Annotated in this window: 43 protein-coding genes and 1 riboswitch (1 of these 44 running past the window's edge); of the genes, 10 read left to right on the forward strand and 33 right to left on the reverse strand. The window is 39.3% G+C overall.

The features are described from left to right. On the forward strand, positions 1–641 hold the 3' portion of the coding sequence (locus FB379_RS06985) for a bifunctional hydroxymethylpyrimidine kinase/phosphomethylpyrimidine kinase (RefSeq protein ID WP_066251370.1). It extends 169 nt beyond the left edge of the window; 641 of the gene's 810 nt are visible here — the last part of the coding sequence; its start codon lies beyond the left edge, outside the window; the stop codon is at positions 639–641. Positions 642–702: 61 nt separating this feature from the next. Here the strand turns inward: FB379_RS06985 and FB379_RS06990 are convergent, their stop codons facing one another. Beyond that, the gene (locus FB379_RS06990; protein ID WP_144597608.1) at positions 703–2169 is read right to left on the reverse strand and encodes a nicotinate phosphoribosyltransferase; all 1467 of its coding nucleotides are present in this window, start codon (positions 2167–2169) and stop codon (positions 703–705) included. Positions 2170–2512: 343 nt separating this feature from the next. Further along, entirely contained in the window at positions 2513–3310 is a 798-nt protein-coding gene (locus tag FB379_RS06995; protein WP_242009305.1) for a glycerophosphodiester phosphodiesterase, read from the reverse strand. A gap of 294 nt (positions 3311–3604) precedes the next feature. Between FB379_RS06995 and FB379_RS07000 the strand changes: the two genes are divergently transcribed. After that, positions 3605–3886: a biotin/lipoyl attachment domain-containing protein gene (locus FB379_RS07000; RefSeq protein WP_235600486.1), complete on the forward strand. Its 282-nt coding sequence runs from the start codon at positions 3605–3607 to the stop codon at positions 3884–3886. A gap of 41 nt (positions 3887–3927) precedes the next feature. Here FB379_RS07000 and FB379_RS07005 read toward each other — a convergent pair whose 3' ends face one another. The 6 genes from FB379_RS07005 to nfsA all read right to left on the reverse strand — a co-directional run bounded on the left by FB379_RS07005 (position 3928) and on the right by nfsA (position 10226). Beyond that, positions 3928–4632: a TrmH family RNA methyltransferase gene (locus tag FB379_RS07005; protein ID WP_240326741.1), complete on the reverse strand. Its 705-nt coding sequence runs from the start codon at positions 4630–4632 to the stop codon at positions 3928–3930. Between the two features lie 494 nt (positions 4633–5126). Then, positions 5127–5432, reverse strand: coding sequence for a cytochrome aa3 quinol oxidase subunit IV (gene qoxD / locus FB379_RS07010; protein WP_063389077.1), 306 nt, complete (start codon positions 5430–5432; stop codon positions 5127–5129). A gap of 1 nt (position 5433) precedes the next feature. Continuing rightward, positions 5434–6048 carry a cytochrome aa3 quinol oxidase subunit III gene (gene qoxC / locus FB379_RS07015; protein ID WP_144597610.1) on the reverse strand — a complete coding sequence of 205 codons (615 nt, stop codon included), beginning with the start codon at positions 6046–6048 and terminating at the stop codon, positions 5434–5436. 1 nt (position 6049) lies between these two features. After that, positions 6050–7990 (reverse strand): cytochrome aa3 quinol oxidase subunit I, encoded by a 1941-nt coding sequence (qoxB, locus tag FB379_RS07020; RefSeq protein ID WP_144597612.1) that lies wholly within the window; start codon positions 7988–7990, stop codon positions 6050–6052. A gap of 23 nt (positions 7991–8013) precedes the next feature. Beyond that, positions 8014–8979, reverse strand: coding sequence for a cytochrome aa3 quinol oxidase subunit II (gene qoxA, locus FB379_RS07025; protein ID WP_063389080.1), 966 nt, complete (start codon positions 8977–8979; stop codon positions 8014–8016). Positions 8980–9476: 497 nt separating this feature from the next. Beyond that, positions 9477–10226 (reverse strand): oxygen-insensitive NADPH nitroreductase, encoded by a 750-nt coding sequence (nfsA, locus tag FB379_RS07030; protein WP_144597614.1) that lies wholly within the window; start codon positions 10224–10226, stop codon positions 9477–9479. A gap of 398 nt (positions 10227–10624) precedes the next feature. Then, a riboswitch (cobalamin riboswitch) is annotated at positions 10625–10824 on the forward strand. A gap of 140 nt (positions 10825–10964) precedes the next feature. On the opposite strand from nfsA, the gene metE reads away from it, so the two are divergent. Further along, a complete protein-coding gene (gene metE, locus FB379_RS07035; RefSeq protein WP_277874797.1) occupies positions 10965–13262 on the forward strand; it encodes a 5-methyltetrahydropteroyltriglutamate--homocysteine S-methyltransferase in 2298 nt (765 codons plus the stop codon). Between the two features lie 200 nt (positions 13263–13462). Here metE and thiE read toward each other — a convergent pair whose 3' ends face one another. Both thiE and thiM read right to left on the reverse strand, forming a co-directional pair. Further along, a complete protein-coding gene (thiE, locus tag FB379_RS07040; RefSeq protein WP_063389082.1) occupies positions 13463–14113 on the reverse strand; it encodes a thiamine phosphate synthase in 651 nt (216 codons plus the stop codon). Between the two features lie 16 nt (positions 14114–14129). Then, the gene (gene thiM, locus FB379_RS07045; protein ID WP_063389083.1) at positions 14130–14936 is read right to left on the reverse strand and encodes a hydroxyethylthiazole kinase; all 807 of its coding nucleotides are present in this window, start codon (positions 14934–14936) and stop codon (positions 14130–14132) included. A gap of 421 nt (positions 14937–15357) precedes the next feature. On the opposite strand from thiM, the gene FB379_RS07050 reads away from it, so the two are divergent. Genes FB379_RS07050 through FB379_RS07060 form a run of 3 tightly spaced genes read left to right on the forward strand, consistent with a single transcriptional unit; the run spans position 15358 to position 17612 of the window. Beyond that, positions 15358–16179, forward strand: coding sequence for a basic amino acid ABC transporter substrate-binding protein (locus tag FB379_RS07050; protein ID WP_144597618.1), 822 nt, complete (start codon positions 15358–15360; stop codon positions 16177–16179). 57 nt (positions 16180–16236) lie between these two features. After that, complete coding sequence (locus FB379_RS07055; RefSeq protein ID WP_063389085.1) at positions 16237–16893, forward strand: amino acid ABC transporter permease; 657 nt, start codon at positions 16237–16239, stop codon at positions 16891–16893. Next, positions 16890–17612 carry an amino acid ABC transporter ATP-binding protein gene (locus FB379_RS07060; RefSeq protein WP_063389086.1) on the forward strand — a complete coding sequence of 241 codons (723 nt, stop codon included), beginning with the start codon at positions 16890–16892 and terminating at the stop codon, positions 17610–17612. Before FB379_RS07055 ends, FB379_RS07060 begins: the two co-directional genes overlap by 4 nt. 416 nt (positions 17613–18028) lie before the next feature. Here FB379_RS07060 and FB379_RS07065 read toward each other — a convergent pair whose 3' ends face one another. Further along, positions 18029–18328, reverse strand: coding sequence for a hypothetical protein (locus tag FB379_RS07065; RefSeq protein ID WP_063389087.1), 300 nt, complete (start codon positions 18326–18328; stop codon positions 18029–18031). Positions 18329–18510: 182 nt separating this feature from the next. On the opposite strand from FB379_RS07065, the gene FB379_RS07070 reads away from it, so the two are divergent. Both FB379_RS07070 and FB379_RS07075 read left to right on the forward strand, forming a co-directional pair. Continuing rightward, on the forward strand, positions 18511–19296 hold the full coding sequence (locus FB379_RS07070) for an HAD family hydrolase (protein ID WP_063389088.1): 786 nt from the start codon (positions 18511–18513) through the stop codon (positions 19294–19296). 601 nt (positions 19297–19897) lie between these two features. Then, the gene (locus FB379_RS07075) at positions 19898–20548 is read left to right on the forward strand and encodes an HAD family hydrolase (protein ID WP_235600489.1); all 651 of its coding nucleotides are present in this window, start codon (positions 19898–19900) and stop codon (positions 20546–20548) included. 101 nt (positions 20549–20649) lie between these two features. Here the strand turns inward: FB379_RS07075 and FB379_RS18745 are convergent, their stop codons facing one another. Further along, complete coding sequence (locus FB379_RS18745) at positions 20650–20802, reverse strand: hypothetical protein (RefSeq protein WP_242009306.1); 153 nt, start codon at positions 20800–20802, stop codon at positions 20650–20652. A 202-nt stretch (positions 20803–21004) separates the two neighbouring features. After that, entirely contained in the window at positions 21005–21451 is a 447-nt protein-coding gene (locus FB379_RS18750; RefSeq protein ID WP_242009307.1) for an alpha/beta fold hydrolase, read from the reverse strand. A 558-nt stretch (positions 21452–22009) separates the two neighbouring features. Between FB379_RS18750 and FB379_RS07085 the strand changes: the two genes are divergently transcribed. Both FB379_RS07085 and FB379_RS07090 read left to right on the forward strand, forming a co-directional pair. After that, positions 22010–22537 (forward strand): YceI family protein, encoded by a 528-nt coding sequence (locus FB379_RS07085; protein ID WP_066251402.1) that lies wholly within the window; start codon positions 22010–22012, stop codon positions 22535–22537. Between the two features lie 188 nt (positions 22538–22725). After that, positions 22726–23838: a cobalamin-independent methionine synthase II family protein gene (locus FB379_RS07090; RefSeq protein ID WP_144597620.1), complete on the forward strand. Its 1113-nt coding sequence runs from the start codon at positions 22726–22728 to the stop codon at positions 23836–23838. A gap of 594 nt (positions 23839–24432) precedes the next feature. Here the strand turns inward: FB379_RS07090 and FB379_RS07095 are convergent. The 20 genes from FB379_RS07095 to FB379_RS07190 form a co-directional block, all read right to left on the reverse strand. Beyond that, complete coding sequence (locus FB379_RS07095; RefSeq protein WP_130156897.1) at positions 24433–25125, reverse strand: ABC transporter ATP-binding protein; 693 nt, start codon at positions 25123–25125, stop codon at positions 24433–24435. Then, the gene (locus tag FB379_RS07100; protein ID WP_144597622.1) at positions 25118–25891 is read right to left on the reverse strand and encodes an ABC transporter ATP-binding protein; all 774 of its coding nucleotides are present in this window, start codon (positions 25889–25891) and stop codon (positions 25118–25120) included. Before FB379_RS07100 ends, FB379_RS07095 begins: the two co-directional genes overlap by 8 nt. Before the next feature lie 10 nt (positions 25892–25901). Beyond that, entirely contained in the window at positions 25902–26900 is a 999-nt protein-coding gene (locus FB379_RS07105) for a branched-chain amino acid ABC transporter permease (RefSeq protein ID WP_117016885.1), read from the reverse strand. Then, the gene (locus tag FB379_RS07110; RefSeq protein ID WP_063389096.1) at positions 26897–27769 is read right to left on the reverse strand and encodes a branched-chain amino acid ABC transporter permease; all 873 of its coding nucleotides are present in this window, start codon (positions 27767–27769) and stop codon (positions 26897–26899) included. Before FB379_RS07110 ends, FB379_RS07105 begins: the two co-directional genes overlap by 4 nt. Before the next feature lie 20 nt (positions 27770–27789). Further along, positions 27790–28998: an ABC transporter substrate-binding protein gene (locus tag FB379_RS07115; RefSeq protein ID WP_144597624.1), complete on the reverse strand. Its 1209-nt coding sequence runs from the start codon at positions 28996–28998 to the stop codon at positions 27790–27792. Between the two features lie 499 nt (positions 28999–29497). After that, on the reverse strand, positions 29498–30469 hold the full coding sequence (locus FB379_RS07120; RefSeq protein WP_144597627.1) for a sugar phosphate isomerase/epimerase family protein: 972 nt from the start codon (positions 30467–30469) through the stop codon (positions 29498–29500). Continuing rightward, entirely contained in the window at positions 30466–31629 is a 1164-nt protein-coding gene (locus FB379_RS07125) for a Gfo/Idh/MocA family protein (protein ID WP_144597629.1), read from the reverse strand. The genes FB379_RS07120 and FB379_RS07125 overlap by 4 nt, the downstream gene beginning before the upstream one ends. Positions 31630–31656: 27 nt before the next feature. Beyond that, a complete protein-coding gene (locus tag FB379_RS07130) occupies positions 31657–32661 on the reverse strand; it encodes an ABC transporter permease (RefSeq protein WP_144597631.1) in 1005 nt (334 codons plus the stop codon). Continuing rightward, positions 32642–34141, reverse strand: coding sequence for a sugar ABC transporter ATP-binding protein (locus FB379_RS07135; RefSeq protein WP_066251423.1), 1500 nt, complete (start codon positions 34139–34141; stop codon positions 32642–32644). The genes FB379_RS07130 and FB379_RS07135 overlap by 20 nt, the downstream gene beginning before the upstream one ends. Positions 34142–34203: 62 nt before the next feature. Next, the gene (locus FB379_RS07140; protein ID WP_063389101.1) at positions 34204–35367 is read right to left on the reverse strand and encodes a levoglucosan dehydrogenase; all 1164 of its coding nucleotides are present in this window, start codon (positions 35365–35367) and stop codon (positions 34204–34206) included. Between the two features lie 38 nt (positions 35368–35405). Further along, complete coding sequence (locus FB379_RS07145; RefSeq protein WP_130156907.1) at positions 35406–36581, reverse strand: substrate-binding domain-containing protein; 1176 nt, start codon at positions 36579–36581, stop codon at positions 35406–35408. Between the two features lie 24 nt (positions 36582–36605). After that, positions 36606–37487, reverse strand: a complete 882-nt coding sequence (locus tag FB379_RS07150; protein WP_242009308.1) for a sugar phosphate isomerase/epimerase family protein — start codon at positions 37485–37487, stop codon at positions 36606–36608. A 76-nt stretch (positions 37488–37563) separates the two neighbouring features. Continuing rightward, entirely contained in the window at positions 37564–38580 is a 1017-nt protein-coding gene (locus FB379_RS07155) for a LacI family DNA-binding transcriptional regulator (RefSeq protein ID WP_066251427.1), read from the reverse strand. A 728-nt stretch (positions 38581–39308) separates the two neighbouring features. After that, positions 39309–39890 (reverse strand): class D sortase, encoded by a 582-nt coding sequence (locus FB379_RS07160; RefSeq protein ID WP_375338772.1) that lies wholly within the window; start codon positions 39888–39890, stop codon positions 39309–39311. 391 nt (positions 39891–40281) lie between these two features. Then, the gene (locus FB379_RS07165; protein WP_144597635.1) at positions 40282–41667 is read right to left on the reverse strand and encodes a 2-oxo acid dehydrogenase subunit E2; all 1386 of its coding nucleotides are present in this window, start codon (positions 41665–41667) and stop codon (positions 40282–40284) included. 29 nt (positions 41668–41696) lie between these two features. Continuing rightward, a complete protein-coding gene (locus FB379_RS07170; RefSeq protein WP_144597637.1) occupies positions 41697–42716 on the reverse strand; it encodes an alpha-ketoacid dehydrogenase subunit beta in 1020 nt (339 codons plus the stop codon). A 25-nt stretch (positions 42717–42741) separates the two neighbouring features. After that, the gene (locus FB379_RS07175; protein WP_144597639.1) at positions 42742–43731 is read right to left on the reverse strand and encodes a thiamine pyrophosphate-dependent dehydrogenase E1 component subunit alpha; all 990 of its coding nucleotides are present in this window, start codon (positions 43729–43731) and stop codon (positions 42742–42744) included. Between the two features lie 205 nt (positions 43732–43936). Continuing rightward, entirely contained in the window at positions 43937–45865 is a 1929-nt protein-coding gene (locus FB379_RS07180) for a sigma-54-dependent Fis family transcriptional regulator (protein WP_144597642.1), read from the reverse strand. Positions 45866–46765: 900 nt separating this feature from the next. Then, positions 46766–47107, reverse strand: coding sequence for an IDEAL domain-containing protein (locus FB379_RS07185; protein ID WP_063389111.1), 342 nt, complete (start codon positions 47105–47107; stop codon positions 46766–46768). A gap of 639 nt (positions 47108–47746) precedes the next feature. Next, positions 47747–48244: ATP-grasp domain-containing protein (locus FB379_RS07190; RefSeq protein ID WP_422386925.1), on the reverse strand; the 498-nt coding region annotated here is incomplete at its 5' end.

Raw genomic sequence — 48244 nt, forward strand, 5'->3', positions numbered from 1 at the left:
TTGAAATCGATACCATAAAGGCCCAGCTCGCAACGATTATAGAGGGAGTCGGTGTAGATGCCATGAAAACCGGAATGCTCCCGACAGCAGAAATTGTCGAGCTGGCAGCAGATACAATTAAAAAATATAATTTAAAAAACACGGTCATCGATCCTGTCATGGTATGCAAAGGGGCAGATGAAGTGCTTTATCCCGACCATGCGGAAGCGATTCGCAATTCTCTGACAAAAGTCGCGACGGTTATTACTCCAAATCTCTTTGAAGCAGGGCAATTGAGCGGGTTAGGTACTATTCAAACGGTCGATCAAATGAAAGAAGCAGCTGCCATTATTCATGATCTTGGTGCAAAATATGTTTTGGTGAAAGGCGGCGGAAAGCTTGAACATAAATATGCTGTTGATGTTTTATATGACGGAAAGGATTTTGAAATCCTAGAAGGCGAACGAATCGACACAACCTATACACATGGTGCTGGGTGCACATATTCAAGCGCGATTACAGCTGAACTAGCAAATGGCAAAACGGTTAAAGAAGCCGTTTATTCCGCCAAAAAGTTTATTACAGCAGCCATCCGCCATTCCTTTCCTTTAAATCAATATGTCGGCCCAACTTGTCATGCCGCATTAAGATTATACGAATAAATAATAGAGCCGAATCGATTAGCTCACGACCATTGTGGCTGTTCGTTCGGCTCTTTTCATGTTAATAATCCATATTTTTAACTTTTTGCTTTACTTCCTCAATATTTCTCATTTTATTTTCCCAGCACAATTCGCTCAGATCAACAGGGTATTCGGCAGGATTTAAAATGCGTTTATATTCATCCCATAACAGCTCCAAATTTTCTTTTACATATGACCGGATTTCTTCCAATGAAGGACATTCATACGTAAGCTCGCCATCTACAAAAATATCGTGATGCAAATCCTTTGCCGTAAAATCGGTTACATATTTTTTGATAAATGTATGGACAGGATGGAACATTTTCAGCCGCTTTTCTTTTTGCGGCTGTTCAAAATGTAATGTAATATAATCTCCTTCAGCCCTCTTATCCTTGTTGTTGATAATTCGATATACATTTTTCAAGCCTGGTGTTGTCACTTTTTCCGGGTTTGATGAAATTTTTATTGTATCGACTAATTTGCCGTCGTCCCCTTCAATGGCAACCAATTTGTACACAGCTCCCAATGCAGGCTGGTCGTAGGCGGTAATCAGCTTCGTTCCAATTCCCCACACATCGATTTTCGCTCCTTCAGCTTTTAAATTGACAATCGTATGTTCATCAAGATCGCTCGAAGCTATAATTTTTGCGTTATGGAAACCAGCATCATCAAGCATTTTTCTCGCTTTTTTGGACAGATAAGCCAAATCCCCGCTGTCAAGGCGAATACCGATAAAATTAATTTTATCGCCAAATTCTTTTGCAACCCGAATGGCATTCGGAACACCGGAGCGAAGCGTATCATATGTATCCACCAAAAAAACGCAGTCTTTATGAGTACTTGCATATTTACAAAATGCAACATATTCATCACGATACGTTTGAACAAATGCATGTGCATGGGTTCCGGAAACAGGAATTCCGAAAATCTTCCCTGCTCGGACATTGCTTGTCCCATCAAAGCCGGCAATATAAGCTGCACGGGTTCCCCAAATAGCTGCATCCATCTCATGGGCTCTTCTTGTTCCAAATTCAAGCGCTGATTCATTTCCAATAATTTGTTTAATTCTTGAAGCCTTTGTTGCGATAAGCGTTTGATAGTTCACAATATTTAAAAGAGCTGTTTCAATAAGCTGCGCTTCCCCTAGAGGGGCTTCCACACGTAAAATCGGTTCATTTCCAAATACAAGCTCTCCTTCTTTCATGGACCGAATCGTGCCGGTAAAACGAAGGTTCTCCAAGTAACGGATAAAATCTTCTTTGTAATTCAGCTCTTCCCTTAAATAAGCAAGGTCCTCTTCTGTGAAGCGGAAATTTTGTATATAATCAATAATTCGTTCCAGGCCGGCAAAAACAGCGTAACCGCTCCCAAAAGGAAGTCTTCTAAAAAACAACTCAAAAACTGCCTTTTTTTGGTGGATGTCATCCCTCCAATACGATTCGACCATGTTGATTTGGTATAAATCGGTATGGAGCGTCAAACTATCATCATTATACATTTTCATCATCATGAAACCCCCATAATATTTAATCGCTGTCTGTTCCATACGGAATGTTGAAATGTCCAAGAGGCCCATTTGTGTCTAGCGGTGATGACAGATGGATGAAGCCTGTTCAGCAAAAATTTGAAACCTTTCAGAGCAGGCATCCCCTTCAAGCTTCCTTGCAATCTATCAGATCTTTCTAACGGGCTTAATCGTTGAAACAAATCTCAAGGACGAATCTCCATTATATTATGAAAGCACTAACCGTATTGTACTCCTTTCTATACCGTCATTCAATATTTGCCAAAATTAGTGTCCATTTTAAAAGCCGAAATTACCTAATCCTGCTTCTTTTACTATAAGAGGGTTATTTTGGCAAATTTGTCAAATAATCGGGATAATCCGTAATAATTCCATCGACATTCATGGCCATCAAATGTTGAATATCGTGTATATCTCTAGCTGTATAAGGCATAATTTTCATGCCGCTCTGATGAATCATATAAACTAATTTAGGGGTTACAAGCGCTTTATTCGGATTGATATATGTCGCAAATGCTGCATATTGCTGTAAATGCTCCTCCGTAATAGCGCCATGTCTATATCCGATGAGCACTCCAAGAGAAATCGACGGCAAGACACTGTGGAATTCCTGTAAAAAAGCGGTATCAAAGGATTGAACGACCACATTCAGTTGCTGATCCCCTTTTTCGATCAGTTCTTTTGCCAACCTCTCTACAATGCCGAACTGCTTTTTCGGTTCTTTAACTTCTATTAAAAAATTGATCTTCCCCCTGTATTTCTTAAGGACATCGCATAAAAGGGGTATTTTTTCTCCGGAAAATTTTCGATGAAACCAGGCTCCAGCATCAAATTGTTTTAGTTCTTCATATGTGAAATTTTTAACTAAACCTGACCCGTTTGTTGTACGATCAATCGTTTCATCATGAATAACGGCGAGCAACCCGTCTTTCGTCATCCGTACATCCAATTCTAAATAATCCGCCTTCATGTCAATAGCGAGATCAAAGGCTGCAAATGTGTTTTCCGGAGCATATCCAGATGCTCCCCGGTGTGCGACGGCAATTGTTTTGTTAGGCTCTTTTTGAAAATGAAATATTTTATAAAAAAAGCGGTGAACATAATAACGAACATAATCAAGCATGCATAACCATCCCCGTTTTTTTTGGATTTATACTAAATAATAATCACTTACATTAATTTATAACATTTTTTTTACAATTTTATTTTTCTTTTGCAGGATATTTCGTTTTGGAATAGAATAGTATTTAGAATATAAAAAAATTTTTAATTAGCGCATCTTACAACACACCATTGTTTCCAGCCTGCACCTCATGATGAGAAGTTTTGGCCAAATCTCCTCTTCATAACACCCATTTCGCTTTTGTCCCGGATTATGTCCTATGCAAAAAATCTTAAGTTCAAGGAGAGTGATGGAATGATTAGAAAAGACGTGATGACAAAAACATGGGGAAATAAAGAAATTGTGACAAGTCCGTTTTATGGTGTCATAAAAAAAATTATGACCGAAGCAAAAAACCGGATTTATGAATGGGAACCGTTGTTTACCATTCAAACGGATGAGGGTACTCTTGTCCAAATCAGCGTCGGTATTGGAGGAATCATTGACAAGCTGTTCGTCAAAGAGGGAGATCGGGTTATTCCTGGAGCAGTCTTAGCATACATTGATGAAGATTTAATAGTCACTGGCAGCGATTAAGAATTAGGACCCCTAAGAAGAAAAAAGGGGTCCAGTAATAGCTACTTGTATTGAGCAACAACAATTTTTCTCAATCGGTTATTTAACGACTTAAGCATCCAATCCCGAAAGATCTCCTGTTTTTCTTCCAATGTTAAATAATACTCGGCGCCAGCTCTCCCCTTTGCAAGATCCGTTATATGTTTAATTGACAAGGCAGCAGCAACGGAAATGTTTAAGCTTTGCACAAATCCTTTCATAGGAATTACAAACGTTCTGTCAGCCATGTCAACCGCCTCTTTTGAAACACCGCTATGTTCATTTCCAAAAACAAGGACAGTCGGTCTGCTTACATCAAGCTTTTCAAGAGGAACAGCCTGTTCACTCAAATGGCTAACATATATTTGATATCCTTTCTTTTTTAATTGACTGATGGCTGCACTAATATCTGATTGATAATCAATTGTCAGCCATTTGTCTGCACTTTTCGTCACCAATTCATTAGGGGCAAAAGGCGCTCTTCCGGTGACAACCGTTACATTCTGCACGCCAAAAGCTTCGGCAGAACGAAGAACAGCCGCTTGATTATGGCCGTCATCCACCGCTTCCAACAATATGGATACGTAACGAGTCCGTTCCTTCAATACCTCATATAAACGATTCAGCCTTTCCGGCACAATCATATCAAGAATTTGGCGATCCTCATCATTTACAATCTTCTCTTTCAGCAATAATTCCACAATATTATTTTCTTTATTAACATTCACATCCCTTTACCTCCTTGAAAGCACGTGCGGGCAAGAAGATCGAACGTTCTCATTTATTATACGTCTTCTCCAAAAAAAATCTACCTCCTATAGCTGGAAACGTTATAGATCAGGTTAAATATAAACAGTTTATCCACATTATCTTTGTACTGTTTCGTTCGTACTCATTGGGCAAAAACAACAAAGTATAAACATTTGTTTTTTTAAAAGAAGAAAATTTCCGCAAAGCTTCTTTGTATATATCAACGGATATTCACAGGAAATCCCCCTACTATAAACAGCTTTTACACATATTTTATCCACATATCCACATTAGCTATCCACATTTCGTATTGGCACATTTGTTCCCTACTACATATATGATTAAATAATTCACATTTGTTGATAAACTTATCCACTTATGCACAGTTTACAAACAGAAAACACTCAATTGCTTGTTTTGAACAAAAAAATCCCGAAAAGAGGTCTCGTAACCTTTTTTCGGGACGCTTATGTTAATAGTGATGTTGATGGCCCAAGGACATAACCCATATAGACCCTGCAACAATGACAATTGCGATATAGATCCCGTAATAAATCATTGTTGCCTGCCAAGAACCGCTTTCTCCTTCTTTCATATGCATGAACAGCAAAAGCTGAATAAACGCTTGGCAAAATGCTAAAACGACAATTAACGTAATAATCGTATTTGTTGGCAGATCGGTTGAAAATGTAATCCACACCGCCAATAACGTCAATATTATGGACAACAAAAACCCGAAGACATGCTTCCAAGGAAATCCTTTTTCGTTTTGTGCCAAGTTAACTCACCATCCCTGTCAAATAGACGAGTGTGAAGAGGAAAATCCAAACGACATCAAGGAAATGCCAATATAGACTTGAAATAAACACTTTTCTTGCCGTATCCGCGTTAAGACCTCTTTTCAGCACCTGCAAAATGATAATCAAAATCCAAAATATCCCGATCGTGACATGAAGCCCGTGCGTTCCAACAAGAGTGAAGAAGGATGAAAGGAACGCGCTTGTTTGCATTGTTGCACCTTCATGGACAGCATACAAAATAAACTCTTCTATTTCAAAGTACAAAAAACCGATTCCCAACAATATCGTAACAATCAGCCAGCCGATCATACCGGCTTGCTTGCCTCTTCGCATTTCATAAACGGCAAGACCGCAAGTGAAGCTGCTTGTAAGCAGAAGAAAAGTTTCAATCAAAACTGTTTTCAACTCATACAATTCCTCGGGACCTGGTCCGCCCGCTGTTCTGGAGACGAGCACAAGATACGTAGCAAAGAGGGTGGCAAACAGGGCAAGCTCTGCCCCGAGAAAAATCCAAAAACCTAAAATATTTAATTGATTTTGTTTCGTTGAATACTCAAGTGGAAGATTCGATTGTTTTGGAGCAATTTCCGACATGTTACTCCCTCCCTGCTTCCGTCTGTTTAATTTCTTCGACCGGCACATAGTATCCATCATCATATTCAAAAGAGCGCAAAATCATGCAGATTATAACGCCGATCAATCCGATGATCGCAACCGGCATCCATTCGAAAACTAAACCGAATCCGGCTATAAAGAAGAAGATCGACATGATGAAAGGCCGCCCCGAATTTGATGGCATATGGATTGGTTTATATTCCGGCTTCTCTTCTTCTTTTCCTTCTTTCCGTTCCTTCTTCATCATCCACCAAGCGTCAAGACCTTTTACCTGCGGTGTTACGGCAAAGTTGTAATGCGGTGCAGGCGACGGAATAGACCATTCCAGCGTTCGGCCATCCCAAGGATCTCCCGTGAGGTCACGCTCGCCTTTAAAGTACGTGTACACAACATTAATACACAGGAAGATAAAGCCGATTCCCATCATAACTGCGCCAATAGTCGAAATGACGTTTAATTCCGTCCAGCCGGCATCTGCCGGATATGTGTAAATTCTTCTTGGCATGCCCATAAATCCTAAAACATATTGCGGCAAGAAACATACATTAAAGCCAAGGACGAAAAACCAGAACGTAATTTTGCCGAGCTTTTCATTTAAAATGACGCCAAACATTTTCGGATACCAATAATGAAGCGCTGCAAAGACAGCAAAGACCGTACCGCAAATTAACGTATTATGGAAATGGGCCACAAGGAAATACGTATTATGATATTGGTAATCGGCCGCAGCCATCGAAAGCATCACACCTGTAACCCCGCCGATGACGAAAGTTGGAATAAACGCCAAAGACCATAGCATCGCAGATGTGAATTTGATTCGACCTTTATATAAAGTGAAGAGCCAGTTAAAGATTTTTACCCCTGTCGGTATGGCTATCGCCATCGTCGATACAGAGAAAAATGCATTAACCGGGGCTCCTGAACCCATTGTGAAAAAGTGGTGCACCCAAACGAGCATACTTAATACAGAAATCGCCACCATGGACCAAACCATGGCTGTATAACCGAAAAGACGTTTTCTTGCAAAAGTTGAGACAACTTCTGAAAAAACCCCAAACGCTGGCAAAATGGCAATATACACTTCCGGGTGCCCCCAAATCCAGAACAGGTTCGCCCAATGCATTGGCACTCCATCGCCTGAAAGCGTAAAAAAGTGAGTGCCAAATATTCTGTCCAATGTCATTAATGCTAAAGCAACCGTCAATACCGGAAAAGCGAAAACAACCAATATAGACGTAATAAGCGTTGCCCATGTAAACATCGGCATGCGCATTAAAGTCATTCCAGGAGCTCTCATTTTTAGAATCGTTACAATGAAATTAATACCGGAAATTAATGAACCGATCCCTGAAATTTGCAATCCTAATAAATAATAATTTTGGCCCGGCCCCGGGCTGAGTTCATTTCCGGCAAGAGGCATGTATGCCGTCCACCCTGCATCCGGTGAGCCGCCGATCACAAATGAAATGTTGAACAGCAAGGCGCCAAAGAAAAACGTCCAGAAGCTGAGTGCATTCAAATACGGGAACGCCACATCTCTAGCTCCAATTTGGAGAGGAACTGCAATGTTCATGATCCCGAATATGAACGGCATTGCCATAAATAAAATCATAATGGTTCCATGTGTAGTGAAAATTTCATTATAATGCTGTGAATCTAAAAACGTATTATTTGGCACTGTCAATTGGGCGCGCATTAAAAGTGCGTCTACGCCCCCTCGGAATAGCATTAATACGGCGGAAATAATATACATAATCCCTATTTTTTTATGGTCAACAGTCGTTAGCCACTCTTTCCACAGCCATTTCCATTTTTTAAAATAGGTTAATACAAAAACTATACCAATAATTGTTAGTACAATGGCTGCATCCGCCATATATATAAGGGGTTCGCCGGTAACGAAAAATTCATCCCATTTCACAGCACGTTCCTCCTTCCTTCCGATTAATGTCCTTCGTGCTGATGGCTTTCATGTTCACGGTTATCATGATGATCAGATTCAACTTCCTCCAATTTTATGGTACCGTGCTTTTCTTTTGCAGGGATATTGTCTAAATGCTCGCCTGGTTTAGCAAAATCAACCCACGCCAAATGTGTTCCAGAAAAAGTCAATTTATCTTTTAAAACTCCGACTTGGATGATTTCGTTAAATTGTTTTTTCGTCAGCAATGGAGCTGATGCTTGTGTTTCTTTCACCCATTTATAAAAATCTTCTTTTTCCATTGCGTTCACATCAAATGTTTGATGGGCAAATCCTTCTCCTGTAAAGTTTGAATTCCGCCCTTTAAACGTCCCGACATGATCAGCCTGCAAATAAAGAGTCATTCCCATTCCAGCCATATTATATTTTTGTCCGCCCAGCTCCGGAATCCATAAAGCGCTCATCCCGCCGACAGCTGTCAATTTAAATTCAACTGGAACATCTTTTGGAATGTTGACATAATTGACTGTTTCAATATTTTCCTCCGGATAGCTGAAAATCCATTTCCAATCGGCTGCTGTCGCATGAATGACAATTGGTTCAACACCTCTAGATTCCTTCGGCGGTTTTTCAAGCTCAAAAGTCGCCTTAACCGTTGGTATCGCCAATGCAATGACAATCAACACAGGAATAGCTGTCCAAATGATTTCCAGAAGTGTATTTCCGTGCTGGTCAGGAGGCTCATAATCAAGATTTTCCGGTCTCTCCCTATATTTCCATAAAATAACTGCAAATAGCACAAAGATGACAACAATAATAAACAGCATAAACCAAATTGACCAAAGGATTAAATCCTTTTGAACCTCTGCTACAGGTCCTTTCGGATTTAATAAAACAAAGCGTTCACTGCAACCTGTCAACAAAAAAAGCAATGACAGTGGTAAAACCTTCATAAACAAGTTCAACCATTTTTGTTGTTGTGCCGGCATTTTCGATCCCTCTCAAATCAGAAATGTTTTCAATTTTCATAAAAAACCGACTTAATCGATTCAAAAAATAATTGAGTTGTAAATGAACTTTATCACATTTTTATCGAAATAAACTTTAATTCAAAAAACAGTCAAGAAACGATAAATTTTTTGTAAAATTTTTGCCACGAATCTGACACAATATAGAGAAATTCCGTTTTTTCAGGGAATCTTCTCTATATTTTCCATATAAAAGCTAATGGGAATGTATTTTCGAGGGATGTACGTGAAGAAGCTGAAAAATGACGTTTTCATCTGATTTCTTGAACCGATGTATCATTTAAATTTGCCAAGTGAGGAAATAAGCAGAATGGGTTAGCAGCCGATATGCCTAGACCTTGCCTAGTCAGGGGAAAAATAAACAAATTCATGCTGAAAGGAAGAGTAAATGGCGAATACGATTTTCTGTTCAAAAATAAAGCTCCTATCTTCATAAAATCGAGATAGGAGCTGAAGCTTTAGTGTAAATTCAATCCTTTTTTCTCAACAAATTGCTTCATGTACATTCTTGTCGGATTCGAAAGCATGCGAGCCATTTGGCCAGTCCAAGTATCTTTGCGAATCCCGTTTGTTCGCTGATCATAATAATTGGATACTATTTCATTATATTGTTCAAGCTCGCGCACATATGCTTCTTGATCTTGCTTATATTCTTCCTCATGATAAATATGCTCAAAAGGTATTCTTGGTTTTTTCGCCGTTTCTTTTGCAGGGTAGCCGACAGTTAATGCAAAAAGAGGGATGACCTTGTTTGGAATTTTCAACAGCTTTGATACTTCTTCTAAATTATTGCGGATGCCTCCGATGTAGCAAATGCCGAGTCCCATTGACTCAGCCGCCAACGCAGCATTTTGAGCGGCCAGTGCAGCATCAATGAGAGCTACCATAAATTTTTCAGTGCTCCTCAATGAATCTTCTACATTTTTGCCTTCCATTTCACCAATGACTTCATGACGGTGCAAATCAGCGCAAAAAATAAATAAATGTCCGCTCTTCTCTACGTAAGCTTGGTTTCCTGCCAGTTCAGCGAGCTTTTTTTTCGTTTGTATATTTTTCACCCCGATAATGGAATAGGCTTGCATGTAACTTGAAGTTGAAGCGGCTTGGGCGCATTCGACAATTAATCGGATTTGCTCATCTGTCAAAGGCCGATCCTCAAAATGACGAACGGAACGGTGATTTAAAATGGTTTTGATAATATCGTTCAACATAATCATCCTTTCTATGATCTCACTTATTTTTTGAAAAATCACACTTCTTCCAATCCAAGTATTAACATGAAAATGCTGCTCGTTCAAATGATTCGTATTGAAAAATACGTTTTTTGCAGCTCCTTTTTCAGTGAAGGCTCCAAGCACCTAATTTTACCATCGTATCTCAAACTATTCACTGCAACAATCCTGTATTGTAAACAACAAAATTTTTCGAATTTACGTTTTTAGAAAAATTAAATTTTAAAAACGACCCTATAAACATTTCACAATTTGTATGTGAATTCCTGCTTCTGTCCATTGATTTCCCAAAATAGGGCAGCACTTTTCTGAACCTAAAAAATAGGGATTGAAAAAACAAAAAAAATCATCTATTCTGATAATTATAGTTTCATATAGTGTTCCAAGCAGCAGGTGCGTCATATTGCATCCGGCAATATGCGCTTAAAAGGGAAGATTGGTGAAATTCCAACACGGTCGCGCCACTGTGATGGGGAGCTTTCGGCCAACATCCACTGTTTCAATTTTGAAATGGGAAGGAGGATCGAAAGCGATGATCCTAAGTCAGGAGACCTGCCTGTTGTATGCACTGCCACCTACGCGTCATAGGGAGGAGTGATGAAGCCATGTTGAGATTTAAGCCCTACATGTATCTCAACACGAGTTAGAGTCCACAATTCCCTCTTTTACGCGTAAAAAGAGGGTTTTTTTATTATGTGTTGAGATACAAATCAAATGGGGGTGTCAATATTGACATTAATTAGTTCAAATCTTGGCTATCCAAGAATTGGTGAAAGAAGAGAATGGAAAAGAGCGCTGGAATCATTTTGGAACGGAAACATTTCAGAAAGCAGCTTGGAGGAAACATTAAAAGATATACGTCTTCTCAATCTGAAAAAACAGAAGGAAAAAGGAATAGACCTGATTCCTGTCGGAGATTTTTCATTATATGACCATGTCCTCGATACTGCATTTATGTTTGGGTATATTCCTTCTAGATTCCAGCATATGGAGCCGACTTCATTAAAAACATATTTTGCAATGGCTAGAGGCTCTGATGAAGCAGAAGCAATGGAAATGACCAAATGGTTCAACACAAACTACCACTATATTGTTCCGGAGCTTGAAAATAAAACGCCGGCGTTAGTTAAGAACCGTCTGCTTGAACTTTTTCAGGAAGCGAAAAACGAGCTGAATATTGAAGCAAAACCGGTTTTGCTAGGTCCAATTACTTTTTTAAAGCTGGCAAAACAATACGATCAACACGATTTTCATAAACATTTGTCTGCTTTAATTCCTGTTTACGTCCAATTGTTGACGGAACTTGCTCAGGCCGGTGCGAAATGGGTGCAAATTGATGAGCCGATTCTTGTACAGGAGCTGGATGATTCATCGATTCCTTTGTTTAAAGAGGTATACGATGCTTTCCACAAAGCGCTTCCTTCGTTAAATATCATTTTGCAAACATACTTTGAAAGTATAACCCATTATCAAGAAATCGTGTCTCTTCCTGTCGCTGCAATTGGCCTGGACTTTGTACATGATCATGGTGTCAATCTGTCGAACATCAAAACGCTCGGCTTTCCGAAAGACAAAATTCTCGCAGCTGGTTTGATCGACGGCCGCAACATTTGGAAAGCATCCTTAGTATCAAAAGCTAAGGAAATCGATGATCTTGCGCAATATGTAGATATTGATAGATTGATCATTCAGCCTTCATGCAGCTTGCTTCATGTACCTGTCACAGTTCAAAACGAACAGAGCTTGCCGTCCATATTGAAAAATGCTCTTTCCTTTGCTGATGAAAAATTGGATGAAGTAAATGAACTCGCTCAATATGCAAAAGGGAAAAGAACGATCGATGATTTAAAACAATATGACCGCTCTTATACGGATTTTATCCATTCTTCCTTTCGGACAAATGAGAAGGTTCAAGAGGCCACCAAAAATATCGGAGCATATCCAACGAAACGCTTGGATTATACCGAACGGCAAAAACTGCATAAAAAAAGATGGAATCTGCCGATTTTACCAACTACTACGATCGGAAGCTTTCCGCAGACGAAAGAAATCCGGCAAATCCGCTTAAAATGGCGGAAAGGCGAATATACAAACGAGCAGTATGAATCGGTCATCAATAATGAAATAAAAAAATGGATTGACATTCAAGAACAGCTCGGTTTAGACGTATTCGTCCATGGGGAATTTGAACGGACCGATATGGTCGAATTTTTCGGGGAAAAATTAAATGGAATTGCTGTTACGAATAACGGCTGGGTGCAATCATACGGGTCACGATGCGTGAGACCACCGATTATTTACGGCGATGTAGCATTTGATCAGCCGATGACCGTAAAAGAAAGCGTATATGCACAATCACTGACAAGCAAGCCTGTTAAAGGGATGCTGACAGGACCTGTCACGATCCTAAACTGGTCATTTGTGCGCAATGACATCGACCGTATAAGCGTTCTTCGCCAGCTCGCCCTTGCCATTCGCGAAGAAGTGCTAGCTTTAGAGAAAAATGGAATAGGCATGATTCAAGTTGATGAGCCTGCATTACGTGAAGGATTGCCTCTGAAACAATCAAAACAAAAGGAATATATCGAAGGAGCTGCTGAAGCCTTCAAGCTCGCCACCAGCTCTGTTCGCCCGGAAACACAAATCCATACTCATATGTGCTATTCGCAATTTGAGGATATCATGGAGGCAATTGATGACCTTGATGCGGATGTCATTTCAATTGAATCTTCCCGAAGCCATGGAGAGCTTGTTCATGCTTTTGAAACGTATCAATATAAAAGAGAGATTGGCTTAGGCGTATATGACATTCACAGCCCGCGAATTCCATCCGTTGAAGAAATGGCAAAAAATATCGACCGCGCCTTAGCAGTGCTTGACGTGCGCCAGTTTTGGGTTAACCCTGACTGCGGACTAAAAACAAGATCAGTGGATGAAACGATTAGTGCTTTAAAAGTCATGGTCGAAGCTGCGAAAACCTATCGAGAAAAAATAACTGCTGCACAAATTTAAGAAAAGTGTAGGCCGATTCTCTCAGCAGTCAAATCCCGATAAAACCGGCAGAAATGTCAGTTTCTATACTTTCATTTAAAAAAGGAGCCTTGCCGCTCCTTTTTTACGTTTATAAAAGAAATCCCCTTTCGCCGACTTTCAAAAGCCGATCCTATATGTAAATATTTTATATCCACAAAATCTTATTAAAAGAAAATGTTTCACATCGTTGCTTTCTTCAGTTGAGCTGCACTTTCCTTAACATCATCCGCTAGACAAATGGCAGAAATGACGGAGATGCCGTCTGCTCCGCTAGCGATCACCTGACCGGCGTTGGCGATGTTGATCCCGCCAATTCCGACAATAGGGATGTCGATCCCTTGTTTGCGCATGCTTTCAATCAATTTTGGACCTTGTGGCTTTTTTGCATCCTCTTTCGTGTTTGTAGAAAAGATTGGCCCCACACCGATATAATCAGCGCCTTGGACAACCGCCTTTTGCGCCTCTTCAATTGTATGTGCAGAAACGCCTAAAATTTTGTCACCGATTTTTTTCCGGACAAGATCAGCCGGTTCATCCTCTTGCCCGATATGAACGCCGTCTGCATCTAGTTCAATAGCCAGATCAACGTCATCGTTGACAATAAACGGAATGTGATGTTTTTGGCAAATAGCCTGCAGCTCTTTTCCAAGCCGCCATTTTTCTTCGCCTGTTAAAGCCCTCGCACCTTTTTCACGGTATTGAAAAAGCGTAATTCCGCCTGCAATCGCCTCTTCAAGCACATCAGCAGGCTTCCTTTTGCAGTTTACACTGCCCATAATAAAATACACCTTTAACAGCTCCCGCATTTTATTTGCCGACACTCGCGCCATGTTTATCACCTTTGCTTTATTTTTTTATAAAAGACCCTTTTTTCAGCAACTCGTCTCCCGTCACCTTTGCCAGCTGGTTCAATAATTCGATTTGAAAGCTTCCAGGACCTTTTTCTTCCGTTAAATCAAATGCGATTTCTGCAGCGACCCCATAAGTGACGAGGCTGGCTACTGAAGCAGCAAGAAAGTCCTTTTCAACGGCTGAAAAAGCACCGATAATGGAAGTCAATAAACAGCCTGTTCCGGTAACTTTTGTTAAAATTTGATGGCCGTTTTGAATCAAATACGTTGTCTTCCCATCCGTTGCCACGTCTTCTTTTCCGGTAATGACTGCAACTGTATTCAGCTCTTCGGCCGCTTTTTTGGCCAGCGAAACAGGATCAGCAGCTGAATCCGCCGCATCCACCCCTTTCATTGCAAGCTTTTCACCTATCACATTGGCAATTTCAGGTGCATTCCCGCGAATAACTGAGATGCGAACCTCCTTTAATATTTCCCGAACAGCTTCCGTCCGGTAAGGGGTGGCGCCCGCACCGACAGGATCTAAAATGACTGGAACCCCGTGTTCATTCGCTGATTTTCCTGCAATGATCATTGCTTCGATTACTTCAGGAGATAATGTGCCAATATTTAAAACGAGCGCGCCGGATATTTTCGCCATATCCGCAACCTCTTCCTTTGCATACGCCATAACCGGAGAAGCGCCGATCGCCAGCAAACCGTTTGCAGTAAAGTTGGTGACGACGACATTCGTAATGTTGTGGACGAGAGGATTTTGGGCGCGAACCTTTTCTAGCGCCAAAATCAATTGTTCTTTATTCATTTTCTCACTCCTTCTAGAAAGCTAAAGCACCTTGCCCAAGCTGCAAAGTGCATCATGTATTGGAAATTATTCCAACAAATTCCGTAATTCCCCAACAAATTTGAACGATAAGACAGAAGAATTTGTATTTTCATGTTGATGCCAAAAGTTCTGCACCTGCTTTTTTATGATAATTTCTGCCAATCATTATACTCTCTTTTTATTTACAATCCAAATTTTCGTCTTCTTCATGAAAAATTTGCTCTTTATCCGCCTGCAATTGTTCATTTTAACATGACACTTTTTATGATATAATTTCAAATAAAACAATAATTTCGAATCAATATGCATGTTATTGAAAGAATATACATCTTTCATTTATAATAGACCAGTAAATGTCGAAACGAATTTCATTCTTTGATTCATTTATAAGGAGATACTTATGAAAAAATATTTTAGCAAAATAATTGCACTTGCTGTTTTTATAAGCCTAATGCTTATACTTTCAGCATGCGGTGCAGGAGGTTCTGAAGACGATAAAGGAGCAAGCAGTGAGAAGAAAGAAACGTTAAAGGTTGTTACAAACGCAGCATACGCTCCGTTTGAATATATCGACAAAGGTAAAGTTGTCGGCTTTGATATTGATTTCATAAACGCTGTGGCTAAAGAGGCCGGTTACAAAGTAGACATTAAACATACCGGATGGGATCCAATGTTTGCTGAAGTTCAAAGAAAACAAGCTGACTTGGCAGCTTCCTCTGTGTCCATTACTGAAGACAGAAAGCAAACATACGATTTTTCTGTTCCGTATTTTGAATCAACTCTTATGATTTTAGTTCCTGAAGACAGTGATATTCAAAATGCGCTTGATCTGAAAGGCAAAAAAGTTGCTGTCCAAAACGGAACAACCGGTCAGACAGCCGCTGAAAAAATACTTGCCGGCGATGGAACGGTTAAAAAATTTGAAGACAACGTCCTCGCGATCATGGAACTTCTGAACGGAGGCGCAGACGCAGTTGTGGCCGATAACGCGGTTGTCAACGAATATATTAAAAATAATCCGGACAAAAAATTGAAAGCAATTAAAGATCCGGAAAATTTCGATTCGGAGTTTTACGGTCTAATGTTCGCGAAAGGAAGCAAATTAAAACCAGAACTTGACAAAGCGATCAATACACTGTTTGAAAACGGAACGTACAGTGAGATTTATAAAAAATGGTTTGGTGTCGAACCAGATATCGATATATTAAAAAATCAGCAATAATTTTCAGCATTCCACAGGTATTTTGCTTGTCCGGAATGCACGCGGGGAGATATATGTATGAATTTTCGTTTTGATCTCATAGCTGAATATGCACCCTTTTTCTTCCAAGGAACGCTTGTAACAATTGGGCTCTCTCTTGGTGCAATCGCCATCGGCACCATTTTGGGTCTTTTTATCGGCATCGGGAAAATTGCTCAAAATAAATTTATTCGCCTGCCCTTTTCATGGTACGTTACATTTTTCAGAGGCACGCCTCTTTTTGTCCAGATGCTGCTCGTTCATTTCGGGCTCGTACCGCTGCTAATCGGTGATACGAATGGAATTATAGCAGCAATTGTTGCACTTTCTTTAAACTCTGCCGCCTACATTGCAGAGATATTCCGTGCAGGTATTCAATCGATTGATAAAGGACAGATGGAAGCTGCAAGATCTCTCGGTATGAGCCATAAACAGGCGATGCGCTATGTCATTTTGCCGCAGGCGACGAAACGGATGATTCCGCCTCTTGGCAATGAATTCGTCATTTTAATAAAAGAGTCGTCAATCGCCGCCATCATTGCCACCCCTGAGCTGATGTATTGGGGACGGGCTATGCAGGGGCAATATTATATCGTTTGGGAGCCATACCTCACCGTTGCGCTCATCTATCTTGTTCTGACATTGTCCTTAAGCAAATTATTAAGCTTTGTTGAAAGGAGAACAACAACCGGATGATTCAAGTAAAACATTTAAAGAAAAGCTTTGGGAATCTTGAAGTGTTAAAAGACATCAGTGTAGACATTAAAGAAAAAGAAGTTGTATGCGTCATTGGTCCATCCGGTTCAGGCAAAAGCACGTTTCTTCGCTGTTTAAACAAGCTTGAGGACATTACGGCAGGACAGGTTATCGTGAACGGTCAAGATATTACAAATCCAAACTTGGACATTAATAAAGTTCGCCAAGAGGTTGGAATGGTGTTTCAGCAGTTTAACCTATTTCCGCATAAAACAGTGTTGGAAAATATTACACTTGCTCCGATAAAAGTAAAAGGAGTCTCGGAACAGGAAGCAAACGAAAAAGCTTTGCAGCTGCTGAAAAAAGTGGGATTAAGCGAAAAAGCTTCAAGCTATCCAAGCGAATTATCAGGGGGCCAAAAACAGCGCGTTGCCATTGCCCGCGCTCTTGCAATGAATCCTAAAATCATGCTTTTCGATGAACCTACATCCGCCCTCGATCCAGAAATGGTCGGTGAAGTGTTAACAGTTATGAAAGAATTAGCGGCGGAAGGAATGACGATGGTCGTCGTGACGCATGAAATCGGATTTGCCAAAGAAGTGAGCGATCGAGTGATTTTCATGGACGGCGGATATATTGTAGAGGAAAACACACCTAGCGAGCTTTTTAACAATCCTAAACACGAACGAACAAAAGCTTTTTTAAGCAAAGTGCTGTGAATAAGGCAAGTATCCGGCATGCGGGTTGACTTAAACTCCTTTTCAATCAAATCTCATACGAATTCATTTCGGACAAGCCGAAAAGCTTGTCCTTTATCTTTTTCTCAATGGAGCTTCTCCCCTCTTACGCACTACGCACTCGTTCTTCATATATTATTTGCCATCAGCATCCAAAAGTGTTTGGACGGTAAGCCTTTCGTATATTTCCCAGCCTGAAGTTCCTGCTTGGAAGTACTATTTGAATTGTCGTAGCATCGCGGCTTGTACCAAAGTTGTTCAGTTTTTGAAGACTGACATTTCTCATCTTGGATTAGAAAGCAGAAGGCACAGATGCCGATAACACATCCAATTTTTTTAGGTCAGTAACTTTTTTTCTAAAAAAAAACAGGGTCTAAGACCCTGTAAGCAAAAAAACATTAAATTTCATATTTAAACTCACGGTATGCATCGATCAAAAGGAAAATTGCCGTTATGATATGCATCACCATTCCAACAATCGGAATCCATGCAATGCAGGAAGTAATAATTCCTAAAATGCTGCCATGCTTGTTTTTATTTGTTATAATGGCAAAAATCAACGTCACAAGGTGCAGTACAAACATAAACGCCAAAGGTGTCCATAGGAAAGATAATATAATCGTTCCACCTATAACTGGAATTCCGAAAAATGCTTCAAGACCCCCGCTTACCCATTTTAAAATGTTGACTACTGACATATAAATCCACCTCTGTATCCGTTTTTTCAATATACGAATTTGCGAATTGAAATGTTTCAAACATTCTTCAGCCCGGCACAAAAACTATTTTTGCAAGACAATTCATCTTGTTAGAGTTTTCACAATTTTTATTTTATGATAAAATCTTACAACAAAATAAATTTTAACGGGAGTTTATGGAGATGACATATAAACTTTTATTTTTGGACATAGACGGAACAATTTTGACACCGGATGATCAAATTCAAGAATCTACGAAAAGAGCTGTAGCTGAAGTTCAGAAACAAGGTGTAGAAGTCTTTCTGGCAACAGGGAGACCTTTGCATGAAATTTCGCATATCGGCAAAGAGCTGAACGTTCAATCGTTTATTGGCTATAACGGCGCATTTACGGTTTATAGGGGCCGCGAGATTTTAAAAGAGCCGATGAATCCAGATCTTGTTCAAAACTTTGTGCATACCGCCAAACACCATGGACATGAGCTCGTCATGTATACAAGAGAAAAAAATGTCCTTAGCTCGTTTGATTCCCCTGCTATGAAAGATTTCATTCAAAAATTTCATTTACAAAAAAATGAGTTGTTTTCGTATGATATCATCGATCAAGTTTTAGGAATGACGATATTAAATTTAGCTGATCGCGATGTTTCTCTTTATGAAAAAGACGATCTTATATACTTATCCCAAGTGAATATCGAAGGCCTGGCCCAATGCTACGATGTCATTAGGGAAAAGGTCAATAAGGGCAAAGCTGTCAAAGCAATATTAAATTATCTTGGCGTGCCAAAAGAAAGCGCCATTGCCTTTGGCGATGCCATGAATGATAAAGAGATGCTCTCAATAGTCGGCGAAGGTTTTGCAATGGGGAACGCAGATCCAAACCTTTTGCCATATGCGAAGCACCAAACAACAGACGTAACAAATTCCGGTGTCTATCACGGTTTGAAAAAGCTTGGTCTCGTTGAATAAGTAAGAAGACTGTGTAAATAGTCTTTTCCCTGCCAAATAGACAGTTGTAAAAAAAGATTATGCAAAACTGTGTTTCGGTATTCAGCTGGAGCACAATGCAAAAATTGTTCATGATGTTGTTTTACAGTGAGAAAAATACAACATTTCTATTTTAAGGTAAAAAAAGGACTCGATGCAGCGTGATCCAGGCAGATGTCTTTGCCAGAACGGCTGCCATGTGACCGAGTCCTTCTATTCTGCTTAGACGAATACCAGAAAAGAGAAAACTTGGCATACCCCCATCTTCAAGACCGGAGTGAGACATCTTTGTTTACATTGGAGAGAAAAAACGGGCGATGAAGGTTTTGCGGCAGGGAGAGGACCGAATTTATTTGACGAAATGAACTGAAAGGTCAGGAAATGTGCTCCTAATTATGAGCTCGAACCGATACAATATATATTCCTTTATCCGCATAAAAAGAAACGATTAGACTATTATTGAAATCATGAGCAATCGATTGGTGTTCAGAATTGCTGGAACATATTGAGTTAACTTTATTGCATATAGTTTATGAAGGTGTATTTATTTTATCCTCATGAGTGGAAAGGAGAAAAGGCTTTGATAAAAGCAATTATTTTTGATTTCGACGGTTTAATTATAGACACAGAGACTCCCTGGTTTGAGGCTTATAAAGAAACTTTAGGTTATTATAATGTTGATTTGCCCCTTGAACATTATGTAAAAAGCGTTGGATCAGATAATACAGTACTTTACGAGTTTTTCAAACAACAATTGGGAGAAAGCTGTAATATTGAGGAAATTGATGCCAAAGCAGAAAGCATTTATAAAGAAAAGATGAAAACACCTCAGGCACGTGAAGGTGTAAAGGATTATTTGCAAGAAGCAAACGATTTAGGATATAAAATTGCTATTGCTTCAAGCTCCACAAGGGAGTGGGTAACTCATTATTTAGATGAACTTGGGGTGTTAAACTATTTTAATACTATTATCACACAGGATGATGTTGAGAAGGTAAAACCGGCACCTGATTTGTATTTAAAAGCAGTTGATGCCTTAAATATCAGCTCAAATGAAGCATTAGCATTTGAAGATTCTTTAAATGGGCTCCAAGCAGCTCTAGCTGCTGGACTGAAATGCGTAATTGTGCCAAATCCAGTAACGAAGTCTTTACCTTTCGAAAATTATGATTTACGACTTCAATCCATGGCAGAAAAAAGTTTAAGTGATGTCATAAAACTTATTGAACAATAAAGAATTAAAATCTCGTATTAATGCTAAGGCTCTATCAAATAATATTTGATAATCCCGCTAGATAAAGAACCCCCAAGGAGGTCCTTTATCTAGCTGCTTCCTCAATGAACACCACCTGCAAATGTTTTCGTGAAATCATTTACGTGTGCACTCATTTCTTTATAACGAGTCCAATGAAGATAATGATTTCCTTCTAAAGTAACTATTTTACTTGAAAAACTGCGGCTTAATTTCGTTTGATAAAACGTTACCATTGGATTTCCCATCTTCGTTCACTCGATCTTCTTTCGAAGTAAAAATCAAGACAAAGGATACAACAAGAAGCAAATGAAATAAAAAATATATTGAGCAAACAGTCAATTTAACTTTCCCGCCTGATATGCCTAGAAATGGCTTTGGTCATTGTTAAATTCTCTTCGGAATAAGTACCTTTTTCAGCTACTAGGAAGGAAATCATCAGGAATGATATATAATGCCAATCGTGCAATTCCAATTGGTGAAAACATACTTCATATATTCGGACATTGTTGGAGCTGACTCGCCGAAATACTCTAAAACCTGCGGCAAGGTGAAATCAATCCCTATAACTGCTTTCACTTCATCTGGGTATGCATTAGCATAATACATGCTGTATATGCCAGAAATAGAGTGCGGCATCAATATGTAAGGACCTTCTATATTTGATTTTAAAGCGGTTCTAATTCCCTCCACTATATTTTCCACTGTTCGTTCCTTATTCGTTACGTTGCTCCAACCATATCCAAAGCTCTCTACTACGACCACTTTATGATTCTTTGCCAATTCATTTACTAAGGGGTCGAAATCTAACACGGGAGCTGCTGTGCCTAAACCGCTTAATAACACAATCGTGTTTTCTCCATCACCTTTTGTATAAACGTGCATATTCTTTCCATCTACTTCAACTAATTGTCCTAATGGTGGATATTTTGCTTATACACTGTCATGATGTGATGGAAAACGCCTCAAATCAGAGCCGCTGTAATCATAAACAAAAAAATATTTTTTGGAATTATCCAAAATCAAGATTTCTTTTTACTGTTCATTCTTTCACTTCTCTCTATAAAACATTCTATTGGATCGGCTATGCCAACGCCATTCGAACCATCTCTCCCGCCCTGATTCCTTTGCAATAGGCCAATTGCTTGCAGAGGTTAAACAATAGCCAATGTTAAAAATGAAAAACGCGAATTTTCTAAAGGGTGCTTTTCTTCAATAAGGAAGCAGAGCCTTTTTCTTAATAATGACGAAATGTTTGCTTTTTTCGTTCCAAAAAAATCCCCTCTAAGTATATGGGCCTTGTCCACTGTCTACTTAAAGAAGATCTTATCAAAATTGGTTCTTTTTTCTTTTACCTTGTCAAAAAATATTTATATAAAAATATTTGAATTCGAGATATTTTTCGGTTATGATAATATCAAAACAAAAGGAGGAAAATAACAAATGGCAAATTTTCAATTAGATAAGGTGCACAGCTCTATTTCTTTCCAAGTAAAACACTTAATGGTTTCCAAGGCAAAGGGAGAATTCACTCAATTTGATGTAGAAGTTGACGGCGATGTTGATCAGCTCGAATCTGCAAAAGTAAAAGTAACAATTCAAGCTTCTTCTATTGACACAAAAAATGAAGACAGAGACAACCATCTTCGTTCCGGGGATTTTTTTGATGTCGAAAACTATCCGGTCATCACGTTTGTCAGCGAATCTATTAAAAAGGTTTCCGACGATGACTATGAAGTAACAGGAAAATTGACAATTAGAAATGTTACTAGAACCGAAACATTCAAAGTAGAATTCAACGGTCAATCGAAAAACCCGTTGGACGGAAGCATTGTCGCAGGATTTGATGTAGAAGGAAAAATCAATCGGGAAGATTATGGTTTAACATGGAACGCTGCTCTTGAAACAGGAGGATTCCTCATCGGCAAAGATGTAAAATTATTCGGCAGCTTCGAATTTGTCATTAGCTAATCTTTCGCAGGCAAGTGATTTGCCCTTGGCCGCACATGACGGCTGAGGGCTTTTATTTTAAGAAAATTTAGCAAAAAAATGTCATTCATACCTCTCTAATGAAAAATCCCCTGCTTATAAAGTTTACTTTTCTTTTATTTTTTGTTATTATTCATAATATTTCAACCGGAGAAGGAGGAAAACAGCATATGTCCCATCAATCATTGCAACGCCACTTGCCGCCTTACCGAGCAGATCATGTAGGCAGTCTGTTAAGAACAGACCGAATTAAACAAGCCCGATTGAAAAAAGCAAATGGGGAAATAACAGCTGAGCAATTAAGAGAGGTGGAAAACGAAGAAATCACACGCATCGTCGAAAAACAAAAGGAAATTGGCCTCAAAGCGGTGACAGACGGCGAATTCCGAAGAGCTTGGTGGCACTTTGACTTCCTTGAAAATTTAGTAGGTGTGGAAGGATACGACACAGAGACCGGAATCCAATTCCATCAAAAACAAACAAAATCTCATTCTATTAAAGTTGTTGACAAACTAGATTTCAACGGCCATCCGATGCTTGAAGATTTTAAGTTTCTAAACAGCATCGCTTCCGGCCATACAGCCAAAATGACTATCCCGAGCCCGAGCATGCTTCATTTCAGAGGGACGATTGAAAAAAGCGCTTATGAAGATCAAGACGAGTTTTTCCACGATTTAGCCCAAACGTATAAAAAAGCGATTCAAGCATTTTACGATGCTGGATGCCGTTATTTGCAGCTGGATGATACATCATGGGCATATCTTTGTTCAGAAGAGCAAAAGGAGCAAATGCGGGCCCGCGGCTTAAATCCGGATACGTTAGGACAATTGTATGCGAAAACAATTAATGAAGCTGTTGCCAATCGTCCTGATGATATGAGAATTACGATGCACATATGCCGAGGCAATTTCCGTTCCACTTGGATTTCATCCGGCGGCTATGAGCCAGTGGCGGAAATATTGTTTGAAGGCGTAAATGTGGACGGCTTCTTTTTGGAATACGACAGCGAAAGAGCCGGCGGCTTTGAACCCCTTCGCTTCGTAAACCGGTCAAATTTATCCATCGTTCTCGGCTTGATCACGTCAAAATTTGGAGAATTAGAAAATAAGGATGAAATTAAACAGCGCATTGATGAAGCATCCCGATTTGTTGATCTCAATCAGCTTTGCTTAAGCCCTCAGTGCGGTTTTGCATCAACTGAGGAAGGAAACCTGCTCACAGAGGACGAGCAATGGGCAAAACTTCGCCATGTCGTAGAAATTGCCGAAGAAGTTTGGAAATAATCGTTTACTAAAGAAATACTTACATAAGTGTGTAATGTTAAGAGCCTGTTGAGCGTGAATTTCGTGCAATGAACTGTCAATTAAGCGAGGCTTGTGGAAAGAATGTGGCGGAATTTCGATAAAGGGCAGCAGCTTGCTTTACCTATATGGATTGATTTCATCGTTCATTCCGAAGCAATCGCAGCATGTAAGAGTTCCAAATTGAACCTTTTTCTGCTTTGCGAAAGCTCTATTCGGGTTATGCATCAAGAATCAATATTTCTAGAAATGATACGCCAGGAAACCGTAAATTGCAGCAGCTCTGTTTTTCTTTTGGAAAATTTGATTGCGAGTTACTGACATTTATTTTTCCAAAATAAGGTGCTGCCCGCTCATCAGATTATTGAGGAAAATCACCGTAATGACCTGTTTCTTCCGTTCTATTATTCTGGAAAATATGTAAAAAGGGGTGTTTAATAAGTCGTTTTTACGGCTTATTGACGCCCCCATTAATGTTTTAGAAACGTTGTGATTTTTTGTTTTCAATGGCGATTTGACTTTCTAAGAGCCCCTTTTTCTTTTTGACAGTATCATCATCAGATGTTTCTGAACAATTTACGAACTTAACAGCAAATATTTATGCTTTACAGCAGAGCTTAATTCGTCGGGAGAGCCTTCAAACACGATCGAGCCTTTGTTTAAAATATATATGCGGTCTGCAAGCTCAAGCGCCATCGATAAATTTTGTTCAACTAAAAGCATTGTAAGACCTTGCTTCTTTAATTCACGAATAATTCGTTTCACTTCCTGAACCATCAATGGGGACAATCCTTCTGACGGCTCGTCAAGCAGCAGTAATTTAGGATTCGTTAGCAAAGCGCGTCCAATTGAGAGCATTTGCTGCTCTCCCCCGCTCAAAGCCCCTCCCATCGATGCTTCTCTTTCTTTCAGCCTTGGAAACGTGTCATAAATTTGTTCTAATGTCCAGCCATTTTCGGCAGGCCTATAAGTGGTCATTAAATTCTCCTTTACAGTCAAATTCGGAAATATTCTTCTCCCTTGTGGAACAAGAGCAACGCCTAATTTCGAAACCTGGAAGCTCGTCTTTGATTGAATTTCCTGTTCTTCAAGCACAATTTTTCCTTTTTTTGATTGAATGATTCCCATGATAGAATGAATCGTTGTTGTTTTCCCCATTCCGTTTCTTCCCAGCAGGACGGTTACCTTGCCTTGTTCAACCGTTAACGAAACATTATGGAGGACGTGGCTGTCGCCGTAAAATGTATTTAAATCTGAAACTTTAAGCATGTGCTGCCGCTTCCTCCTTTCCAATATATATTTCGTTCACCCTCCTGTCGTTTCTCACTTCATTTGGATCGCCGTCAATGAGAATCCCTCCGTCATATAAAACGACCATTCTATCCGCCAGTCCAAATACGACCTCCAAATCATGCTCAATAATTAAAACGGTCAAGTCCTTCGGCAAATTGTGCAGCAAATCGACAATATAATCCGTTTCCGCCTGCGACATGCCGGCAGTCGGCTCATCTAATAATAAAACTTGCGGATTGATCGCAATGCCAAGCAAAATTTCGATTTGCCGCTGTTCGCCGTATGACAGCTTTTTCACTATTTCATTTGCACGCTTTTCCAATCCCCAAGTTTTGATCAATTGGTTTGCTTCCTCGAAAAGCTTCGGGTATTTTTTTTCGTTTCTCTTTTTAAACCACACGTTTTGCAAATGATGTTTCCGCTGTAAAACTAATAATAAATTGTCAAGCACCGTCAGTTCATTCAACAAATTGTTTCGTTGAAAGGTACGGACGATTCCGGCGTTTGTCCGTTTAAAGTTGGCAACATTCGTTATATTTTCTCCTTTATAATAAATAGACCCGCTGCTCGGCTTCAGGTCGCCGGTTAAAATGTTGAAAAAGGTCGTTTTCCCGGCTCCATTCGGACCGATAATGCCTATCCGCTCACCTTTTTTCACTTCCAATGAAACATCCTTAAGAATTTCAAGACCGCCAAAATGCATGCCCACGCGATCAATCTTCAAGATTACATGATTCTCCATGCCCCATCCCTCAATTCTTCACATCATTGTTATACAACGCATTGGATTTTTTTCCGGAAATAGCTGACAGCTTGTTGGATTTTGAAAACGACTGCAAGAGCAATTTTCCAAGCCCGACAATTCCTTTTGGGAAAAATACGACAAACAAGATAAAGATAATCCCGATAATCATCATCCACATGGTCGTATAAGAGCTGACAATCGTTTCTAAAATGACGATAAAAGCTGCGCCCAAAACGGGCCCGATCATTGTTCCAGAACCGCCGATAAGAACCATAATTAAAACAGAGCCAGACATCGTCCAATATACATCGCTAGGCGAAATGAAGCTGTTAAAGCTTGTATATAACGATCCTGCTACTCCGCCGAGCCCGCCAGCTATAACAAATGCGGCAAGCTTATATAGTGTTGTATGATAGCCCATCGATTTCAATCTTGTTTCGTTTTCGCGAATCCCTATTAATACTTGCCCAAAAGGGGAGTGTACGATGAGGCTTAAACCGCCATAGATCAATATAAACAAAAGCAATATCAAATAATAAAAGTAAACCGGGTTTGAAAAATCAAGTGATCCAATTAAAGGGCTTGGAATGCCTGATAATCCGTTTGAACCGCCCGTGATAGTTGTTGACTGGTGGACAAATGAATAAATCATTTGCGAAAAAGCCAATGTTAACATAAGAAAATAAAAGCCGCTCACCTTTACGCAAAAAATTCCGATGATGGCGGATGCAATGATTGCAGCCGCAAGTGAGGCGAAAAGAGTAAGGAAAAAGTTTGGAGATATCTCCCTTGCAAGAATGGCGGACATATAAGCCCCGACTCCAAAAAACGCCGCATGGCCAAGCGAAACCAGCCCGGTATATCCGACCAAAATATTTAAACTAAGAGCGAAAATAGCTAAAATTAAAATTTCAGTTACCAAATTTAAATAAAACAAAGAAAAGATAAAGGGGGAAAAGATGAGCAACATAACTGCGGCAATAAGAGCGAAACCTTTTTTGTTCAATGCTTAACCACCTGCCTTCCGAGCAATCCGTTCGGTTTGACGATTAAGACGACCGCCATTAATCCGAAAACAACGAACAAGCTTAACTCAGGAACTAAAAATCGGCAAAAAGTCTCAACAATCCCAATCGTTAAGCTGGCCACAAACGTTCCAGCGATCGACCCTAAGCCCCCTATAACGAGAACAACTAATGCCAAAATAAGCGTTTGGAATTCCATGCTTGGATAAAGCCCGAGGATCGGCGCAGCAATGACTCCGCCAAAACCTGCTAAATATCCCCCTATGAAAAACACGACGGTAAAAACTAGTTGAATATTTACGCCTAAAGCACATATCATCTCTTTATCGCTCAGTCCAGCGCGAATGATCGCCCCCCAGCGCGTTTTTTCTTGAATGAACCACAACAGCCCCGCTAAAATTAAACCTATTGCAATTACAGCTAAACGATAGACAGGAAAGGCTTGATTAAATAAGGTTACCGTACCTGATAAACTTTGAGGCAAAGGGATCGATAAAACATCCGATCCCCATATCGCCGCTGTCATATCATGAATGACATACGCAAGTCCAAATGTTAACAATACTTGTGACAGGTGCCCTAGCTGATAAGTCGGCCGCAATAAGATCATTTCAATAATGAGAGAGCAAACGGCTACTGCTAAAGGTGCAATGATTAAGGCAAGCCAAAAATTTTGTCCAGAATGGACGGTAATCGAATATGAGACATAAGCTCCTATCATATACAACGATCCATGCGCCAAGTTCAATACTCCTAAAATGCCAAAGACGAGCGACAATCCGCATGTAATGACGAAGAGCAAAAGCCCGTATGAAATGCTGTTTACTAGCTGCGCCCCGATAATATCCATGATTATCACCTCTTTTTTTACTATTTTCCTGGATCTCTCACCTCTTCAATAATTTCAATCACTTCGTTTTCCGTCTGTCCATTCACAAGCTTGGTTTCAATGATATACATGTTTTGAATAACGTGGTGGGTCTCCTTGTCAAACTTAATCGGGCCTCTCGGGCTTATGAATTCAACATTAGAAATCGCTTCTACCACTTTATCTGGATCTGAGGCGTCGCCGTCAAGCGTTGTCAGCGCTTCTGCGATAATTTTGGCAGCATCATAGCCTTCCAATGCTTCAATGGTCGGGCGTTCATTATATTTCTTTTCAAAAGCCTCTTTAAACTGTCTATTTTCTTCTGTTTTTATACTATAATCCCAGAAAATAGAGGAAATTGTTCCAACTCCTGCGTTTCCTTGTGATTTCCGCACGTCCTCTGAAACAAGCCAGCCGGAACCAATTAATTTCTTATCTTCTTTTAACCCGAATTGATCGTATTGCTGAACAAATCTCACCGCATCACTTCCTGCGAAAAATGCATATACTGCTTCAGCCTTTGCATTTTTAATCGTGGTCAAATAAGAGGAATAATCATTGTTTCCGAGAGGCGGGTAAACTTCACCGACAATTTTTCCTCCTGCGGCAGTATAAGCTTCTTTAAACGCTTCAGATACTTCCCGTCCAAACGCATAATCTGCTGCTGCAATGTACATTGTCTTTCCTACGTTATGAAACGCCCATTCTCCTAATGAATTGCCAATCTGCCACGAGGAAAAAGAAGAACGCCAAATATAGTCACTTCGTTTGCTTCTCGTTAAATCATTTCCTCCCGCATGCGAAACAAGGAACGGAATTTTTTTCTTATCCACTTCATCGCGAATGGCATAGGCTACCGCCGTGCTTACCGTTCCTGTTAAAATGTCCACTTTATCTTGATCAATCAATTTTCTCGCTTTCCTTAATGCTACTTGCGGATCAGCTTCACTGTCTTCTTTAATAATTTCGATTTTTTTGGAGCCAATTTTCCAATCAATGCTGTCAAAATACAGCTCCATACCTTTGTGCAAATGCTTTCCAAGTGAAGCATAAACCCCTGAATCTGGAAGCAGCACACCAATTTTTATTGTTCCTCCGCTTTTGCTCCCGCCTTCCTCTTTTTTCGATGTTGACTGAATCGCGCTGTTGCCACAAGCCGATAAAACGGCTAAGAAAACAACCAGCATAATCAAAAATAACTTCCTTTTCATCAAAATCCCCCCGTACTTGTTAAGTAAAACGCTTTCAGAATTCGCCTCCCCTTTTTTTAAAACGCTTTCATTTTTCTGGGTTTCTTTTCTCCTCCCTTTTCCTCCGGAACTAATATTTCAAATATTATAATATATCTGAATTTTTAAAATTTCAATATTTTTTATTCATTTCGTCAAAAAAACATATAGTCAATGAAAATTATGATCGTCGCAGAAAACGCTGTAAATTCTTATTTTCCTCATCATTCAATCTTCATTTTTTCTTTAAAAACGAAAATTTTATTATTTATTTTTTTTACACTCGTCATACAAACAAATGGCTTGATGAATAAATTTTATTCGTAATTGCTTTAGAAAGACAGATGAATATCCTAAGCTTTTATTTGCAGAGGATTTTCCGCAAGAAAATTCGCATTAAAAGTGATGCCCATCGTAACCCAAATAAAAAACCCTAGGGACTCTCAAAATTCCCTAGGGATTGCCTTTACAAATGTGACTGTTATGCCCACCACATTTCAGCAACTTCTTCTTTAAAAAGAATTTGCTTTAATAAGCTTACTGACTTTCCTAATCCTTCATCAATGGATGCCAGCATATCCTCATGTTCAATTGAAAGAACATAATCATATCCGGCAGCACGCAAAGCACTTACAATATCCTTCCACACTTTTTCACCTTGGCCATAGCCAACCGACCGAAATGTCCATGATCGGTCCAAAATTTTACTGTAATGCTTTGTATCTAAAACGCCATTCACTTGTATATTTGCTTGATCCAAATAAGTATCTTTAGCGTGTACATGAAATATGGCATTTTCACGTCCTAATTTTTTTATTGCTTCAACAGGATCAATGCCTTGCCAAATGAGATGGCTTGGATCAAAATTCGCTCCAATACTTGGCCCTACATTTTCTCTTAACTTTAATAAAGTTTCAGGATTGTAAACAATAAAACCTGGGTGCATTTCAAAAGCAATTTTATTTACACCATGCAATTTGGCAAATTTTGCTTCTTCCCGCCAATACGGTATTGTCACTTCATTCCATTGCCATTCCAGTAATTCCATATATTCCGGAGGCCAGGAACAAGTAACCCAATTAGGGTATTTCGCATTTGGATGATCGCCTGGACATCCGGAAAACCCATTCACAACTGATACTCCCAAACGTTCTGCTAACAGCACTGTTTTTCTCCATACATCATGGGATTCAGCCGCAAACTTCTTGTCCGGGTGAAGCGGGTTGCCATGAAAGCTTAGACCGCTTATCGTCAGCCCTCTGCTTTCAATGGCCCGCTGAAATTCTTTTAGTTTCATGCTGTTTTCAAGCAATTCATCCGGATTGCAATGTTTATTGCCCGGATAATTGCCAGTCCCCAATTCTATCGCCTCTATCCCCATTTCTCGCACTTTATCAAGCATTTCCTCGAACGGCAGGTCTTGGTAAAGTACGGTAAAAACGCCTAATTTCATTTCAATACCTCCCCTGTCTCAACCTTGACCCATCTTTTCTCTTCGTGGCTTTTTAATATAGCCTCAATCAGCTTCATAATGTAGTGTCCGTCTTCAAAAGTGGCAAAGGACGAAGAGGCTGGATTTGGATGTGCTTTTACTGCTTTATAAAAATCAATGAATAAGTTTTTTAAACCATCTGGCCATCCTTCTGGATGACCGCCAGGGTAATGCGCCAGCGAAGAAGAAAAGTCAGATAGCAAGGAAGGATCCCGTACTAGCTCCATATTCGCCTGATCACGGCGTCCAATCCATATTTTGTTTGGCTCTTCCTGATTCCAATAAATAGTATTCTTTTGCGCGGCAATTTCAAACGTAAAGAAATTTTTCCTTCCAGCACTTACTTGCGAAACGGTGAATACCCCATGTGCTCCATTTTCAAAATGAACCAGCACACTGCCGCAATCTTCGCTATTAATCTCTATTTCTTCGAAAGAATCTTGACCTCCACTTTTAAAGGTTTCGATTTCTCCAACCGGTCTTTTCCTTACAGGATAAACCGTTTTTAAATCAGCAAATACCTCGACAATCTTTTGATTGAGAACATATTGAATAGTATCACACCAATGGGAACCGATGTCAGCAATCGCACGTGATCTGCCGTTTTTTTCCTCATTTAAACGCCAGTTGTAATCAGTATCATACAGGAGCCAATCTTGAAGATACGTTCCATACACTAAATGTGCCGGACCGTATTCATCGCTGGCCATCAGCTCTTTCACTTGGGCAACTAGCGGATAATGACGGTAGTTGAAGCATACTCCTGCGACGACCTTTTTTGTTTCGGCTAACCTTACTAATTCACTCGATTCTTCACTCGTCATTGCTAACGGCTTTTCTGACAGCAAATGCTTGCCGGCAGCTAAAACTTTTTTATTGATATAATAATGCAAATAATTAGGAGTACAATTATGAACGACATCTATTTCTTGATCATTTATTAAATCATCTTCATTTCCATAATACCTTGGGATCCCAAATTGTTCGGCTGCTTTTTTTGCCTTCTCTAATGTTCTGGCACTAATTGCAGCCACTTCAACACACTTTAATCTTCTCAGTGCTTCTATGTGCGACTTGGCAGAAAACCCTGTCCCGATTACGCCTACTTTGATAACTGACATAAACAATGCTCCTTTTCTTTTGGATGATTATTTTTTTAACGTTTTCCTTCCGAACGCCACGGCCAAAATGATGATCAACCCTTTAATAATCATCTGCTGGCTTACATCAAGCCCCATGATGATTAATCCATTGTTTATTGTTCCAATCATGATAGAACCAAAAACGGTGCCGATAACGGTTCCGACTCCCCCGAATAGGCTTGTTCCGCCAAGAATTACAGCAGCAATAACGGATAGTTCGTCGCCTTCACCAAATGTAAACCTCCCGGAATGCATCCGGCCGGCATATAATAAGCCAGCAAATCCTGCCATTAAACCGGAAACTAGAAACACAATAAATTTAATTCGATTCGTTTTGATTCCTGTATATTTGGCAGCAATTTCATTTCCCCCGGTTGCTAATGTCTGCCTGCCAAACGCGGTTTTTTTCAATAAAATATGGCCGATAACTGTAATCACAACTGTCCAAATCAATAAAATAGGAATCGGTCCGATATCTCCTGAACCAAATAAATAATTAAACGTAGAATGGACAATCGGCACTGGTGCAGTATTTGTTATCCACATCGCCAAGCCTTTTACCGCTTCCATCATCCCAAGCGTAACTAAAAATGAGGGGATGGCGATCTTCGTAACTAGAAAACCGTTTACTAATCCAACTAACAAACCGGTTCCTAATCCAGCTGACAGACCCCCGATCAAGCCGAAGCCAGCTTGCAGCGCTAATGCTGCTGTTAAAGAGGATAACGCCGTAATAGATCCGACAGAAAGATCAATTTCGCCCGTGCTGATTACAAAAGTCATCGCAACTCCCATAATCGAAATCATCGCCGTTTGGCGGGCGATATTCAATAAGTTTGATGTTGATAGAAAACCATCGTCATATAACGTAACGGAAAAATAGATTAACACTCCAATAAAAGCTATATATACAATATAATTGCGCCAATCAAATGCCATTGATCGTTTCGAAGGACTTAGGTTATTTTGCAACTGATCTTGCTCATTAAATTTAATGTCCTTGGATAGCATGCTGGAGAACCTCCTCTGAATGAATTTCCTTTCTTTTTAGTTCTTTCACATTTCTTCCTTCATGTATTACTAGAATTCGATCACTTACCGCTAACAGCTCCTGCAGCTCAGAAGAAATGACGATGATTGATTTCCCGCTGTCAGCTAATTCACGAATAATATCTATGATTTCGGTTTTTGCGCCAATATCTACACCGATCGTAGGCTCATCTAAAATTAATATTTCAGGGTCATTAGCAAGCCATTTCGCTAATACAATTTTCTGCTGGTTGCCCCCAGACAACAGCTTTGCTGTTTTAAAAATATGATCTGTTTTAATATTTAGTCTTTTTACAAATTTTTCCGTTATCATATTAGCCTTGCGATGGTCGATGAAAATTCCTTTTTTTAATTTTGATAGAATCGGTAAAATCGTATTTTCTTTCACACTATAATCTAGAATTAACCCCTGCAGCCTCCGGTCCTCTGGAATAAGTGCTATGCCGGCATTAACCGCATCTGATGGACTTTTGATTGTATGCTTCTTGCCTTTTATATAAATTTCACCTTTATTTATTGGGTCAATGCCAAAAATGGCACGCGCTAATTCAGATCTTCCGCTCCCCATTAATCCAGCAATTCCTAAAATCTCTCCTGAGTAGAGCTGAAAGCTGATATCTTTTACTTTGGAGTTGGAAGTTAAATTTTTGACTTCTAAGACTGGAGTTCCCTCTGTCGAATAATATCTTTCTTTCCATTCAAACGATTTATCTAAATCATCCCCTACAATATGCTGAATGACAGTTTCCATATCGATTTGATTACATTGTTCAGTTGCAACTTTTTTTCCATCACGTAAAATGGTAATTTTATCGCATATTCTAAAAATCTCGTCCATACGGTGTGAGATATATATGATAGAAATACCTTTCTTTTTTAACTTATTGATGATTTTAAATAAAACATCTGTTTCTTTTTCCGTTAAGGATGATGTAGGTTCATCCATAATTAATATTTTTGTCTCATGCGACAAAGCTTTTGCTATTTCAGTCATTTGCCAGTACCCAACACCAAGATCTCCGACGATATCCTTTGGATTGATGTCAATTTCCATTTCCTTGAGTATTTCTCTTGTTCTGGCTATACTCTTTTTATCATTAAGTATCCCGATTGCATTTTTTGGCTCTCGAGCTAAAAAAATATTCTCAGCGACAGTCAGTGAAGGGATTAAGCTAAATTCTTGAAAAATCATGGAAATATAATTGTTTTTCGCATCGTTCGCATCCTTAATCGTTACTTTGTTTCCTTCAATATATATTTCACCTTCATCAGCTTGATAGACGCCTGTTAATATTTTCATTAATGTGGATTTGCCGGCGCCATTTCCCCCCATTAATGCATGAACTTCACCTTTGTTTAAAGTAAAATCAACCGAGTCTAAAACTTTGATGCCGTTAAAATATTTTGAAATTCCTTTCATTGATAATAAAGGTTTGTCCATTTTGATCACCTTCTTTTAATTTGAGGCTACTCAAAGCAAGAGTAGCCTCAATAGTTGTTCTTTCATTTCAAATTTACCCATATCCCTTTTTCAGCTGATTCTAAAATCGCATCACAAATTACGGCAATTTGATAGCCATCGTAGAAATTCGGCGAAACTTCAGTATCTTCTACAATGGATTTTATGAAATCATAAGTTTCGATAATTTTTGTTTCGCCATACCCTATTCCCAACGCTGGGATTGGCCATAATCCTTGACCGTACGGATGCTCAGGACCGGTGTAAATTGTTCTAAATCCTTTGCTGTCGCTTGGATCATCAGCAAAGCAAACTTGCAGCTCATCACGTCGTTCATAGTTGAAATATAATGACCCTTTTTCTCCATGGATTTCAAATGTCAAGAAATTGTTTCTTCCCCATGCATTACGTGTTGCTTCAATACTGCCGATGGCACCGTTTTCAAATTTTACTAACGTTGTAAATTCATCATCAACGTCAACCTGACCTTTAGGAGCCTCTGCCTCACCTTTGACTGTGCCGAGTTTATCAACTCCGCTCGTTTGAATCGGTCTTTCCGGCACCCATGTTTTTGTTACTGCCATGACATCTGTGATCTCCCCAACGAGATACCGCGCAAAATCAATTACATGTGTTCCAATATCTCCGAGTGCACCTGAACCTGCAACTTTTTTTTGGAATCTCCAGGACAAAGGTGATTGAGGATCTGCGGACCAATCCTGCAAATACGTTCCGCGAAAATTCAGTATTTTTCCAATTTTTCCTTCTTCAATATATTTTCTTGCTAAAGCTACGGCTGGCGTTCTTCTGTAGTTGAAAGCCACCATATGTTTAACTCCTGCTTCTCTTACAGCATCCAGCATCCTTTTTGCTTCTTCAGCATTTCTAGCCAACGGTTTTTCGCTTATTATATGTTTGCCGGCCTTTGCCGCTGCAATGGCAATTTCAGCATGAGTATCATTAGGTGTTACAATATCAACAATATCTATATCAGGATCTTCTATAACCTCTCTCCAGTTAGAAGAATAGCTTTCAAAACCAAAACGCTGAGCTGCCTCTTTTGCTAATTCATCCGTAACATCGACAACCGTTTTGCGATGGGGGATTCCAGGAGCAGGCCAGAAAAACATGGGCATACCTGCATATGAAAGCGAATGGGCTTTCCCCATAAATCCAGCGCCGATCATTGCTATGTTAAACTTTTTCATAACCTTACCTCCCATTGAGTTTAAAAAATGAATAATGATTATTTTGCTGCACTCTGAATAGAATCTGGTGCCTCTTTATGGTAAACAAGCTTCCATGCATCAAGAACATTTTCTTTTGTGACTTTATAAGCTGGAACTGCCACATACGGAGGGGTTTCTTTGCCTAACAATGCATATCCAGCTAAAATAGCTTCTGAAATTCCTTGGTCATACGGAAGCTGCGCTCCTAATCCTTTCACAATACCGTCAGAAGCAATTTCCAAAGCTACATTTGTTCCTAGATCAATGGTCGTAATAACTAAATCGTCACGCCCGGCTGTCCGTGCTGCTGCGAGTGCACCTTCAGCAGGTACATCCCAAACGACAAACAAGCCGTCTAAATCAGGATTTTTCGTCAAAATACCCGAAGCCACTTTTTCACCATCGTTTGGATCTGTTATACCGCCTCGTGCAACAATCTCAATATCAGGATATTTTTCTTGAATTGTTTTTTCGAAAGCTTCTGTACGCTGTTTCGTCACAAAGAAATCAGCATCGTGAAAGATAACTCCAATTTTCCCTTTACCGCCCAGTTTTTCAGCCATAATTTCAGCTGCTGCAACTCCATTTCCGTAGTTATCTGCTGAAACAACACTCACATAATCTTTTCCATGTTCTAGCCCTTGAGGCGCATTATCCATGAAAACTAATTTTACGCCTGATTCAGCAGCTTTTTTATAAGCCTCAGCGGTAGATACCGGGTCTACTGGAATACTGACAATAATATCCGGATTTTTAGCAAGCACTGTTTCAATATCCGAAACTTGTTTTTCAGATTTAAAGTCTGCATCCGTTACAGCCACTACTTCTATTCCCATTCTTTCAAACGTTGCTTTTAGCCCGTCAATTTGGGCGGTTGACCAGTCGTTCCCTGCATAATGCATGACAATCGCCGCTTTATAGTTTCCTTGTTTTATTTTTGCTATTTCCTCTTCGGTCAGCTCCAATGTTTTGGCGGAAACTGCTGTTTCCCCGTGCGGGCCTTTACTTAAAATTAACTGATCATCTGAAATTTCCTTATTAATCGTGATAGGTCCTGATGCAGGAGCTTCAGATGATGATTTGTTTTGATCAGAAGAGCTATTTTCATTGTTTGATTTGTTTTGATTACAACCGACGAGAATAAGGCTGCTAATTATTGCAAATATGGAAAATATCGCGAAAAATTTTCTCATAAGCCATCCCCTTTTCATAAAATGTTACAAACCAATATTTTTTAAATAATTTCTGCTGATTTCTGCACCTTGTTTTGGATCCGAATAGCTGTCTAATTCTATCGTGATCCAGCCGTCATAATTAGATTCTTGCAATACTCTCGTCATCTCTTCAAAATTTTGGTGTCCTTTTCCTAATGGCAAAAATTGACCATTATCATAATCTTTAAAGTGGACATATTTGATTCTAGATGAGTATTTTTTGATAATTTCGATTGGATCGCCTCCGCCTGCCTCAAGATGCGCCGTATCAGGACATAGATTAATAGTTGTTAAAGGCATCAGCTTATCTAATTGAGCAGGTGATTCTACGATCGTACCCAGGTGAGGATGATAACTTGGGATTAAATCGTACTTTTGGGCAATCTCCACAACTTTATTTAATGCATTTGCCAAATGAATGTAATCGTTTTCTAAAATCCCGTTTGAACGTACAGCTCCCCCGCCGACAACTAGATGATTGGCGCCTAATTCGGAAGCAAATGCTGCAACCTTTTCAATTTTCAACATTTCTTCTTCCAAAATATCTGGAAAAATAAAATTTCCGCCTGTATACACCGCCACAAAATCTAAAGAGTACTCGTTCATTAATGCTTGAAAATCTTTTTTTCTATCTACATATTGCATCAAATTTCCGTCAAAAATTTCAAAACCTTTATAACCGGAAGCAGCTATATCTTTTAATGCTTCTTCTGTTGATCCATTTGCCAAATAGTAAAGATCTTTAATTGACGTAACCCCTGCCGGATGGCCAACAACACCGCCCCAAGTATTGGTCTGGTAGCCTAGCTTCATTTTTACCCCTCCTAATTCTTTTACATGTTCATCAGTTGCTTTTTTACCCCATTCGTATTGAAAAGCTGCCATCACCTCCCATAAAATGAAATCGATTACATTAAAATGAAAAAAATAGGGAAAATAAGGCGTATATTTTTGTAATCCATTACATTTTAATCATATCTTTCTTCTTCTCTTTGCATGTCTCGCGAATAACCAGTTGATCTTCTAATATATATTGGCTTTTTTCCAGCTTATCTTTCTGAATAAGTTTTATTAATAATTCCATCGCTTTCTGACCTATCTCAAACATAGGCTGTGAAACAGTTGTTAGCGCAGGTTCAAAAATAGATGCGAATTTAATATCGTCAAAACCAACTATTGAGATATCATCTGGAACTTTCAATCCTTTTGCTTTGATCGCTTTTATCGCTCCAATGGCCATTTCGTCGCTTGACGCAAAAACAGCAGTTGGCGGTTCAGTAAGCGCAAGCAGTTTTGTCATTAAATTAAAACCGCTCTCAAATGAAAAATCTCCCTCTTGAATTAAATTCGGTTCGATCGCAATATCATGCTGCATCATTCCTTGCTTGAAGCCCTTTAAGCGGTCTCTGCTCAATATTACGTCCATTGGGCCTGATAAAAATCCTATTCGTTTATGGCCCAAGCTGATCAAATATTCCGTAGCTTTTCTGGCACTGCTAATATTATCAATAGAAACAGTTGGAATATCCGATCCCTCCAAATATTCACATGCGAGCACCACTGGGAATTCATGAGAAATCTCCTCTAATAAATGAGATTCAAGTCTTGCGGTCAACAAAATCATTCCATCTGCTTTTTTCTGGCGCAATATATCTAAATAGCCTTTTTCACGCTCTAAACTATTCCCGGTGTCGCCGAGAAGGACCTCGTAATCGTTTTCAATCGCTACTTGCTCTATCCCTCTCAATATTTTTGAGAAAAATGTATTTGTTATATCAGGCACTACAACAAGAACCGTTTTTGTTTCTAAGCGTCTCAGCTGTCGAGCCAATAAATTTGGTTGATAATTCAGCTTTTTGATTGCTTCCAATACTTTTTCAGCCGTTTCTTTTTTGACGTTCCCAGAATTGCTTAAAACTCTGGAAACAGTAGCTGTGGACACATTTGCCATTTTTGCAACATCGCTAATTCTAACCATATCCAGATCTCCATTTCCTAGATAAAAATCCTTTGGCTGTATTATTTTTTATGCTAGATTTGTAATCTAGTGTAATCGATTACAAAATAAAAAGCAATACTTTTTCTACTTTTTTAAAAATTAATTGTTTGTAAAACTTTATTAGCGTTAAAAGGGAAAAAAGGTTTTTAGAATAAAAAACAAATTGTTATATATTCCGAGGCGGCATTTTAAATGATTGACAAAGTCAATTCTTCAAACTACGCAACACATTGTATCCGATGGCAAATATCCAATCACAGCAATAACTGAACCATTGGGTGCCAATAGAAAAAAACCGGGTTTCTGGTCATAACAGGTAATCCAATATTATTCATCCAGACAGTTTAGCAGTCTTTTTTTCAGCAAAATGCAGATGTAAAGTGTAAAATATACTGCCAATTGCAAGAGACATCCAGCATACATGCACGTGTACAGTAATGAAATATTGAAAAACAAAACTCGAACAACTCTCCGATCAAAAATTAGAATTTTTTATTTATGAATGCCTATTGGATCTTACTATGAAATAATTTGAAATCGACATCGCCTTAATCTGCAATTAAAGCCCCAAATTTATCATTCAATTACCGCTCATTTAACTTCATTCAAATGCTAAATGAACAGTTACCGATAGACGGCTGAATGACTTTATTAAAACAAAAAAGAACCCTTGATGCTTTATAGCAAGGGCTCGTTTTTCCACTGAATTATGCCGGTACCGCATAAATAATATATCGCTGTGGCGCATTTCCAATATAACCGAACGGATAGCATGTTGTTAACGTTAAAACTTCGTTTGGAGCAGTAGATCGGATCACTGTTCGATCATCGGCATCAACAATCTCTGTTTCCTGAATTAAATATGTGAAACGACCATACTCCATTTCAACAATGAGTTCATCTCCAATTTTTAAATCGCCAACATTGCGAAAAACTGTATCCCGATGTCCTGATAAAACGATTTGGTCGTTTTGCCCAGAAAAAGCAGTGCCTCTGTAATGACCGACGCCTTTCTCCAATTCGTCTTCATCCGTCCCCTCAACGATCGGCAATTGTGCTTTAAGTTTCGGGATGTGCAAAATGCCAATCACCTCGTCCATTTTCGGTTGAAAGTCGCTTGGTACAACTTCGCTTCTCTCCTTTTTCTTTACACCTTCTGCACCAACAAGCTGATGGGCTTCCTTCAATGCCTCATTTTGTGCGCTGTGCATTGACCATAACTTCCATCCGCCATATGCGACACAAAACAAACCACAGCCAATAAACAAAATGGGCAGCCAATTTTTCACATGCATCCTCTTCCTTTAATTGAGACTGTTGTTAATTATTTTACCATAAAAAGTCGAGAAGACATCCGCTTCATTTTGCGGAGAAAACCAAAAAATAAAATAATCGGACCCCAGCTACTGTTCTTAGGGAAACCTGTTAAAGCAGCCCATAAAAATGCTAGGCGTCGGTCTGTTTTCAATTGATCTGAAATAAGTAAAAAAAGTAAGAACGTCTCAAGGGCAGAATTTAAAATTGTTGTGAAGGACAAAGGGGCTTGTCTATAAGACTTTTTCGGCTTATAGACGGCCCCCTTTAAAATTTTAAAAACGTTGATATTTGATGTTTTTTGTTTTCAATGGAGATTTGACTGTCTGAACAGCCCCAATTTGTCTATATTTCTTCAAACCCACATTAATTGACAAAAATGAAATTTGGCTCGTTCAAATATTTTTTTAGCTCGTTCAATGCTTTTTGTGCCAACACTCCGTCCATAATCCGGTGATCATAACTGAGCGATAACGCCATCATGGATGCAATTTCAATCGAATCATCGACCACAACAGTTTTTTTCTCGATTCGGCCGATGCCAAGAATACACGATTGCGGATGGTTGATAATCGGTGTAAACCATGCGCCATCAGCTGATCCAATATTCGATATCGTACATGTAGAGCCTGTCATTTCATCCGCTTGAATAGAACCATCTCTTGCCTTTAGGGAAAGCTCGTGAATTTCTTTAGCAATTTGAAATAATGTTTTTTGGTCTGCATGCCGTATGACCGGAACGACAAGACCGCGGTCTGTATCAGCCGCAAAACCGATATGGTATTGTTTCTTCAAAATGATTTCTTCACGTTCTTCATGAAAGGAAGCGTTTAATTGTGGATATTTTTTCAAAACGATCGTCAATGCTTTCACAACATAAGCTAAATAGGTGAGTTTGATTGCTTCCTCTTCCGCAAATGATTTTACGCTTTGCCGATGCTGAACAAGCTTTGTAACATTCACTTCATCAAAATGTGTTACATGCGGAATCGTCTTTTTCGAATGAACCATTGAACGTGCAATGAGTTTGCGAATGTTTGAAAGCGGAATATATTCATCTTGTATCGAATTGATCTTTGTTTCTTCCTTCGGATTTTTTTGCGGACTTTCCATCTCATGCAGCTGATTTTTGCGTCTTTTGATCACGGCCTCAATATCTTCTTTTAATATTTTGCCGTTTGGACCCGATGGAGTTACCTCTTCAAGATTCACTTGATGTTCTCTTGCAAATTTGCGCACGGATGGAGCGGCAACTATGAATGAAGAATTTGTTTGCTTCTCTTTTTCCCTTTTCTTGTGCTCGTTGCGAATATCCTCTTCCGTTACTTTCCCGTTTAAACCAGTCGGCTCCACAAGCCGCCAATCCACCCCTAGCTCTTTCGCTAATTTCTTCACGCGCGGCGTCGCCTTTTTCTCGACTTTTTGCTCCGTCGCTGCTTGTCCTTCCGATCTTTCTTGTTCTTTCAATCTTTCATTCGTTTCTTCTTGTTTGATGTCAGGCTGCCCGTCGCGTTCAGCTGTTTCAATTGTTGCAAGCACTTCGCCAACAGATGCTGTATCTCCTCTTTTTTTGCGGATTTCCTTCACGATTCCGCTTGCAGGTGCATGCAGCTCCGAAACCGCCTTTTCCGTTTGAACTTCGACAAGTATGTCATTTTGCTCCACCGCATCCCCTTCTGACACATGCCAAAATGCAATTAAGCTCTCATTATATTCTTCCGACAATTGCGGCAATTTAATTTCAATAATCATGTTGGCCTCCTGTGAAAGAAATGGTAGATTTATTCATTAACGAGTTTTACAGCTTCTTGATAAATTTTTTCTGCATTCGGTAAAACAAACTGTTCAAGCGGGCGGCTGAAAGGAATCGGCACGTCTGGTACAGCCAATCGTTTGACCGGAGCTTCTAAGTCATACAAGCCTTCCTCTGCAGCTATGGCAGCGATCTCCGCCGTCATGCCGTATGATAAATAATCTTCATCTACTACAAGTAATCGATGAGTCTTTTTAATGGATTGCAGGATTGTTTCACGATCTAACGGGACAAGTGAACGCAAATCGATGACTTCTGCTTCAATTCCTTCTTGCTCCAGCTTTTTGGCAGCCTCCAATGCATGATGAGTCGTCATTTGAATCCCTACAATTGTTATATCTTTCCCTTCCCTGACAACGTTTGCTTTTCCTAGCGGCACCGTGTAAGCTTCTTCCGGCACATGACCGACTGATGCGTCTAATTGATCCATCCATCCTAAGCCTTGCAGCGTTTTATGGAACATAAAGACTACAGGATTATCATCCCGAATGGCTGAAATCATCATCCCTTTTAAATCATATGGAGTGGATGGAGCCACCACTTTCATTCCCGGCAAATGCGCAAACGTTGCATACAAAGTTTGAGAGTGCTGAGCAGCATCACTATACCCTCCGCCAACAGCGGTCATTAACACGATTGGCAGCTTCACTCGGCCGCCCGACATATAAGGGATTTTTGCCATATGGTTATAAATTTGATCCATACAAACTCCGAAGAAATCGACAAACATCAATTCAACGATCGGCCGCATTCCTTCGGTTGCTGCGCCAATGGCCGCTCCAATAAATGCAGTTTCAGATATCGGGGTATCAATCACTCGATCTGATCCAAATTGTTGAAATAACCCTTCTGTCGATCCGAAGATACCCCCGTAAACTCCGACATCCTCCCCCATGACAAACACGTTTGGATCTCGCTCCATCTCCAATTTAATCGCTTCCGCCATGGCCTTATTTCCCGTTAACAAGCGCGTTTTTGTTCCTTGCACAGCTTATAACCCCTTTCCTGTTTATTTACGAAACGTATAAATCTTTTAAAGCATCTTCCGGATTCGGATAATTGCTGCTGCGTGCAAATTGATAAGCAGCGTCTACTTCCTGTTTTGCTTTATTTTCAATGATGTCAAGATCGTTTTCCGCTATGTTTTGTTCAGAGATTAATAGATTTCGAAGGCGTATGATCGGATCTTTATCCCGAAGAAGCGACACTTCATTTTTATCTCTATACAGCTCCGGATCCCCTTGGAAATGTCCCAAGTAACGATATGTTTCAATTTCAATAATCGATGGACCTTCGCCTCGTCTGGCGCGTTCCACTGCTTCTTTTGATACTTCGTACATGCTGATCGGATCGTTGTCTTTGACGTAATATCCTTTAATGCCATATGCAGCTGCACGAACATCATTGGATGCTACAGATGTCGATGCTGTTTTCGGAACAGAAATTCCGTACTGATTATTTTCAATCACCACAATAAGAGGTAAATTCCAAAGTGCTGCCATATTTAATGACTCATGGAAAGCTCCTTGATTTGCGGCTCCCTCTCCGATAAATGAAACCGCAACCCAGTCTTTTCCTTTTTTCTTAGCAGCTAGTGCTGCGCCAAGGGCGTGCGGGATTCCTGCTCCAACAATTCCTCCACAGGAAAACTTGACATCCGGATCAAACAAATGCATATGTCCTCCCTTACCTTTGCCAAGCCCGGTTTCTTTTCCAAAAATTTCAGCCGTCATTTTATTTAGGTCAACGCCTTTGGCGATGGCATGATGATGAGGCCTGTGAGGCGACGTAACCGTATCTTCTTTTTTCAAATGGACACATATGCCGACGGCTGCCGGTTCTTGCCCTGTTGCCAAATGCATTTCGCCAGGAACAGGACCAGCCCCAATATTGAAAACCGGATTCTTCCCTTCAGTATAAGCTTCTGCCATTTTGTCTTCGTAATAACGGATTTTGTACATGTTTTCATACATCCATAAAAGATCATTTTTAGAAATTGCCAATGTATTCTCTCCCTTCTACCAAAATAGAAAACGGTTTCAAATAGTTAAATGCAAAAATTGTGCCAAACTACATTTTTCGTGATTGATATATTTAGTTTCATTGAAAATGAATAAGATTTTCTTATGCTACAAAAAAACGTCCCGTTTTGGGACGCTTTTTAGAGACACAATGATACAATTTGATACGAAATGAAACAAAATGATATTAATAAGGGATTTGAAATCTTTGCATTTGCCGATAAAAAGTGCTTCGTGATATCCCTAAATATTGCGCAGCTTTTGTGATGTTGCCGTTATATAGACGTAAAGCTTGCAAGATCGACTGCTTTTTCATTTCATCTCGATGAATAAACACCGTTTCCGCTTTTGGCTTGGAGTCCGTTTTTATAATTTCCTCAGGCAAATCTTTAATAGTTAAAACAGGCTTCGTCAATTTGTTTAAAGTTCTTTCTACTATATTTTGCAATTCTCTAATGTTTCCCGGCCAATGATAATGTATTAACGCTTGAAAAAAATCCGGTTTGATTTCAGGAAAAGGCTTATTTAACTTTTCACAATTTTTTTCAATAAAATGATGAACAAGGAGCGGTATGTCTTCTTTTCTTTCTCGCAATGACGGCAAAGTGATCGGCATGACATTAAGCCGGAAAAACAAATCCTCCCGAAAGCTTCCTTTTTCGACCTCTTCCCGAAGATTTTTGTTCGTCGCTGCGATGATGCGAACATCAACAGGCAAAACTTTATGCCCGCCGATTCGCACCACTTCCTTTTCTTGTATGACTCGCAAAAGCAATACTTGCATTTCCAAAGACATTTCTCCAATCTCATCTAAAAAAAGCGTACCGCCATCGGCAAGCTCAAATTTTCCTGCACTTCCCCCTTTTTTCGCTCCGGTAAAAGCACCGTCCGCATAACCAAACAGTTCGCTTCCTAATAAATCTCGAGGAATTCCGCCGCAATTGATGGCTATAAAAGGCTTATGCTTTCTGTCGCTTTCATTATGGATCGCTTGTGCAAACATTTCTTTTCCCGTACCGCTTTCTCCTAAAATTAATACATTTGAGTCCGTTTTTGCTGCTAGCTTCGCTTCGTTTACTTTTTGGAGAAACTGAGGATGCTTCCCGATCATATCAGAAAAAGTGATTTTCGCCTGATTGCCAGATAAATGATTAATAAATTGTCTTATCTTTTGAATCTCTTTTATAATCATCATTGAACCGATCCATTGGCTGTCTTTATAAATGGGGAGTTTATCAACTAGAACATGAAAAACTTTGTTTGACTGTTTTATTTTTAAGTGCAGTTCATGATTTTGAAGATGTCGAGGGCGATTGGAAATAATCGATTTGTTGCTAAAAACTTCGCTGATCTTTTTCCCTTCCAGGCAAGAATGATTCAATTGAAGCAGCTTTTTTAATTGATCATTCACTTTAATAATGAGCCCTTCCGTATCGAAAATGAGGATGCTCTCTTTCATATTATTGGTAGTCGCTTCAAGAAATCTTTGCATCATAATGTTTTTTTCTGTCTTTTCAATCAGCTCCAGCTGGTACTCAATGGCTTTCACTGCTGACACTACCATGCCTAAAGTATGTGGATGAACCTTTTCATATGGGCCTGAAACATTTAATACGCCGATTATCTTTCCTTTTGAATCGTGAATGGGCGCGGCCGAACACGTCCATGCCTGGCAAATTTCCGAATAATGCTCCTCAGCATATATTTGTACAGGTTGATTGATCACAATCGAAGTGCCGATTGCATTCGTTCCCATTGCTTGTTCACTCCAATCGGCACCTTCCACAAATTGAATATCAGCTGCCATCTTTAACGTATCAGCGTCGCCAATTGATTTTAACAACTGTCCCTTTTCGTTGCAAAGAATCACTAAAAAACCCGAGCCCTTTACGATTGAATACAATCCTTCCATAAACGGAACCGAACATTCAATTAAAGGCTTGTAATGGTCTATTTCGATTTTTTTTATTTGACCGTATCGCTGAAAAGGGTCAACTTCCATTTCTTTGGAACGAATCCATGAATCTTTTACAATGGGAGATAATTTTTCGTCGAGCTTATTTTCAAAAATAAAGCGCTTCCAACATTGTTTGACATACTCTCTTTTCTTCATCATAAAACACCTCCTTCAATTGTTGATTGAAGCTTCTCCGTCCAATCGCATCACATGCCAGCTTACAATGTTTATCGTATTTTTTAATATTCTCCTTTATTGTAGCATTACAAAAAAGCTGTGAGAACTAGCGATCCACTGAATGAAGCTCCTTTTATTTTGAAACTTTTTAAATCAAAAATGCTGGAAACCCCCTTTTGCTTTTTCAATCATGAGAAATTGGGGCTCCCTTCTTTTGATATCCCGTAAATACAGAAATTTACAGTTGCCGATCGTACTGGACACATCGACAAAATTGTACAAAATTGGTCATAAAAAAAACCGATTCCAAAAGATTGGAATCAGCCTTATTTGCTGCTGCACGGAAGGCCAAATCATTCTCTTTTTTCCGTTATGCATATGTTTGGAAATTGTATTACCAGTTATTAACTTGATCGAATGGTGATTTGGCAAAGCCTTGTTCTTTCTAAATGAAACGGCTTCATGGCATTTAAACGGTAATTCTTAATGTTTAAAATCAGTGATTTTTTAGTATGCTTCAAAAAAAGACGAAACGACGTTCCAACGATCACTTTGAAAAATGCCGCCGGTTCTTCTGCATATGTAAGCAGAACTCCCTATTGTGAACAAATATTGATCAGTATGATGATGTTTTTCAAACGTCTTCCTTCATTACATAACAACTGAATTGAGCTGATAAAAAATATATACAATGTAGGAATGTGGGCAGCTATAAAAGAATAAAGGTTTTTGGCAATGGGAAAGAAGTATAATATATTGAAATAATAAAATGCTCTATATTCTGGGAGGATAACATAAAGTTATAACGGGGGAACGTGAATCGTATTAAAACGATCATAAAAATTATTGTGAAAAAATTATCATCGGAGCTGTCCTATTCATTTATATTATGTTTTCTTTCTCCTTTTCTTTCGTTAATTGTTTTAATTTGTTGGACAGCTCCATAAACCAATTTTCATCTTTTGTTAACAAGGCTAAATCAATTAATGCTTTAATCTGCTCTTCATTTTCTATTGGAGATACGGGCAATTTTTTTACCCAATGATTTAATGTTTCAACTGTTTTACCAACGACGATTTCATTGTCACAAGCCATAACTTTTACTCTTATAATCTTTTGTGATGAATCTATCGTTTCAACATAACCGTAAATAAATTCGCCGCTTTTTGTTTTTCCTTTTACCCAATCCCCTACTTTCACTGGCAACTGATTGATTCCTTCCATTTTATACACCACCACTTGCAGTATTATAGAGATCTGTTTTGAAATACTAAATATCTAGTTGTTAACAGAAATTATTACATGATAATAAAGGGAACGCAAACAATTTAACCTGGGAAATAATAAAAATTTTAAAATTCCATTTTTTCAAATATATAACTTATAATAAATGTTTTCATATTTATTGCAATAGACAAACGTTCAGCACATTTGTTCCATGTGAAACATAAATCAGACAGCCGGCTCAAATTTTACCTTTTGTGCGGCAAATCGTTATTGAAGGAAAGTGCAACTTTCGGCTGTCCTTTCGTTTAAAGATGAAAAAATCTACCCTTTGTGATCAGCTGAGCAATAGCGAGAAAAAAAGTTTTTTTAAAATAATTCTTCATGCAAATGAACCTTTACATGCTCTTCCTGAAGCATGTACACAATCGACGAAGGAAGCCCGTTAAACATCTTTTCCAAAGCTGGCGCACGCTCTATCCACAAGCAATCTCATACTGTATTTCCCATTTAAAAAACAAAAATTTCCAATTGGCCGCTTCCCACTCTATGATAAGAAAAACTATTGTATTTCTTCCGTCTTTTCCTTATTAAGTATCACTATGAATCTACAAAAATGAACATTTAGCATTTATTGATTTAAATAACCTTTTTTGTAGTCGGTGATGTTGGAAAAGGCGGCACAAATTCACTTAATAAATATTCATAAATTGCTTTTTCAACTGATAAGCCACTTTTTGTGATGCCCATATTCCCAAAAAGAACATTAAACTCGAGAATATAAAGATGCCCTCCGCTTATTAGCACATCAAAGCCGGCATGATTAATGTTCAATTGTTTCGAGACATTCAAAACAAGATCACAAGCTTCTTGCGGTATAAATTCAAAACAGAGGCTTCCGCCTTGGGCAACATTGTGGAGAAACTCCCCTTCCGCCCCAACCCGCCAATAGGCGGTGAAAATATCTTTTCCAATGACACAAATGCGTAAATCTTTTCCGTCGTTTTCTAAATATTCTTGTACGTACAAAACATCATTTTGACTGTAGATGAGCAAAATCACTAACATAAATTTACATCGAAACAAAAAAGGAGACATGAACCCGATTCCTTGGTTAGAATAGATGTGCCAACAAAC

The sequence above is a fragment of the Aeribacillus composti genome (genome assembly GCF_007827555.1).
In the GTDB taxonomy this organism is placed as follows: Bacteria; Bacillota; Bacilli; order Bacillales; family Aeribacillaceae; genus Aeribacillus; species Aeribacillus composti.

Bases quoted from the DNA above. Each gene is read 5' to 3' on its own strand.
- FB379_RS06990 (WP_144597608.1), bottom strand. From the start codon at position 2,169: ATGATGAAAATGTATAATGATGATAGTTTGACGCTCCATACCGATTTA.
- FB379_RS06995 (WP_242009305.1), bottom strand. From the start codon at position 3,310: ATGCTTGATTATGTTCGTTATTATGTTCACCGCTTTTTTTATAAAATA.
- FB379_RS07000 (WP_235600486.1), top strand. From the start codon at position 3,605: ATGATTAGAAAAGACGTGATGACAAAAACATGGGGAAATAAAGAAATT.
- qoxC (WP_144597610.1), bottom strand. From the start codon at position 6,048: ATGTCGGAAATTGCTCCAAAACAATCGAATCTTCCACTTGAGTATTCA.
- qoxA (WP_063389080.1), bottom strand. From the start codon at position 8,979: ATGCCGGCACAACAACAAAAATGGTTGAACTTGTTTATGAAGGTTTTA.
- metE (WP_277874797.1), top strand. From the start codon at position 10,965: ATGGGGGTGTCAATATTGACATTAATTAGTTCAAATCTTGGCTATCCA.
- thiE (WP_063389082.1), bottom strand. From the start codon at position 14,113: ATGGCGCGAGTGTCGGCAAATAAAATGCGGGAGCTGTTAAAGGTGTAT.
- thiM (WP_063389083.1), bottom strand. From the start codon at position 14,936: ATGAATAAAGAACAATTGATTTTGGCGCTAGAAAAGGTTCGCGCCCAA.
- FB379_RS07050 (WP_144597618.1), top strand. From the start codon at position 15,358: ATGAAAAAATATTTTAGCAAAATAATTGCACTTGCTGTTTTTATAAGC.
- FB379_RS07055 (WP_063389085.1), top strand. From the start codon at position 16,237: ATGAATTTTCGTTTTGATCTCATAGCTGAATATGCACCCTTTTTCTTC.
- FB379_RS07060 (WP_063389086.1), top strand. From the start codon at position 16,890: ATGATTCAAGTAAAACATTTAAAGAAAAGCTTTGGGAATCTTGAAGTG.
- FB379_RS07065 (WP_063389087.1), bottom strand. From the start codon at position 18,328: ATGTCAGTAGTCAACATTTTAAAATGGGTAAGCGGGGGTCTTGAAGCA.
- FB379_RS07070 (WP_063389088.1), top strand. From the start codon at position 18,511: ATGACATATAAACTTTTATTTTTGGACATAGACGGAACAATTTTGACA.
- FB379_RS18745 (WP_242009306.1), bottom strand. From the start codon at position 20,802: ATGGTAACGTTTTATCAAACGAAATTAAGCCGCAGTTTTTCAAGTAAA.
- FB379_RS18750 (WP_242009307.1), bottom strand. From the start codon at position 21,451: ATGCACGTTTATACAAAAGGTGATGGAGAAAACACGATTGTGTTATTA.
- FB379_RS07085 (WP_066251402.1), top strand. From the start codon at position 22,010: ATGGCAAATTTTCAATTAGATAAGGTGCACAGCTCTATTTCTTTCCAA.
- FB379_RS07090 (WP_144597620.1), top strand. From the start codon at position 22,726: ATGTCCCATCAATCATTGCAACGCCACTTGCCGCCTTACCGAGCAGAT.
- FB379_RS07095 (WP_130156897.1), bottom strand. From the start codon at position 25,125: ATGCTTAAAGTTTCAGATTTAAATACATTTTACGGCGACAGCCACGTC.
- FB379_RS07100 (WP_144597622.1), bottom strand. From the start codon at position 25,891: ATGGAGAATCATGTAATCTTGAAGATTGATCGCGTGGGCATGCATTTT.
- FB379_RS07110 (WP_063389096.1), bottom strand. From the start codon at position 27,769: ATGGATATTATCGGGGCGCAGCTAGTAAACAGCATTTCATACGGGCTT.
- FB379_RS07115 (WP_144597624.1), bottom strand. From the start codon at position 28,998: ATGAAAAGGAAGTTATTTTTGATTATGCTGGTTGTTTTCTTAGCCGTT.
- FB379_RS07120 (WP_144597627.1), bottom strand. From the start codon at position 30,469: ATGAAATTAGGCGTTTTTACCGTACTTTACCAAGACCTGCCGTTCGAG.
- FB379_RS07125 (WP_144597629.1), bottom strand. From the start codon at position 31,629: ATGTCAGTTATCAAAGTAGGCGTAATCGGGACAGGGTTTTCTGCCAAG.
- FB379_RS07130 (WP_144597631.1), bottom strand. From the start codon at position 32,661: ATGCTATCCAAGGACATTAAATTTAATGAGCAAGATCAGTTGCAAAAT.
- FB379_RS07135 (WP_066251423.1), bottom strand. From the start codon at position 34,141: ATGGACAAACCTTTATTATCAATGAAAGGAATTTCAAAATATTTTAAC.
- FB379_RS07140 (WP_063389101.1), bottom strand. From the start codon at position 35,367: ATGAAAAAGTTTAACATAGCAATGATCGGCGCTGGATTTATGGGGAAA.
- FB379_RS07145 (WP_130156907.1), bottom strand. From the start codon at position 36,581: ATGAGAAAATTTTTCGCGATATTTTCCATATTTGCAATAATTAGCAGC.
- FB379_RS07150 (WP_242009308.1), bottom strand. From the start codon at position 37,487: ATGGCAGCTTTTCAATACGAATGGGGTAAAAAAGCAACTGATGAACAT.
- FB379_RS07155 (WP_066251427.1), bottom strand. From the start codon at position 38,580: ATGGTTAGAATTAGCGATGTTGCAAAAATGGCAAATGTGTCCACAGCT.
- FB379_RS07165 (WP_144597635.1), bottom strand. From the start codon at position 41,667: ATGATTATTGAAATTAAATTGCCGCAATTGTCGGAAGAATATAATGAG.
- FB379_RS07180 (WP_144597642.1), bottom strand. From the start codon at position 45,865: ATGATGAAGAAAAGAGAGTATGTCAAACAATGTTGGAAGCGCTTTATT.
- FB379_RS07185 (WP_063389111.1), bottom strand. From the start codon at position 47,107: ATGGAAGGAATCAATCAGTTGCCAGTGAAAGTAGGGGATTGGGTAAAA.